The following is a 57,671-nucleotide window of genomic DNA, read 5'->3' as shown; positions in this document are numbered from 1 at the left end:
GGGGCCACCGCGTGGCTGGGCACCGCGCTGTCGCTCAAGCCGGTGCTGCGCATCGACGACGGCAAACTCGTTCTGGCGCAACGGGTGCGCACAGTCAGTCACGCGACGGAGGCGATGGTCGACCGGGTCTGCGAGGCGGCCGGCGACAGCGCGTGCGCGCTGGCGGTGCATCACGTCGCCAACCCGGACGGTGCCAAGGAGGTGACGGCGACGCTGGCGCGGCGGTTACCCGCCTGCGAGCCGGCGATCATCACCCCGTTAGGGCCGGTGCTGGCGTTGCACGTCGGCGCGGGAGCCGTCGCGGTCGTCGTGCAGCCGCCGACTTAAGCCGGCACCGCGCGCCGCGCGTTGTCCCCGCGCGGGTGCACCACCTGCGGCCACCAGAACCAACGGCCCAGCAGCGTCGCGATCGACGGCATCAGCAACGTCCGCACGACGAGCGTGTCGAGCAGCAGACCGATGCACACCGTCGACCCGAACTGCCCCAGCACCCGCAAGTCGCTGCCCAACATGGCAGCCATGGTGAACGCGAACACCAGACCCGCCGCGGTCACCACCCCACCGGTACCCGCCATAGATCGGATGATTCCCGTCTTGAGGCCGGCATGGATCTCCTCTTTGAACCGGGAGACCAGTAGCAGGTTGTAGTCGGATCCGACGGCCAGCAGGATGATCACGGACAGCGCCATCACGATCCAGTGGATCCTGATGCCGAACAGGTCCTGCCAAATCAGCACGGACAGCCCGAACGACGCCGCGATCGAGCTGGCCGCGGTGCCGACGATCACCAACGCGGCCACCACGCTGCGGGTGAGCAGCAGCATGATGATGAAGATCAGCGTCAGGGCGGACACCACGGCGATCATCAGGTCGTACTTCTCGCCGTCGGCCATGTCCTTGAACGTCGCGGCGGTTCCGCCCAGATAGACCCGGGCGTCGGACAGCGACGATTGCTTCAGACCCTCCTGCGCGGCGGTGCGTTCGGCGTCGACTTGCGCAATGCCCTCCGGCGACATCGGATCACCCTGATGCGTTATGAAGAACCGCGCCGATTTACCGTCCGGCGACAAGAACATTCGAAGGCCGGTCTGGAAGTCCGGGTTGTCGAAGGCCTCGGGCGGCAGGTAGAAGAAGTCGTCGTTCTTCGATGCGTCGAAGCTTTGACCCATCACGATCGCGGTGTTGCTCATCGCCTCCATCTGGTCGATCATCGCCTTGAACGTCTGATACAGGGTCAAGGTGATGCCCCGGGTCGTCTTCAGCGTGTTGATCAGCGTCGGAAACAACTCGGTCAGGTCGCGTGAGGCCTTCGCGGTGTGCTCGATATCGGTTGTCAGGTAATGGAATTGCTCGGCGAGCTGATCGAATCCGTCGAACGTGTCGAACAGCGACCGCAACCCGATGCACAACGGAATGTCGTAGCAGTGCCGCTCCCAGTAGAAGTAGGAGCGCACGGGCCGGAAGGTGTCGTCGAAATCCGCGATGTGGTCGCGCAGGGTATCGGTGATCTGCGACGTCACCGCCGTGGTCTTGGCGCTGTCCTCGGCGGCGTTGGCCAGGTCTTTGGACACCTCGTACTGGCGCTGCGTCGTCTCGATCTGGGTCTGCAGGTCGTCGGCCATCCGCAGGATGTCGGCGATGCGTTCCTTGAGGAAGCCCATGTTCTGCATCGTCGTCTGGCTTTGGATGCTGTTCTGGAACGGAATCGAGCTGTGCTGAATCGGGATGCCCAGCGGCCGGGTGATGTCCTGCACCATGGCGATGCCGAGCGTGCGCATCTCGTTCTTGGCGACCCGGTCCAAAACCAGCATGTCGGCCGGGTTCCGCATGTCGTGGTCGGATTCGACCATCAACAGGTCGGGGTTCATCCGTGCCTCCGAGAAGTGCCGGTTCGCGGCCTCTTGTCCTTGGTTGGACGGCGCGGACAACGGCAGGTAATGGCGGTCGTTGTAGCTCGTGTGAAAGCTCGGCAGGGCGATCATGCCGACCAGCACGACCGCGGCGCTCACGGCCAAAACCGGTGCCGGCCAACGTACTACGGCGGTACCCACCCGCCGCCACAGCCGGCCACGCTTGGCCTGCCTCTCGAACAGGTGGAAGCGGCTGCCGACGAAGACCACCGCGGGCCCCAGCGTGACGCCGGCCAGCACCACGACGATCATGCCGATCGCCACGGGCGCGCCCATGGTGTTGAACCACGGTAGCCGCGAAAAGCTGAGGCAATAGGTCGCGCCCGCAATCGTCAGGCCCGAACCCAAGACGACCGGGGCGACGCCCTTGAAAGTGGTGTAGTACGCGGTTTCTCGGTCTTCGCCCGCGGCCAACGCCTCCTGATAGCGGCCGATCAGGAAGATGCCGTAGTCCGTCCCGGCCGCGATCGCCAACATGGTGAGGATGTTGGCGGCGAACGTGGTGAGCCCGAATGCGTTGTGGTACGCCAGGACCGCGACGACCCCCCGCGAACACGCCAGCGCGACAAAGGTCATGAACAGCTGCACCAGCGTCGTCACGATGGACCGGTACACCAGCAGCAACATGATCGCGATGGCGCCCAGGGTGAACAGCGTGATCTTGGCCAGGCTGGCGTTACCGATGATGTGCATATCGTCGGACAGCGCGGCAGGGCCCGTGACGTAGGCCTTCACGCCGGGCGGCGCCTTGTTCTCCTCGATCACCTTGCGGACGGAATCCACGGACTCGTTGGCCAGCGTGGTGCCCTGGTTGCCGGCGAGGTTCACCTGCACATAGGCGCTCTTGGCGTCGGCGCTCTGTGCACCCGCGGCCGTCAGCCGGTCGCCCCAGAAGTCCTGAATGTGCTGAATGTGCTTGGGATCCTGGCGGAGTTGCCGAATCAGCTTGTCGTAGTACTGGTGCGCGTCGGTGCCGAGCGGTTGCTGGCCCTCCAACACGATCATCACCGTGCTGTTGGAGTCGAATTCGTGGAAGTTGTGGCCCAGGCGCATCATCGCCTTCATCGACGGCGCGTCCAGCGGTGTCATCGGCGCCGAGTGGGCCTCACCGACTTTTTCCAGTGTCGGAACGATGACGTTCACGAGGACCGTCACGAACAACCAAACCAGGATGATCGGCACCGCGAAGATCCGGATCGCATGTGGCAGGTACGGGCGGTGACCCCGCTCGGACTTGGACAGGCCCTTGGTGTTGATCGGGCCGGTGTCGGCCGCGCTCAGGTCGCGTTGGGTTTCGTTGCTCGCGTTGCTCATGCGGACTTCACCAGGCAGAAGGTCTGCGCGTTGTGGCCGTCGGAACTCCGCTGTTCGCGCACGACGCCGTCCACCGTGATCTTGCAGGTGATCTCGCCGCTGTCGCTCTGCGCCATGATGTTGGCGCTGACCGACGGCAACGTCGTCGAGATGGTGGTCGACCACGGCAGCGGCGCGGCGTTCACCTGATGGGTGTTGGCGTTCTCGTCCCAGTAGTTGATGTTGGCGGTGGCGCCGGGCGGGCCGGTGATGTCGTACACCACGACCTTCGGGTTGAACTGCACGATTTCGATCCCCTTGCCGGCGTTCGCGTTGAGGTCCTGCGAGCCGAAGATCTTGTGAAGCCGCGACACGATCAATGCCGAAACGGCCAGGACGACCACCAAAACCAGGGGTATCCACGCCCGCTTGAGCACACGGGTCACGGTGGGAGTACGTGGACCCGAGCCTGGACTAGCCACCACCTGACCGCCTTCCGCTTGCCCGCCGTCCGGGCATTGCCGCAAAGCTCACCTATGTCGTCGACGACACCGCTGTCTTTTCGACTATTTGCTCAGCTAAGCACTGTAAACCTTAGTGCACGCAAGCGTTCCTCCGGGGCCCTTCGATGTGGCGAACGGCATACGCGCCTACCCCGCCACGCGGCCCGTGACCGGCGGTAAGTCGGCAAGGGTGACGATCCCGGGCTTGGCGGCCACCACGGCCGGGACCGCGTTGGTGACCGGCATCGCGGTGTAGATCATGCCCAAGCCCATGAACCCCGGCTCGGTCCAATCCTTGGGCGGCAGGCAGTGCAGCACCGTGCGCATGTTGGGCAGCCCGAACACCTGGATGACGTGGCCGTGCTCCAGCGGTTTGGGCGGGGTTACGTGACTGCCCATGGTCCAGTTGAACCCGACGCTGACCACGTTGCGGTCGCCCACCCAGCCCCGGTGGTAGCCATAGACGCCGCCGACGGTTCCCGCGGGAATGGTCATGAAGCCCAGATCGGAATCGCCGGTGGCGGCGGTGAAGGTCAAGTCGAAGGTCATCCGGTCCAGCTTCGCCCCGATCGCGTCGGCCATCATGGCGGCCGATTCGGCGAAGACCTCGCTTTCGCGGCGCACGCTTTCCGCGAGGCCAGGCGTATCGGGATCCTGCGAAAAGCCCATCGCCGTCTGGGTTTCCGCCGATTCGTACGTCGAGCAGTCCACCGACTCGGTGATGCGGATTTCGTCGACGCGTTCACAGGCGCCGGACAGCACCATGCCCACCATGTTCGTCATGCCCGGGTGCGCCCCGCTGCCGAAGATCGTCGAACCGCCTCGCTTGCAGGCGTCCGCGATGCGTTCGCGGTCCTCGGGCGTCTGCTTGCCGCCGGTGATCCAGGCCGCGCTGGAGCAGACGTTGACGCCCGATTCCAGCAACCGCACCAGTTCGTCGACGTTCGGCCACAAGGGGTTATAGCAACAGGCGTCGGGGCCCAGGGCGAGCAGCGCGTCGATGTCGTTGGTCGCCCGCACGCCGGTCGGTTCCGGCCAGCCGGCCAGTTCGGCGGCGTCGACCCCGACCTTGTCCGCCCCGTGTGCGTACACCCCGACCAGCTCCATGTCTCCCCTGCCGATGATCGCGTGCAGCGAGCGCCGCCCGATGTTTCCGGTGGTCCACTGGATCACCTTGAGCGGGCGGTCCATCGGGGGCTTGCTCATCGCGTCTCCTTTGACGGGTGGGGGATTCAGTCGCTGATATCGAAGCCGGCTATGACCTTGGTCGGGCGCAGCCGCACCACCAGTTCACCGGGGACGGCGTTGCGGCGGCCGAACTCCTCGGCGCGCTCGGCGCCCATGTACCGCGCGCCGGTCCGCGTCGCCACGTCCAGCACGTCGGCCGGCTCCTCGCCGAGCGCGACGACGCCCTGTACCTGAACGAACGAATACGGCGGATGGGGATCGTCGACGCAGATCACCGTGCGCGGATCACGGGCCAGGGCACGGCCTTTCGACGTGTCCCGGCCGGTGGTGAACGCCAGCTGGTCGCCGTCGACCACGAACCACACCGGCGCCACCAGTGGCCGCCCGTCGGCCGCGACGTAGCCCAGCATCCCGGTGCGGGTGCCCGCTGACAGGAACTCGACGACTCTTTGCGAGAGCTTGGCGGGCTCGGCCATCGGCTATAGCCGGGCCAGGTCGTAGTCGCCGAGGTGGTCGATGAGGTTGTGCAAGTGGTCGCCGGAGGTGCCCAAGGTGTGCTCGATCGCGGTGAGCCGGGCCGCATAGTGCGCCACCGGATATTCCGCGGTCACCCCGATCCCGCCGTGCAGCTGGATCGACTCCTGCGCGATGTGCCGGCCCGAGCGGCCGATCTGCAGCTTGGCGCGCGACGCGATCAGCGGGTCGAGGTTGCCGTCCGCGATGGACATCGACGCGTACAGGCTCATGCTGCGCGCCAATTCCAGCGACACGTACATGTCGGCGGCCCGCTGGGTGAGCGCCTGAAACTTGTTCAGTGTGACGCCGAACTGCTTGCGGCTCTTCAGGTAATCGGTGGTCAGCCGCAGCGCCTCCTCCATCGCCCCGAGGGCCTCGGCGCACAGCCCGGCCTGGATGCGGACGATGGCGTCGCGGATGGCCGGGGAGGCGTCGACCGCCTGGCCCAGGGGTTCGGCGGGGGTGGCGTCCAGGTCGACCTGCGCGCCACGCTGCCCGTCGAACGTCCGGTAGGGGTGCCGGGTCGGTGCTTCCGCGTCGACCAGGAACAGGCCGGTGCCGCCGTCGGGCAAGGCGGCGCTCACCACCAACGTGTCGGCGCAGTCACCGGCCAGCACCGGGTTCTTGCTGCCGGTCAACGCCCACGAATCTCCTTGCCGCACAGCCTTGGTGGCCACGCCCTCGGTCGCCTTGCGGTGACCGGGCTCCAGGTGGGCGAAGGCGAGCAGCCGCTGGCCGGCCGCGACCTCGTCGAGCTGTTCCTTCTGGGCGTCGGTGCCCAGCTCGGCGATCAGCGCACCCGGCGCCAGCGCGGCGTGCAGGATCGGTTCGGGGGCCAGCCGGCGTCCCGCCTCGGCGAGCACGACCATGATCTCGATCTGGCCCGCCTCGTCCGGGTCGAAGCCGAGGCCGAGGATTCCGGTGTCGGCGAGCTGGCTCCACACCTCGCGGCTCCAGCCCAGATCGGTGCCGATCACCTTGTTGCGGCTCTCCGGGTCGTAGCTGCGCGACAGCAGATCGCGGGTGGTGTCGCGGAGCAGGGTCTGCTCGTCGGTCAACTGAAAGTCCATGGCAGCCTCACAATCCCAGGATGGTCGACGAGATGATGTTGCGCTGAACCTCGTTGCTGCCGCCGTAGATCGACGTCTTGCGGTAGTTGAGGTAGTGCGGCGCACTGTGTTGCGCCCAGGCCGGGGACGCGATGCCCTCGCCGTCGGCGGGCAGGGCGTCGGGGCCCGCCACCTCGACGAGCAGTTCGGTGGCCACCTGCTGCAGCTGGCTGCCGCGGAGTTTGAGCACCGACGACGCCGGGTTGGGCTGGCCGTTCGCGGAATCGGTGACCACCCGCGACTGCGTGAGTTCCAGTGCCAGCAGCTCGTTTTCGGCCTCGGCCAGCCGGGCGGCGAACAGGGGATCGGCGAGCAGCCCGGTCTCGCCGGCGTGCCTCTTCACCTCGGCGAGGCGCACCTTGGTCCGACCCACACCGGCGATGCCGGTGCGCTCGTTGCCCAACAGGAACTTCGCGTAGGTCCAGCCCTTGTTTTCTTCTCCGACAAGCTGATTGGCGGGCACGCGGACGTCTTCGAAGAAGATCTCGTTCACCTCGTGGCCGCCGTCGATCGTCTTGATGGGCCGCAGGGTGATGCCCGGCGTGTTCATGTCGAAGAGCAGGAACGAGATGCCGGCCTGACGCTTGGGCGCCTGCGGGTCGGTGCGCACCAGGCAGAAGATCCAGTCCGCGTACTGGCCCAAGGTGGTCCAGGTTTTCTGGCCGTTGACGACGTAGCTGTCACCGTCGCGGACCGCGGTGGTGCGCAGCGACGCCAGGTCCGAACCGGCCTCGGGCTCGGAGAACCCCTGGCACCACCAGATGTCGAGGCTGGCGGTCGGCGGCAGGAAGCGTTGTTTGATCTCCTCCGAACCGAATTCGGCGATCACCGGCCCCACCATTTTGGTGTTGAAGTTCAGCGGCTCCGGGACGCACGCCAGTTGCATCTCGTCGGCCCAGATCTGGTGCTGGGTGGCCGTCCAATCCTTGCCGCCCCATTCGACCGGCCAATTCGGCACCGCCAGACCGTGTTCGTGCAGGATTTTGTGGCTGGTGACGATGTCGTCGCGGTTCACCTCCGCCGAGCCCCGGCGCACCCGATCGCGCACCTCTTCGGGAATCTTGGTGGTGTAGATGGTGCGAAGTTCGTCGCGGAACGCGGCTTCCTCCGGTGTGAGCGCCAGTTGCACGGCGGCCTCCTGTCGTCTGGGGTGAACGTGGCTACCAGCTGGCTGGCGATGCGTTCGTGGTTCCATATTGACCCATCCCGCGGAGCGGTTGTGCACAGCCTCGGTTTAATCCCCAGTGGGCGCCGCGGCGCGGCCGCGCGGGGCCGATCCGGCGGCCGGCGCGCCTACGGTCGCGGCATGCGAATCGAACTTCCCGGCGAGCGTCTGCAGCGGCGGCTGGGCGCCGAAGCCGACACCGAGGCCGACGGTGCGGGGGCGACGTCCTTACAGGACGCCGCGGACGAGGACCAGAATTCGCTGCTGCCGCGCTGGCTGCCCGACGCAGCCCGGGATCGGGGCTGGGCGGCCAGGCTGCGCGCCGACCCGGGACGCGCGGGTGCCATCGGGCTGGCGATCGTGGCGGCGCTGGCCGTCCTCGTCACGGTGTTCACGCTGCTGCACGACCGGCCGGCGCCGGTGATGTCGGCCAAACTGCCGCCGGTGGACAAGGCGGCGACGGCCGGCCCCAAATCCTCGGCGAGCCCCAGCCCGGGCCCGGACCGGCCCGTGGTGGTGAGCGTGGTGGGTCTGGTGCACACCCCCGGCCTGGTCACCCTGGCGCCCGGCGCGCGGGTCGCCGACGCGCTGCAGGCCGCGGGGGGTGCGATGAACGGGGCGGACACCATCGGGCTGAACATGGCGCGCCCGCTCGGCGACGGCGAGCAGATCGTCGTCGGGCTGGCTCCCGTGCCCGGGCAGCCGGCGGCGTTGGGGAGTTCGGTGGCGTCCGCGTCGACGCCGACGTCGAAGCCGGCGCCGCCGCGGTCCGGAACGGCCCGCCCGAAGCCGGGCGAGGTGCTCGACCTCAACACCGCGACCGCCGAGGACTTGGACGCCCTGCCCGGCGTCGGACCCGTCACGGCCGCCGCGATCGTCGCCTGGCGGCAGGCCAACGGCAAGTTCACCACCGTCGACCAGCTCGCCGATGTCGACGGCATCGGCCCGGCGCGACTGGAGAGGTTGCGCGCCCTGGTCCGTGTCTGACGCCGAAGGGCCGGCCGGCCTCGCCGACTCGGGCGCGACCCGCCTCGATGCGCGCCTGGTGCCCGCGGCGCTCACCTGTTGGCTGGTGACCGCCGCCGGCATCTGGTGGCCGATCGGCCGGGCGGTGGCGGCGTGCTGCCTGGTGTTGCTCGCGGCCTCGGGCGTACTGGCCTGCCGGGCCGGCGAGGCCGGGCGGTTGCGGGCGATGGCCGCCGGCCTGGCCGCGGTCGGGGTGGTCGGCGCGGGATTCGGGTTCGCGGTTGCGTTGCGCGCCGAAGCGGTCGATCGGCACCCGATCACCGCGGCCTTCGGCACCGCGGCCCCGGTGACGCTCACCCCGACCGAGAGCCCGGTCCCGCTGGGTCGCGGCCGGCTGATGTTTCGCGCCACGCTGCAGCGCCTGCGCGACGCGCCGACGTCCGGCCGGGTGGCCGTTTTCGCGCGGGCGTCGGACTTCGACTCGGAAACCGACGGGCCGGTGGTGGGCCGGCCGATGCGGTTCACCGCACGAATCGGCCATCCGACCCGCCGCGACCTCACCGTCGCGGTGCTCAACGCCTCGGGCCGCCCGACCGTGGGCACCGCGAGCGCCGCGCAGCGCGCCGCGCACGCGGTGCGCGGCCGGTTCGCCGCAGCCGTCCGTGGCGCGCTGCCCGCCGAGCAGGCGGCCATGCTGCCCGCCCTGGTCCTGGGCGACACCTCGGCGGTCACCGCCGAGACCGACCGTGACTTTCGCGCGGCCGGCATGACGCACCTGATGGCGGTGTCGGGCGCCAACGTGACCATCGTGTGCGCGGCCGTCCTGTTCTCGGCGCGCGTGATCGGCCCGCGGGCCGCCGTCGTCCTCGCCGGCGTCACGCTCGCCGCGTTCGTCGTCGTCGTGCAACCGACGGCGAGCGTGTTGCGGGCGGCGGTGATGGGCGCCATCGCGCTGCTGGGGATGCTGTCGTCCCGTCGGCGCCAGGCCATGCCGGCGCTGTGCGCCGCGGTGCTGGGATTGCTGGCGGTGGCCCCGCAGCTGGCCGTCGATGTGGGTTTCGCGCTGTCGGTGGTGGCGACGGCCGCGCTGGTCGTCATCGCGCCCCGCTGGTCGCGCCGCCTGGCGGCCAGGGGCTGCCCCAAACCGCTGGCCGACGCGCTGGCGATCGCCGCCGCCGCGCACGTGGTGACCGCCCCGCTGGTGGCGGGCATCTCCGGGCGGCTCAGCCTGGTGGCGATCGCCGCCAACCTCGCGGCCGCACCGGTGATAGCGCCGATCACCGTGCTGGGCAGCGCGGCCGCCGTGCTGAGCGTGGCGTGGCCGTCCGGCGCCCAGCTGTTGGTCCGGTTCAGCGGGCCCGAAGTGTGGTGGGTGGTGCACGTGGCGCGGTGGTCGGCCGGCGCGCCCGCGGCGACGGTGCCGGTTCCCGCCGGGGCACCGGGCGTCCTGCTGGTGGCCGGGGCGACCGCGGCGATCGTCGTGCTGGTCGCGCGGCTGCGCGGCCGGCGCTGGTTCGGCCGGGCGGTCGGCCTGGCCGCGCTCTGTGTGCTGGCGTGGTGGTTGTCGGAGCTGTTGGATCCCCGAGCGGCGTAGTCGGTGCCTCGTGACACCATCGTGGGGTGAGCGAGGTTTCGCCGTTGCACCTGGTCCTCGGAGACGAGGAGCTGCTGGTCGAGCGGGCGGTGGCCGACGTGTTGCGGTCGGCGCGCAAGCGGGCCGGCATCGAGGACGTTCCGGTCAGCCGGATGCGGGCGGGTGACGTCAGCACCTACGAACTCGCCGAACTGCTGAGTCCGTCGCTGTTCGGCGACGAGCGGATCGTCGTGCTGGAGGCCGCCGGGGAGGCGGGCAAGGAGGCGGCCGCGGTGATCACCTCGGCCGCGGCCGACGTCCCGCTGGGCACCATGCTGGTGGTGGTGCATTCGGGCGGCGGGCGGGCCAAGGCGCTGGCCGCCGAGCTGCAGTCACTCGGCGCCGTCGTGCACCCGTGCGCGCGCATCACCAAGGCCAGCGAGCGGATCGATTTCGTCCGCAAGGAGTTCCGCGCGCTGAAGGTCAAGGTCGACGAGGACACGGTGACCGCCATGCTGGACGCGATCGGCTCCGACGTGCGCGAGCTGGCGGCCGCCTGCTCGCAACTGGTGGCCGACACGGGCGGGGTGGTCAATCCGGCGGCGGTGCGCCGCTACCACAGCGGCAAGGCCGAGGTGAAGGGGTTCGACATCGCGGACAAGGCGGTGGCCGGCGACGTCGCGGGCGCCGCGGAGGCGCTGCGGTGGGCGATGCTGCGCGGGGAGCCGCTGGTGGTGTTGGCCGACGCGCTGGCCGAGGCGATCCACACGATCGGCCGGGTCGGACCGCTGTCGGGGGATCCCTACCGGCTGGCGTCGCAGCTGGGCATGCCGCCCTGGCGGGTGCAGAAGGCCCAGAAGCAGGCGCGGTATTGGTCGCGCGACAGCGTGGCGGCCGCGATGAAGGTGGTGGCGACGCTCAACGCCAACGTCAAGGGGGCCGTCGCGGACGCCGACTACGCGCTGGAAGCGGCGGTCAGAAAGGTCGCCGAGCTGGCCGCCAACCGGAACCGATGAGCGGCGGGGCTCAGAGCTTGTTGAGCGCTCGGGCCAGGGCCGACTTCTTGTTGGCCGCCTGATTCTTGTGGATCACGCCCTTGCTGGCCGCCTTGTCCAGCTTGCGGTTGGTCGACGCGAGCAACTCCGTGGCCTTCTCTTTGTCGCCGGCATGGGTGGCCTCGCGAAACGCGCGAACGGCGGTGCGAAGCGACGACTTCACCGACTTGTTGCGCAGGCGAGCGCGCTCGTTGGTGCGATTGCGCTTCTGCTGCGACTTGATGTTGGCCACGCTTGTAGTTCCTTCTTCGAATCGACGTTTGGCTTGGGGCGCCGGATACCACCACGGCGACTGCCCAGGTTATCAGTCGGTTACGTTTTCTCCCAAAACGGGAACCCGTGGCCTGCCATAACGTCAATTTGAGGCAGCATCTTAAAAGTGAGTCTTCCTAGCCAGCTCGAGGAAACCAGGCGGGGGTTACGCGCCGCGCGCGCTGAGCGCATCTTCGGCGGCTACAACACGTCGTCGGACGTCTATTCGATGGCCTTTGACGAGATGTTCGACGGCCAGGGCGGCGTGCGGGGACCGTACAAGGGCATCTACGCCGAGCTCGCGCCGTCGGACGCCTCGGAGCTCAAGGCCCGCGCCGAAGCGCTCGGCCGCGCGTTCATCGACCAGGGCATCACGTTCTCGCTGTCGGGCCAGGAGCGGCCCTTCCCGCTCGACCTGGTGCCCCGGGTGATCTCGGCCGCCGAGTGGAGCCGGTTGGAGCGCGGCATCATCCAGCGGGTCAAGGCCCTGGAGATGTATCTCGACGACATCTACGGCGACCAGGAGATCCTCAACGACGACATCATCCCGCGCCGGCTGATCACGTCCTGCGAGCATTTCCACCGCCAGGCCGTCGGCATCGTCCCGCCCAACGGCGTGCGCATCCACGTCGCCGGCATCGACCTGATCCGCGACGAGAAGGGCAACTTCCGCGTCCTCGAGGACAACCTGCGCTCGCCGTCGGGCGTGTCCTACGTCATGGAGAACCGGCGCACCATGGCGCGGGTGTTCCCGAATCTGTTCGCCACCCACCGGGTGCGGGCGGTCGACGACTACGCGGCCCACCTGCTGCGTGCGCTGCGCAACTCGGCGGCGACCAACGAGGCCGACCCGACGGTGGTGGTGCTGACCCCGGGGGTGTACAACTCCGCCTACTTCGAGCACTCGCTGCTGGCCCGCCAGATGGGCGTCGAGTTGGTCGAGGGTCGCGACCTGTTCTGCCGGGACAACCAGGTCTACATGCGGACCACCGAGGGCGAGGTTCAGGTCGACGTCATCTACCGGCGCATCGACGACGCCTTCCTGGATCCCCTGCAATTCCGGGCCGACTCGGTGCTGGGGGTGGCCGGCCTGGTCAACGCCGCGCGCGCCGGCAACGTCGTCGTCTCCAGCGCCATCGGCAACGGGGTGGGCGACGACAAGCTTGTCTACACCTATGTGCCGACCATGATCGAGTACTACTTGGGCGAGAAGCCGCTGCTGGCCAACGTCGAGACGTACCGGTGCTGGCTCGACGACGAACGCGAAGAGGTGCTGGACCGGATCGACGAGTTGGTCCTCAAGCCGGTGGAGGGCTCCGGCGGTTACGGCATCGTGTTCGGGCCGGAAGCGACCGACAAGGAGTTGGCCACCGTCGCCAAGAAGGTTCGCGACGATCCGCGCAGCTGGATCGCCCAGCCGATGATGGAACTGTCGACCGTGCCGACGCAGATCGGCAACACGCTGGCGCCCCGGTACGTCGACCTGCGGCCGTTCGCCGTCAACGACGGCGAAGACGTGTGGGTGCTGCCCGGCGGGCTCACCCGGGTCGCCCTCGTCGAGGGCTCGAGGGTGGTCAATTCCAGCCAGGGCGGGGGCTCGAAGGACACCTGGGTGCTGGCGTCGCGCACCTCGGCCGGTGAGCACGAGCTCGGCGCGGCGGAGGTCGTGCGCTCGCTGCCGGAGTCCATCGCCGACCCGGCGTCCGACGGCGCGCCGCGGCTGCGGCAAACACAGTCGCAACCCACGGAATCGCCGCAGGAACAGCAGCTGCAGCAGCAACAGCGACGGGCGAAGCGCCGTGCTGGCCCGTAACGCCGAGGCGCTGTTCTGGATCGGCCGCTACGTCGAGCGAGCCGACGACACCGCGCGCATTCTCGACGTCGTGCTGCACCAGCTGCTCGAGGATTCCAGCGTCGACCCCGACCAGGCGTCCCGGCTGCTGTTGCGGGTGCTGGGCATCGACCCCCCGACCCACGACCTCGACGTCTGGTCGCTGACCGACCTGGTGGCCTTCAGCAGCAACGCTTCGGGCGGCTCTTCGATCGTCGACGCGATCACGGCGGCGCGGGAAAACGCGAAGTCGGCGCGGGAAGTGACCTCGAGCGAGATCTGGGAGTGCCTCAACGGCACCTACCACGCCCTCGCCGAGCGCGAGCGCGCCGCGAAACGCCTTGGGCCCCATGAATTCCTGTCGTACATCGAGGGGCGGGCGGCGATGTTCGCCGGGCTGGCGGACTCGACGCTGTCCCGCGACGACGGGTACCGCTTCATGGTGCTGGGCCGCGCGATCGAGCGGGTCGACATGACGGTGCGGCTGTTGCTTTCCCGGGTGGGCGACAGCGCGTCGTCGCCGGCATGGGTGACGCTGCTGCGCTCCGCGGGCGCGCACGACACCTACCTGCGCACCTACCGCGGTGTCCTGGACGCCGGGCGGGTGGTCGAATTCATGTTGCTCGACCGGCTTTTCCCGCGTTCGGTGTTCTATTCGTTGCGGCTGGCCGAACACAACCTCGACGAACTGCTGCACAACCGGCAGAGCCGCATCGGGGCCACGGGGGAGGCGCAGCGGCTGCTCGGGCAGGCCCGCAGCGAACTGGAATTCGTCCAACCCGGCGTCCTGCTGGAGTCGCTGGAGGACCGCCTGGCCGGTCTGCAGCGAACCTGCCGCGATGTCGGAGAAGCGTTGTCGGTGCAGTACTTTCACGTCACCCCGTGGGTGGCGTGGTCGGACGCCGGCGACCGCGCCACATTGGTCAGCAGGGCGGGGGACAACTGATGTGGCGGCTGCGGGTGGTGCACACCACCGGGTACGCGTACCAGTCGGCGGTGACCGCGTCCTACAACGAGGCGCGGTTGACCCCGCGGTCGAACACCCGGCAGAACGTCATCCTCAATCGCGTCGAAACGATCCCCGCCACCCGCTCCTATCGCTACATCGACTACTGGGGCACCGCGGTGACGGCGTTCGACCTGCACGCGCCGCACACCGACCTCACGGTGACGTCGTCGTCGGTGGTCGAGACCGAGCGGCCCGAACCGCCGGTGACCGACGTCGGCTGGAGCGACCTGCGCTCGGCGGCGGTGATCGACCGGTTCGACGAATTGCTCCGCCCCACCGAGCACACCCCGGCGAGCAAAAAGGTTGCCTCCGTGGCCAAGAGGATCGCCAAGTCGCACCAGCCCGCCGAGGCCGTCGTCGCCGCGGCCCAGTGGGTGCGCGAGCAGCTGGAATACCTGCCCGGAACCACCAGCGTGCACTCCTCGGGCCTGGACGCGTTGAACGCGGGCAAGGGCGTCTGCCAGGACTTCGTGCACCTGTCGCTGATGTTGTTGCGCGCCATGGGAATTCCCGCCTACTACGCGTCGGGTTACCTGCATCCCAAGGAGCACGCCGTCGTCGGGGACACCGTGGACGGGCGCAGCCATGCCTGGATCCAGGCATGGACCGGCGGGTGGTGGGGCTACGACCCCACCAATGAAACCGAGCTCTCCGAGCAATACGTCAGCGTGGGCGCCGGCCGTGACTACACCGACGTCCCCCCGCTGAAGGGGATCTACTCCGGTGAGGGCGCGACCGATCTGGACGTCGTGGTGGAGGTGACCCGGCTGGCTTAGCCGCCGAGGCCGCGCGGGCATAGCGTGCACCCATGACCGAACGCCGGCGCGGTGGTCCCTCGCTGCTGCTGCTCTCGTTGCTGTGCGCGGCGCTGCTCTTCGGTGGAATCGCCGCCGGGGTGGCGCTGGGCGGCGTGATGCCGCTGCCGTACGGCCCGGTGGCCGCCGTGGCGGCCTACGTCCGCGCGCAGCCGGTTGCCGTGCGGGTCATGGCCGTTGCGACGTTCGCGTCGTCGGTCCCGTTGGCGATCTACGCGGCGACGGTCAGCGCCCGGCTGCGCCGGCTCGGGGCCGCCGGATCGGCGCCCGCGATCGCGCTCACCGGAGGCATTCTGGCGGCCGGCGGGCTGGCGCTGTGCGGGTTGCTGGCCTGGCCGCTGTCGTGGCCCGACGTCGCCGCGGATACGACGTTGGTGCGGGCGCTGTACCTGCTGGTGTTTCTGGTCGGCGGGCCGGGGCACATCGTGGCCCTCGGCGTGCTGGTCGGCGCGATGGCGGTGGCTTGCCGGAACTTGGGCGTGCTGCGCAGGCCGATCGCCTGGGCCGGCCTGGGCGCCGCGGTCCTCGCCGGGGCGGCGACGGGAGTGTTGGCCTGGCCCGAGCTCGGTGTGATCCTGCCGGTCGCCCGGGTGCTCGCGCTGTCCTGGCTGGTGCTGGCGGGTGCGCTGTTGCCGTTGCCGCGCAACGACATTCGGTAATGACCGTTATGGGGTCCCGATTTCGACGCGGTGCAGGTCGTCGCCGAGCTCGATCCGCCCGCCGAAGCGCGCGGCCGCCAACGCCCGCCACTGTTCTTCCTGGCCCGGCACCAGCGCCGGCACGTAGTGGGTCATGACGAGGGTGCCCACCCCGGCGCGGGCCGCGGTCGTCGCCGCTTCCTCGACCGACGAGTGGTAGTCGCAGATGTCCTGGAGCCGCTGCTGCGGGATGTTGGCGACGATGTCCTTGCGGATCACCGTGTGCACCAGCGCGCCGGCGCCGGCCGCCAGCTCGTCAAGCCCCGCGCAGGGCACGGTGTCGCCGGCGAGCACCACCGACGCCGCCCCGTAGTCGACCCGGAACCCGATGGTCGGCGCGACCGGCCGGTGGTCGGTGGGCGCGACGCGGATCGCCACGCCCTCGCGGTCCCACACCGGTCCTTCGGTGCATTCGTGCACCTCGACGGCCGGCGGGGCGTTCAGGTCGGCATGATGCGCGATCCGGTACTCGATGTCGTGGCGGAACGCGTGCAGCGTCGCCTCCACCGTCTCCGCGATCCCGGGCGGGCCGATGATCGGCAGCGGCGCGGGGTCCGGCGCGAACGTGCTGATCCACCGGGTGATCAGCAGGTCACCGAGGTCACCGATGTGGTCGCTGTGCAGGTGGGTGATCAGCAGCGCCGACAGCCCGGCGGCGCCCACGCCCACCGCCGCGGCGCGCTGCAACACGCCCCGCCCGCAATCCACCAGGAACACCTGTCCGCCCGCCCGCACCAGCGTCGACGGCCCGGCGCGGTTCGGGTCGGGTATCGGGCTCCCGGTCCCGAGCAGGGTGATCTCGATCATGGCCCCCATCTTGCAAGCCGGGGCGCGCCGCGGTGGCCCAAACGCGGGAACCGTGGTTTCGGACTACGGCGTCAGGGTATGGACACGGATCGGCTACCGGTTCTCGTCGTGGCTTTTGCGCCGCGCGAGTTAGCCGTAGCCTGATGTGAAGCGGATCACAACCGGCTGGAGGCCAGATGCGGATAGCGGATGTCTTGCGGAACAAGGGCGCGGCGGTGGTGACCATCAACCCCGAGGCGACGGTGAAAGAGCTGCTCGCCGGCCTCGCCGAGCAGAACATCGGCGCCATGGTGGTGGTCGGCGACGAGGGTGTCGTCGGCATCGTCTCCGAGCGCGACGTCGTTCGCGAGCTGCACACCCACGGGGCCAGCGTGCTGTCGCGCCCGATCTCGAAGATCATGACCGCCAACGTCGCCACCTGCGCCAAGACCGACACGGTCGACTCGTTGAGCGTGCTGATGACCAAGAACCGGGTGCGCCACGTGCCGGTGCTCGACGGCAAGAAGCTGATTGGCATCGTCAGCATCGGCGACGTGGTGAAGACCCGCATGGAAGAGCTCGAGGCCGAGCAGCAGCAGCTGCACTCCTACATCACGCAGGGCTGATTGCCCGAGACTGACCGGGCATTTCGCCGAACGTGCACTCTGGGCGAAGATTCGGCCGATCTTCCGCCCTGATTTCACGTTCGGCGGTAGGCCTAACCCGCTAGCTCCAGGCGTAGTCCTCCCGTAGCCGGGCGGCGATGACGTCGAAGATCTCCCGGTCCAGGATGGCGCCCTCGCGGCGAATGCTCTCCTCCGGCACGTCGAGCACCCGGTCCAACCGGACCCAGCTCGGCCTGCCCTCGTAATCCCAGGCGCCGGAACCGATTCCGATCCAGTCCCGGTCCGAGGCGTGGCGCTCCTGGCTGGACACCATCAGTCCGAGCAGGACCCGGCGGTCGCGGCCGACGACGAGCACGGGCCGGTCCTTGCCGCGGGTGGGATCGTCCTCGTAGACCACCCAGGTCCAGACGATCTCGCCGGGATCGGCCCGGCCGTCGAGGTCGGGGGCATAGACCAGCTTGCGCGCGCGCTGCGCGGTGGGGAAGCTCGCGCTGGTCACCGGCCGGCCCGCGGTAACGGCGGATTGTTGGGGCGCGGCCGCGGCAATGACGTCCGCGGTGACCTTCACGGCGTGCTGAAGTTCCCGCGCGACGAGCTGGGCGGTCTGTGCATAGATGATCGCGTTGCGGGCGAACCGCTGGATCGTCTTCCACTGGGATTTGCGGGGAGACGCCATATTCGCAGCATAGACGCGCGCGCGTGGGTGCGATTGTGTCCAAGTAGGTCTCGGCCACCGCGCACAGATACGCTGGACGTATCGCTCAAGCGGCCTCGAGCGGGCCCAGACCAGGAGATTCCCATCAGCAGTTTCGCCGACAAGACCTTCACCGCGCCGGCGCAGATCAGGAATTTCTGCATCATCGCTCACATCGATCACGGCAAGTCGACGCTGGCCGACCGGATGCTGCAGCTGACCGGGGTGGTTGACGAGCGCTCGATGCGCGCGCAGTACCTGGACCGGATGGACATCGAGCGTGAGCGCGGGATCACCATCAAGGCGCAGAACGTGCGCCTGCCCTGGAAGGTCGGGGACCAAGATTACGTCCTGCACCTGATCGACACCCCGGGCCACGTCGACTTCACCTACGAGGTGTCGCGCGCGCTGGAGGCCTGCGAGGGCGCGGTGCTGCTGGTCGACGCCGCCCAGGGCATCGAGGCGCAGACGCTGGCCAACCTGTACCTGGCGCTGGACCGCGACCTGCACATCATCCCGGTGCTCAACAAGATCGACCTGCCGGCCGCCGACCCCGACCGCTACGCGGGGGAGATCGCCCACATCATCGGCTGCGAGCCCGGCGATGTGCTGCGGGTCTCCGGCAAGACCGGCGAGGGCGTCGCCGACCTGCTCGACCACGTCGTGCGCGAGGTGCCGCATCCCCAAGGCGACGCCGACGCGCCCACCCGCGCGATGATCTTCGACTCCGTCTACGACATCTACCGCGGCGTGGTGACCTACGTGCGGGTGATGGACGGCAAGATCGTCCCACGGGAGCGCATCCAGATGATGTCCACCGGCGCCACCCACGAGCTGCTGGAGGTGGGCATCGTCTCGCCCGAGCCCAAGGCCAGCGAGGGCCTGGGCGTCGGTGAGGTGGGCTACCTGATCACCGGGGTGAAGGACGTCCGGCAATCCAAGGTCGGTGACACCGTCACGACGGCCCGCCACGGCGCAACCGAGGCGCTGACGGGCTACCGCGAGCCCAAACCGATGGTCTACTCGGGGCTGTATCCCGTCGACGGCTCGGACTATCCAAACCTGCGCGACGCCCTGGACAAGCTGCAGCTCAACGACGCGGCCCTGACCTACGAGCCGGAGACGTCGGTGGCGCTGGGCTTCGGGTTCCGGTGCGGCTTTTTGGGCCTGCTGCACATGGAGATCACCCGCGAGCGCCTGGAGCGCGAGTTCGACCTGGACCTGATCTCGACGTCGCCCAACGTCGTCTACCGGGTGATCAAGGAGGACGGCAGCGAGATCGTGGTGACCAACCCGTCGGACTGGCCCGAGGGCAAGATCCGCGAGGTGTACGAGCCCGTCGTCAAGACCACCATCATCGCGCCCAGCGAGTTCATCGGCACCATCATGGAGCTGTGTCAGTCGCGCCGCGGCGAGCTGGGCGGCATGGACTACCTGTCACCCGAGCGGGTCGAACTGCGCTACACGATGCCGCTGGGCGAGATCATCTTCGACTTCTTCGACTCGCTGAAGTCGCGCACCCGCGGCTACGCCAGCCTGGACTACGAGGAGGCCGGCGAGCAGGAGGCCCAGCTGGTCAAGGTCGACATCCTGTTGCAGGGCGAGGCCGTCGACGCGTTCTCCGCGATCGTGCATAAGGACGGGGCGTCGGCTTACGGCAACAAGATGACCACCAAGCTCAAGGAACTGATTCCGCGCCAGCAGTTCGAGGTGCCGGTGCAGGCGGCCATCGGATCGAAAATCATTGCGCGCGAGAACATTCGGGCGATTCGCAAGGACGTGCTATCCAAGTGCTACGGCGGGGACATCACCCGCAAGCGCAAACTGCTGGAAAAGCAGAAGGAAGGCAAGAAGCGGATGAAGACCATCGGGCGGGTCGACGTGCCGCAGGAGGCCTTCGTGGCGGCGCTGTCCACCGACGCCGGCGGCGACAAATCCAGTTCCTCAGGCAAGAAATAGCCGTGATCCTGATGCGAGCCGTGACGTTCGTCGGTATCAGCGTGCTCGCTACCGGATGCGTCACGACCGTCGCCGGGACCGCCGCGCGCACCGGCCGCCTCGGCGGCGCCGTGCCGCCGCTGGAACAGGTCCTGCCGGACAGCGCCGAGGTCGCCGCCGCCGTCGGCAATGAGCTGCCGCCCCACCGTCCGCCGGAGGTGGGCGGTATCGACGTGCTGCCCAACGGAATTCGCGACGCCGGTGGCGCCGCGCCCATCGAATGCCTCGGGGTCGTCGCGCCGGCGATGCGCATCGTCTACGAGAAGGGCGCGGTGCGCCGCGCCGCGACGCAGGACTACTGGAATTACGACTCCGGGGTGCAGGTGTCCAGCGCAACGGCCGCGGCGATCGAGCTCGGGTCGACCGCCGACGCGCAACGGCTCTTCGCGTCGTTCGCGCAGCAATGGCAGCATTGCGCGGGCACCACGGTCACCGCGTACACGCACGACAGGAGCGACACCGAGTTGTACTCGAAGGTGACCGACGTCCGAGTCGACGGGCCGATAGTTTCCGCGACCGTCATGGCATGGGACAACCATCACACCCCGCCGAGCCCGGACGAGCGGGCGATCGGCGTCCAGGGCGACGTGATCGCCGACGTCAAGGTCGCCGTCGGCCCGCGCGCCCAGGCCGGAACCAGGGCCGTCGATATCGTGCAGGCGATGTTGCGCAAAGTCTCGAGCACGAACTGATGAGGGTCGGCCGCATCGTCCTCAGCTGCCTGTCGGTCGTGGCGCTGGCCACCGGCTGCACGGTCGCCGGCACCGCGCGGCCGGCGCCGAACCTGAAGCCCCACCCGGTCATCGGGCAACCGGTCAAGAAGGTGCTCCTCGACGACGCCGAGTTGTCGAAGCTGCTGGGCCAGTCCTTCGGCAGCAAGAACGAACTGCCGGCGCGGTTCGGCGGCCCCGAGGTGCTGCCGCCGGCCTTCGGCGCGGTCTCGCCCGCCAACTGCGTCGGCGTCACCTCGATGATGGTGCAGGACGCCTACCGATCCGGCGACGTCAAGAATGCGGCGCGGGAGACGTGGTGGAACCAGCGCGGGCCGGCGAAGGTGATCAGCGTCGCCGAGGGCGTGGTGGCGCTCTCCAGCGCCGCGGGGGCCGCCGCATTGTTCCAACAGTTCGCGCAGCAGTGGCGCGACTGCGACGGCACCACCGTGACGATCGGTCGCCCCAGCATCATCATCGACCGGCCCTCGATCGTCTTGTCGGACACCATTTCCGAGGTCCGGGTCTCCGAATCCGTTCTGGCCGCGACCCTTTCGATCGACACCCAGCTGCCCGGCCTACCGTCGAGCGGGCCCAGGCCCGAAGCGCGCGCCATCGGCCTGCGGGGGAACTGCCTCGTCGAGGTCGAGGTGGCGTTCTTCAATTCGACGCGCTCGTCGGACGAGGGGTCCGGAGACGTGCACCGCAGCGCCATCGACCTCGCGCACGCGATGATGGACAAGGTCAGCGCGCTGGGGTGACGCCGGGAAGGTCAGGGACGAAGTGAAGAACCGCTGGCGCGTTCCGGCCGTTGTGATCGCGGTGCTGCTGGCCGGCGGCTGCACCGAAACCACCTCCGGCACAGCAGTTCTGGCGCCGAACGCGGGGCACGTGCCAGCCATCAAACGGGCCTTGTTCGACGGCACCGCGCTGGCGAAACTGCTCAGCCAGCCGTTCCAGCCCTACCCGCATTACTCGGAGTTCGGGGGCGCCGACAAACTGGGAAACGCATGGGATGACGCGCAACCCGCCGACTGCATCGGCGTCGTCCATTGGATGCAGCGGGGCCCGTATGCCCCGGCGCCGATACAACAAACCGCCGCCGAAATGTGGGTACACAAAGGCGATTCGGTGAAGATCGACAGCGTCGAGGAAGGTGTCGTCGCGTTGCGGTCTGACGCGGACGCCGCCGCGCTATTCGCCAGGTTCGCCGCGCAGTGGCAGAAGTGCGACGGAACCACGCTGACCGTCAAGCCTGTCGATGTCTACGGTTTGGATGCCATCTCCGACGTGCGCGTCGCGGATTCGGTTGTGGCGGCGACGGTTTCGAGGGGGTCCGGCCAACACTCGGTTTTGAATGCCATCCCCACGGCCCGGGCGCTTGGCGTCAAGGGGCCGTACGTGGTGGAGATGACGGTCGACTTCATTCCCATTTATGGTCCAGCGGATCAGGGCAACGGCGACATCAACACCACCGCCATCGACCTCACCCACGCGCTGATGGACAAACTCAGCGCCCGCAGCTGACGCGGCGCCGGCTGCACTTAGCGCCGCGACCCGCTACATCGGCGCGTTGGCGGGCTGGAACATCCCCGAGCCGTCGGCCTCCTCCTCGGCGCGGATCACGTGCACCACCGCGTTGATCAGGGCCAGGTGGGTGAACGCCTGCGGGAAGTTGCCCAGGTGCCTGCCCGTGCGCGGCTCGATCTCCTCGGCGTAGAGGTGCAGCGGGCTGGCGTACGACAGCAGCCGCTCGCACAACCGCTTGGCGCGCGCCACCTCGCCGATCTCCACCAGGGCGGACACCAGCCAGAACGAGCAGATCGTGAACGTGCCCTCCTCGCCGGACAGCCCGTCGTCGGTCTCCTCCACGCGGTAGCGCAGCACCAGGCCCTCGGAGGTGAGTTCGTTGGCGATGGCCAGCACGGTGTTGCGCACCCGCGGGTCGTCCGGCGGCAGGAAGCGGGTCAGCACCACCAGCAGCAGCGAGGCGTCCAGCGCGTCGCTGCCGTAGCGCTGGGTGAACACCCCGCGGGAGTCCACCCCGTGTTGCAGGATGTCCTCCTTGATCTCCTCGGCGATGGCCCGCCACTGCTGGGCGTAGCTCTTCTCGCCCTGCCGCTCGGCCAGCTTGGCCCCGCGATCGAGCGCCACCCAGCACATCACCTTCGACGAGGTGAAGTGCTGCGGCTCGCCGCGGACCTCCCAGATGCCCCGGTCCGGCTCGCGCCAGTGCTTGATCGCCTCTTCCACCTGCTTCTTCAGCACCGGCCACAGGGTCTCGGGGACCTGCTCGCGCGACTTGGCGTGCAGGTAGAACGAGTCGAGGATGGAGCCCCAGATGTCGTGCTGCACCTGGTCGTACGCGCCGTTGCCGATGCGCACCGGGCGGGCATGGTCATAGCCGGACAGGTGATGCAGCTCCTCTTCGACCAGGCTGCGTTCGCCGCCCACGCCGTACATCACCTGCAGCGGGTGACGCTCGTTGCTGTTGGCCCCCGACACGTCGGCGATGAACGCGAAGAAGTCGTCGGCCTCACGGTCCAGCCCGAGCGTGTAGAGCCCCCACAACGCGAAGGTGGAGTCGCGCACCCACGCGTAGCGGTAGTCCCAATTTCGTTCGCCCTGAGGGGTTTCCGGAAGCGATGTGGTGCTGGCCGCCAGCAGCGCGCCGGTGGGCGAGTACGTCAACCCCTTCAGGGTGAGCGCGCTGCGCTGCAGGTAGGCGCGCCACGGGTGGTCGGGGAAGTTGCCGATGTTGATCCATTGGCGCCAGCACTCGGTGGTCTGCCACATCTTGTCGGCGGCCTCTTCGTAGGTCTGCGGCGCCGGGTGCTTGGTCCAGCTGAGGGCGACGAACACGTCGTCGCCCTCCTTCATACGGGTGCGCGCCCGCGCCTCGCGGCCCTCCAACCCGATCCGCAGGTTGCTGGTGAGCCGCATGGTCGGGTGGGCGTCGGGCTGTTTGGTGGCCCGCGCGACGGCCTCGCCGTACGCGTTGGCCGAGTATTCCCAGGTGGCGCCCACGCGGTGGTAGTCGAACGCGGGTTCGCAGCTCATCATCAGCTCGACGGTGCCGCTCACGCAGCGCACGGTGCGCAGCAGGATGTGCTCGGCGTCCCAGTCCATCGGGGTGCGGCGGTGCGTCCTCGATCGGCGCTCGATGTCGTGCCACGGCCCCATGACCAGCGCGTCGCGCACGATCAACCACCCGGTGTGGGTCTGCCACGTGGTCTCCATGATCAGGCTTCCGGGCAGGTAGCGGCGCGCCGAGGGCACCGAGACGCCGTAGGGGCCTAGCCGGAAATGACCCGCGCTGCGGTCCAGGATGGCGCCGAAGACGCTGGGGGAGTCCGGCCGCGGCACGCACAGCCATTCGACGGACCCGGCGGGGGAAATGAGGCACGTCGTCTCCCAGTCCGACAGGAAGGCGTAGTCGGCGATCGGCGGAAAAGGGTTCCGCAGTGCCGCGCTGGAGGCCAGGGGTGCCGGCGCGCTGAAGTCGATGGGCGACGCGATGGCCGCCGGCGCCGCCTCGAACGCTTCCTCGGGCATGGCGTCGGCGGGCTGGTCGTCGGGCTGGGCGTGCAGGACCATCCCGCCATCATCATCTGTCGGGCGGCCCGGCGTCCATTCTTTCGACGACGTGGCGTCACTGTTCCTCACCCGCGGCGTCGGGCGAACCGCGGGGCGTGTTCCGGCAGTGGCCCGATCGCGACGAGGTAGCCGAGCAGCCGCCGCAGCGGTGTGGACCGGCTCACCAGCCGCACGGCCCCCGGCGCGCGGTCCTCGTTTCGGGCCACCGCCGCGGCGATCACGTTGGCATGGATGCCCCGTTGCGCGGCCTGCAGCAGCACGGTGGGCATCCAGCGGCGCGCCTGCACCCGGGCCAGCCGCCAGGTGGGCACCCGTCCCGTGCGCAGCGCGCCGGCCAGGATGCGGGCGGCGGCCACCGCGTCGGCCACCGCGAGGTTGATTCCGATCCCGCCGACCGGCGACATCGCGTGTGCGGCGTCACCGATCAGCAGCACGCCGTCGGCATACCAGCGGGGAAGCCGATTCAATTGCACGTCAAGCAGTTTCACGTCATCAAAGGACGTCAGCGCCTGCACGCGGTCACCCAGCCAGGGCACCATGCCGACCAGCACCCGGTGCAGCGCCTCGATGCCCTCGGCCCGCAGACTCGCGTCGGTTCCCTTCGGGATGATGTAGGCGACCTGGAAGTAATCGCCGCGATCGATCACGATGACCGCGTGTCCGGCCCGCAGCACGCCGCCCAGCCCCGGTGGATCGTCGGGGTGGCGGGGCAACCGGAACCACCACACGTCCATCGGCGCTCCGAAACTGTGCGGTCGCAGGCCCATCGCCGAACGGATCGTGGACGAGCGGCCGTCGCAGGCCACCGTCAGCTCGGCGCGCATGGTTTTGACCTCGCCGGCCTGGTCGCGATAGGTGACGCCGACGACGCGATCCCCGTCCCGCAGCACGCCGATCACCTCGGTGCTGCGCAGGAGCTTGAAGCTCGGCTCGGCCTCGGCCGCGCTGGCCACCAGCTCCAAAAAGTCCCATTGCGGCACCAGGGCGATGTGTTTGTGCGCGCCCGGAAGGCGGGTCAGGTCGAGCGCCACCGGTTGGTTCTGTATCTCCATGCGGACCGTGTCGATCAGGCGATGGGGAATCTGCGCGAACCGGGCGCCCAACCCCAGCTCGTCGAGTAGGCGCAGCGTGCTCGCGTGCACGGTGTCGCCGCGAAAGTCGCGCAGGAAGTCGGCGTGTTTTTCCATCACCGTGACGTCGACGCCGGCGCGGGCCAGCAGCAGGCCCAGCACCATGCCGGCCGGGCCACCGCCGGCGATCAGGCAGGCCGTTGCCTCGGGCGTAGACGAGGGGGCGGACATGCGCCGATCTTGGCACATTGGTTTTCCGCTGCAGGGCCGAATAGGGTGAGCCCCGTGACCGCATTCCTCAATTGGTGGGACGGCAACGAGCTGTGGCTTTCCGGGCTCGCTTTCGTCCTGCAGGCCATGGTGGTGATGCCGGTCGTGCTGGTGGTGGCCGCCGTCACGGCGGGACTGCTCGATGGCCTGCTCGGCAAGGGCATCGCCCTGATGCGCCGCGCCCGCCACGCCGACGCGGCGCCCGGGTAATTCGCATGCCTCGGTCACACGTGACGTTGATTCTGGTCGCGCTGGTGGTCCTGGTGATCGTCGCATGGTGGTTGACGCACTGAGCGTGGGTTGCCCGCTCGGCCCCTCGCGCGGTGGCGGGCCGGACGATTCCTGTTAGGCTTCCCGCCATGCATGTGACATCGGGTGCGGTGAAGCGCCATGTCTTCGTGCACTGTTGTCGCTGACTGCAACCCGTGTGCGGTCTGGTATGGGGTTCGTGAGTCTCCCGTCGGTTATGGCGCCTTTCCGCAGCATCGGGATCGATATCTCCTAAGTCCCCGTACCGGAAGGCCCGAATGCTCAACGACATCGCCGGCTCGCCGCGCTGGCGGCCGGTCGCCGCGCTTGCACTCGTCGTCGCCCTCCTCGCGGGATGTAGCGGCGGGGCCAGTGACGTCGTAGGCGGGAGCGGCCCGACCAACGCGCACACCAGCATCACCCTGGTCGCCTATTCGGTCCCCGAACCCGGCTGGAGCAAGGTGATCCCGGCGTTCAATGCCGCCGAGGAGGGCAAGAGCGTGCAGGTGATCACGTCGTACGGCGCCTCCGGCGACCAGTCGCGCGGCGTCGTCGACGGCAAGCCGGCCGACGTCGTGAACTTCTCGGTCGAACCGGACATCACCCGGTTGGTGAAGGCCGGCAAGGTCTCCAAGGACTGGAATACGGACGCCACCAAGGGAATTCCGTTCGGCTCGGTGGTGACCCTGGTGGTGCGTAAGGGCAACCCGAAGAACATCAGGGACTGGGACGACCTGCTGCGCCCGGGCGTGGAGGTCATCACCCCCAGCCCGCTGAGCTCGGGGTCGGCCAAGTGGAATCTGTTGGCGCCGTACGCCGTCAAGAGCGAGGGCGGCGCCAACGCTGCGGCCGGCGTCAACTTCATCAGCAAGCTGGTCCACGAGCACGTCAAGCTGCGGCCCGGATCGGGAAGGGAAGCGACCGATGTTTTCGTCCAGGGCAGCGGGGATGTGTTGATCAGTTACGAGAACGAGGCGATCGCCACCGAGCGCGCCGGCAAGCCGGTCGAGCACGTCAACCCACCGCAGACGTTCAAGATCGAGAACCCGGTGGCGGTGGTGACCACCAGCCCGCACCTGGACGCCGCGGTCGCCTTCAAGAACTTCCAGTACACGGCAGCGGCGCAGAAGGTGTGGGCGCAGGCCGGCTTTCGGCCCGTCGATCCGGCCGTCGCCGCCGAATTCCGCGACCAGTTCCCGGCGCCGGCGAAACTGTGGACGATCGCCGATCTCGGCGGTTGGACGCCGGTGGACCCGCAACTGTTCGATAAGAGCACCGGCAGCATCACCAAGATCTATACGCAGGCCACCGGATGACGGCCGCGATCACCCCCGACCCGCAGGCGATTCGGCCGGAGCTGGGGCCCCCGTCCGGTGACGTCCCGCGGCGCCCGGCGAGGGCGCGGCGTTCGGGCACCACGTCGCTGCGGGTGGGCATGGCGACGCTGTGGCTTTCGGTGATCGTGTTGCTGCCGCTGGCCGCCATCGCCTGGCAGGCCGCCGGGGGCGGGTGGCACGCCTTCTGGCTCGCGGTCACGTCCAACGCGGCGTTGGAGTCGTTCCGGGTGACGCTGACCATTTCGGCCGGGGTCACCCTGCTCAACCTGGTCTTCGGCCTGGTGATCGCCTGGGTGCTGGTGCGCGACGACTTCGTCGGCAAGCGCCTCGTCGACGCCATCATCGATCTGCCCTTCGCGTTGCCCACCATCGTCGCCAGCCTGGTGATGCTGGCCCTCTACGGCAACAACAGCCCGGTGGGTCTGCATCTGCAGCACACGGCCTGGGGCGTGGCGGTGGCGCTGGCGTTCGTCACGCTGCCCTTCGTCGTGCGGGCGGTGCAGCCGGTGCTGCTGGAGATCGATCGGGAAACCGAAGAGGCGGCGGCGTCGCTGGGGGCCAGCGGGCCGAAGATCTTCACCTCCGTCGTGTTGCCGTCGCTGACCCCGGCGCTGTTGTCCGGTGCGGGCCTGGCCTTCTCGCGGGCGATCGGGGAGTTCGGGTCGGTGGTGCTGATCGGCGGCGCGGTCCCCGGCAAGACGGAAGTCTCGTCGCAGTGGATACGGACGCTGATCGAGAACGACGACCGCACCGGCGCCGCCGCCATCTCCATCGTGCTCCTGTCGATATCCTTCGTCGTGCTGTTCATCCTGCGCATCGTCGGCGGGCGGGCGGCCAAGCGTGAGGAGCTGGCTCCGTGACTTCGTCCCCAAGAGTTCGGTATCTGATCCGATTCGTCGCGCTCGCATACATTTTCGTGCTGCTGGTCGTCCCCGTCAGCTTGATCCTGTGGCGGACATTCCGGCCCGGCTTCGGCCAGTTCTTCGACTGGGTGAGCACGCCCGCGGCCATCTCCGCGCTGAACGTGACCCTGTTGGTCGTCGCCATCGTGGTGCCGCTGAACGTGGTGTTCGGCATACCCACAGCGTTGGTGTTGGCGCGCAACCGGTTCCGCGGCAAGGGCGTGCTGCAGGCCGTCATCGACCTGCCCTTCGCGGTGTCGCCCGTAGTCGTGGGCGTCGCCCTCATCCTGTTGTGGGGGGCGGCCGGTGCGTTCGGCTTCGTCGAACGCGACCTCGGGTTCAAGATCATCTTCGGGTTCCCCGGCATCGTGCTCGCCAGCGTCTTCGTGACGCTACCGTTCGTGGTGCGCGAGGTGGAACCGGTTCTGCACGAATTGGGCACCGACCAGGAAGAGGCGGCCGCAACCCTGGGATCGGGTTGGTGGCAGACCTTCTGGCGGATCACCCTGCCATCCATCCGGTGGGGTCTGACCTACGGCATCGTGTTGACCATCGCCCGCACCCTCGGCGAATACGGCGCCGTCATCATCGTGTCGTCGAACCTTCCGGGTAAGTCGCAGACGCTGACGTTGCTGGTCTCCGACCGGTACAACCGCGGCGTGGAGTACGGCGCCTACGCGCTGTCGACGTTGTTGATGGGCGTTGCCGTATTGGTCTTGATCTTCCAAGTGATCCTCGATCTCCGCCGCGCACGGGCGGCCAGATAGTCCCGACATGGAGACGCATAGATGACCGAAAACGACAGCCGGCCCGTCGATCACGCGATCGTCGTGCGCAATGCCAACAAGCGCTATGGCGACTTCGTGGCACTGGACAACGTCGACTTCGTCGTCCCCTCCGGGACGTTGACCGCCCTGTTGGGCCCCAGCGGCTCGGGCAAGTCCACCCTGCTGCGCACCATCGCGGGGCTCGACCAGCCCGACAGCGGAACGGTCACCATCAACGGTCGCGACGTCACGCGGATCCCGCCGCAGCGCCGAGGCATCGGGTTCGTGTTCCAGCACTATGCCGCGTTCAAACACATGACCGTTCGGGACAACGTCGCCTACGGGCTGAAGATCCGCAAGCGGCCTAAGGCGGAGGTCAAGGCCAAGGTCGACAACTTGCTGGAAGTGGTGGGGCTGAGCGGATTTCAGACCCGCTACCCGAATCAGCTCTCCGGTGGGCAACGCCAGCGGATGGCGCTCGCGCGGGCGCTGGCCGTCGACCCGGAGGTGCTGCTGCTGGACGAGCCGTTCGGCGCGCTGGACGCCAAGGTGCGTGAGGACCTGCGGGCGTGGCTGCGACGCCTGCACGACGAGGTGCATGTCACCACCGTGCTGGTCACCCACGACCAGGCAGAGGCGCTGGACGTCGCCGACCGGATAGCGGTGCTGAATCGGGGTCGGATCGAGCAGGTGGGCTCGCCCAGCGAGGTCTACGACGCGCCGGCGACCGCCTTCGTGATGTCGTTTCTCGGGAAGGTGTCCAGCCTGAACGGCAATCTCGTTCGCCCGCATGACATCCGGGTGGGCCGCAACCCCGAAATGGCCATCGCGGGCGGGGATGGCACCGCGGAGTCGATCGGGATCGTGCGCGCCACCGTCGATCGCGTGGTCGTGCTGGGCTTCGAGGTCCGGGTGGAACTGACCAGCGCCGCCACCGGGGGCCGCTTCACCGCGCAGATCACCCGTGGTGACGCCGAGGCGCTGGCCCTACGCGACGGCGACACGGTCTATGTGCGCGCCACCCGCAAGCCGTCGCTCGCCGAAGAGACGACCGCCGCCCGCCCCGCCGGCGAAGACGAAACCACGCTGACCTCGGCCTGACGCACCGCTTGAAGTTAGGAAGCGTGCAACCCGCACTCGGTCTTCGCCAGCCCCTGCCAGCGGCCACTGCGCGGGTCGGCGCCCGCGATCGGCTTGGCCGTGCAGGGAGCGCAGCCGATCGACGGATACCCGTCGTAGACAAGGGGATTGACGAGTACCTCGTGCTCGTCGATGTAGTTCTGCATGTCTTCGTCGGTCCACGTCGCCAGCGGGTTGATCTTCACCAGCTTGAAACCCTCGTCGAAGCCGATCACCGGGGTGTTGGCGCGCGTCGCCGCTTCGCTGCGGCGCAGCCCGGTTACCCAGGCGGAATATCCGCTCAGCGCTCGCCGCAGGGGCACGACCTTGCGCAGCCGGCAGCACTCGCCCGGGTCGCGGGAGAACAGGTTCTTGCCGAGCAACTGGTCCTGCTCGGCGACCGTCTGCTCGGGCGTGATGTTGAGCACGTGGATGTCGTACACCGACTCGACCGCGTCGCGGGTCCCGATGGTTTCGGCGAAGTGGTAGCCGGTGTCCAGGAAGACCACCGGCACGCCCGGCCGTACCTTGGAAGCCAGATCGATCAGCACGGCCTCCTGCATGCTGGAGGTCAGCACGTAGTTGCAGGTGGCCCAGCCGCGGGGCCCGTTGACTCCACCGAAGGTCGCATCGGTCCAGCGCAAGACCTCGATGGCGCTGGCGCCCTGCAGCTCGGCGGCGCCGCGCGCCGCCAGGTCGCGCAGTTCGGCTTCGGTCAGTTTCGTTGCTTGTTCACTCATCTCAGATCGTCCTCATCCGCCCGAATCGCCCACTGCGCGAACCGTTCTCCCGCACTGCGGTGTTTGATGAAGCTCCGTACCACCCGCTCGATGTAGTCGCCCAGCTCGTCGCTGGTGACTTTGTGCTGGCGCAGCTTCCGGCCGAAGCCGCTGTCCAGCCCGAGGCTGCCACCCAGGTGCACCTGGAAGCCCTCGACCGAGCCCCCATGGCCGTCGTCGACCATTTGACCCTTGAAGCCGATGTCCGCCACTTGTATTCGCGCGCAAGAGTTCGGACAACCGTTGATGTTGACCGTGATCGGCACGTCGAGCTCGGCGTTGATGTCCTCGAGCCGGCGCTCCAGTTCGGGCACCAGGACCTGCGCCTTGCCCCGCGTTTCGGCGAAGGACAACTTGCAGTATTCGATCCCCGTGCAGGCCATCAGGTTTCGCCGCCAAGCCGAGGGCCTGGTCTGCAGCCCGAGCGCCTCCAGCCCGGCGAGCACATCGTCGAGTTTGTCGTCGGGGATGTCGAGGATGACCAGCTTCTGGTACGGGGTGAACCGGACGCGGTCCGAACCGGCCCCGTCCATCAGGTCGGCCACCGCCGACAGGATCGTGCCCGAGACCCGGCCGGCGATCGGAGCCGCCCCGACCGCGTTGAGCCCGTTCTTGAGCCGCTGCACCCCGATGTGGTCGATCGGATGCTTGAGCGGCTCGGGGGCCGGTCCATCGATCAGCGGCCGCTTGAGGTACTCGGTTTCGAGAACCTGACGGAACTTCTCGATGCCCCAGTCCTTGATCAGGAACTTCAGCCGGGCCTTGGACCGCAGTCGCCGGTAGCCGTAGTCGCGGAAGATCGACGTCACGGCCTCCCAGACCTCGGGCACCTCGTCCAGCGGCACCCAGGCGCCGACCCGCTGGGCCAGCATCGGGTTGGTGGACAGGCCGCCGCCGACCCACAGGTCCAGGCCGGGCCCGTGCTCGGGATGGTTGACGCCGATGAAGGCGATGTCGTTGATCTCGTGCGCGACGTCCTGCAGACCCGAAATGGCGGTCTTGTACTTGCGTGGGAGGTCGGCGAAGTCCGGTTTGCCGATGTAGCGGCGCACGATCTCGTCGATGGCCCAGGTGGGGTCGAGCACCTCGTCCAGCGATTCGCCGGCCAGCGGGGAACCCAGGATGACGCGGGGGCAGTCGCCGCAGGCCTCGGCGGTCTGCAGGCCGACCTCGGTGAGTCGACGCCAGATCTCGGGGACGTTTTCGACCTCGATCCAGTGCATCTGCACGTTCTGGCGGTCGGAGATGTCGGCGGTGTCGCGGCCGAACTCGGTCGAGATCTGGCCGACGGTGCGCAGCGCGGCGGCCGACAGCGCGCCGCCGTCGCAACGCACCCGCATCATGAAGTACTTGGCTTCCAGCAGGTCGGCGTTCTCGTCACCGGTGAAGGTGCCGTCGTAGCCCTGTTCGCGCTGGGTGTAGAGCCCCCACCAGCGGAATCGCCCGCGCAGGTCGCTCTTGTCGATGCTGTCGAAGCCCTGGTTGGCGTAGACGTTCTCGATGCGTTCGCGCACCTCGAGCGGGGCGCCGGCGTGCTTCATCTCTTCGTTGGGGTTGAGTGGCTCCCGATCCCCCAGCGCCCACTGGCCCTCGTTGCGAGGCTTGGCGGGGCGGACTGTGGTCATTGAGCAGGTCTCCTTCTCGACATCGCAGGCATAGAAACGCAGCTCACCGGTGGTATCGGCGGCGCAGATCCGATGCCAGCTGGACGTACAGGTGGGGCGGGTCTACGACATCAAGGGAGACAGCAACAGCTGCAAACACGCTTGAGATCAATGTGCCGCCGCGCCACGAGCGCAATGCGAGGGCTGGGCTGAGCGACGGTCACGCCACCATTGTGCCATGCCCTGCGGGCGGCGATGCCACCAGGTCAAATATCCGCTCACGGTGAGCGTAATTCCCGGATTAAGCTGGTCGCTCCGGTGAGAAAACCCAGGAAACGCCGCGCGGTTTTGGGACGGGCTCGCCGGCCGGGCCGCGGGCCCGCCCACCGTGGGATCATTTGGCATGGCACTTCGCGAGCAAGCGGTCGAGTTGCCCGACCTGCGGGGAGTACCCGGACGGCCGTTCGGGATCTACATCCATGTCCCGTTCTGCATAACGCGTTGCGGCTATTGCGATTTCAACACCTATACCCCGGCGGAGTTGGGCGGTGTGAACCCCGACGCGTGGCTGGCGGCGCTGCGAACGGAATTGAAGTTGGCGGCGGAGCGGCTTTCCGGGCCGACGGTGAACACCGTGTTCGTCGGGGGCGGGACGCCGTCGCTGCTGGGCGGCGCGAGGGTGGCGTCGGTGCTGGACATGGTGCGGGAACACTTCGCGCTGGACCCGGACGCCGAGATCACCACCGAGGCCAACCCGGAATCGGCCTGGCCGGACTTCTTCGACGCCATCCGCGCGGCCGGCTACACGCGGGTGTCGCTGGGCATGCAGTCGGTGTCCCCGACGGTGCTCGGGGTCCTCGACCGCATTCACACCCCGAACCGGTCGGCGGCGGCCGCCCGCGAAGCGTTGGCGGCGGGCTTCGAGCACGTCAGCCTCGATCTGATCTATGGAACTCCGGGGGAATCGGACTCCGACCTGCTGCGCTCGGTGGACACGGCGATAGCCACCGGCGTCGATCACGTATCCGCGTACGCGCTGGTCGTCGAGGAAGGCACCGCCCTGGCCCGCCGGGTCCGCCGCGGGGAACTGGCGGCGCCCGACGACGACGTGTTGGCGCACCGCTACGAGCTGGTCGACGCCCGGCTGTCGGAGGCCGGGATGACGTGGTACGAGGTGTCCAACTGGGCCCGACCCGGCGGTGAGTGCCGGCACAACCTCGGCTACTGGGACGGCGGCCAGTGGTGGGGCGCGGGCCCGGGAGCCCATGGTCATATCGGGGCCATTCGATGGTGGAACGTCAAGCATCCCAACGCCTATGCGCAAGCGTTGTCCGAAACCGCTTTGCCGGTGGGGGGATTCGAGCGGCTGGACGCCGACGCGCTGCACACCGAAGAAGTGCTGTTGAAAACCCGGCTGCGCCAAGGTCTTCCGGGCGACGTGCTGAGTCCTGCCGAACGCGAACGCGCGGGCGTCGCGGTCGCCGACGGATTGTTGGTGCTCGACGCCGAGCGGTTCGTCCTCACCCCGCGCGGGCGGCTGCTCGCCGACGCGGTGGTGCGCACCATCCTGGGATAGCGCTCAGACCGGCGGGAACCAGTGTGACACTGCGCGGTTGATCTCGATGTAGAGCGGAATCCCGATGGTGACGGTGTAGGAGAACGTCAGGCCAAGCGCCGCCGCCAGCGGCAGCGTCGGGCTCGCCTCGGGGATGCCCAGCCGTTGCACCGCCGGGAGCGTGATGTAGGACGCCGCTCCGCATAACACCGCGAAGATGACATAGGTGCCCGGCTGGAAGTGGGTGTCGGTGAGGTAGGCGTACGCGTACGCGGCCACGATCCCCAGCGTCGCAAAGAAGTTGGGCGCCACCAGGGCGAAGACGATGAACCCCGTGCCGGCCAACCTGAGGTCGCGCAACTTGCGGGACGCCGTCATGCCCATCTCGAGCAGGAACAGGCACAGGACACCCTGGAACGCCGCGACGAAGAGCTCGTTTTGGTCGTGCACCACCTTCTGGCCCTGCAGCGCGCTGATGAAGCCGATGGCGATGCCGCCGACGAGGAGGATCAGTCCGGGATTGAGGAACACCTCCCGCAAGATCTCGCGCGACATCAGGGGCGCGTTCGTGCGCACAGCCGCGTCCGGATTCCACTCGGGGTGCTCCTGCTTCTCGAGCGAGAACTCCAGCTCGTCGGCGATCGCACGCTCCACTCGGTCGTCGACGCCCTCCGCGCGTTCCCGCTGGGCGGCCGCGCCGGGCCCCACCCTGGCCGGGGCCGTGTAGCCGTCCTCGTCCGGCATGAATCCGGCCTCGTCCATGCCGCGGTGCCGCAGCCGCGCCACCAGATACAGCGCCACCAGGCAGCCGGGAATCTCCATGAACGCCAACAGGACCGGCATGTAGGCGTCGAAGGCGATCTTGACGCTGGTCAGGACGGCCACGCAGGTCGCGAAGGCGCCCGCCGAGTCCGACCCGTAGTAGCCGGCGACGGCCGCCCGGTCGACCCGCCGGAGCCGGGTCAGGTACCTCAGCAAGACGTAGGTGAGCGCCCCGATCAGGAAGTTCAGCGCGATGCCCAGCGCCACGAATCCCGCGATGTTGTCGATGTCGGCCGGTTTGACTTTGGCCAGCTCCTCCCCGCCCTGCCAGCCGATGGCCACCAGCAGGTACATGGTCAGGCCCTGATAGATCACGTACGGGAACTCGAACCGCACCTTCAGGATCGGGATGAGGAAGCCGAAATAGAAGAACAGCAGCAGCGGCTTGAAGAGATTGTGGATGAAGTTTTGCCACAACTCGTACAGCATGGGCGCCTCCTGGCGACGCAGTCCGGCGCAGCGGGCAGCGGCAAGCGACTCGCGGCGTTCACGAACTTAGTGAACCTCGCGGGCTGGAGCGAGCCGACTCAACCCGTCTTTACGAACAATTAACAACTCGCCGCGTCGGCCGTCGCGTCAGCGCGGGGAAGGGCCAGTCAAAGCGGCTGTCGCCCATCGTGATTCGTCGGCCGGACGATCGTTGAGTGCCGCGAAACTAGAACCAGTGGGCGATCAGCCGATTGACCTCGATGTAGAGCGGGATCCCGATGGTGACGTTGTAGGAGAAGGTCAAACCGAGCGACGCCGCCAACGGCAGGGTGGGGCTCGCCTCGGGAATCGCCAGCCGTTGAACCGCCGGGACGGCGATGTAGGACGCCGCGCCGCAGAGCACCGCGAACAGTACGTAGGTTCCCGGCTTGAAATCGGCGTGGGTGAGTGAGGCGTAGGTGTGGGCGACCAGGATGCCAAGGGGCGCAAAGATGTTGGGCGCGAGCAGGCCGAACAAGATGAAACCGGGGCCGGCCGTCCGCAGGTCCTTCAATTTGCGGGACGCCGTCATGCCCATCTCGAGCAGGAACAAACACAGCACGCCCTGGAACGCCAACACGAAGAACTTGTCGTCGTCGGCGACCACCTTCTGCCCCTGCAGCCCACTGACCAGGCCGATGATGATGCCGCCCATCAGGAGGACGAGCCCGGGGTTGAGGAACACCTCTTGGAACAGCTCCCGGGAGAAGATCGGCGCCCTCTTGCCCGCCGGGCGGGGCGGGCTCTGGTCCGGCTCCCAGTCCGGGTGGTCCAACTTTTCCAGTGCGAACTCGAGCTCCTGCTCGATTCCGCGTTCGTGCTCAGCCTCGAGGCTGCCGCCGTGCGGGGGCTTCGCCGCGGTGCCGGGCCCGACGCCGACCCTGACCGGCGCCGTGTAACCAGGCTCGTCGACCATGTTTCCGGCCGCGTCCATCCCGCGGTGGCGAAGCCTCGCCACCAGGTACAGCGCCACCAGGCACCCCGGGATCTCCATGACGGCCAACATCACCGGCATGTAGGCGTTGAACGCCATGCCGACGGCGGTCAGGACGGCCACGCATGTCGCGAACGTTCCCGCCGAGTCCGACCCGTAATACCCGGCGACCGTCGCCCGGTCGACTCTTCGCAGGGAGGTCAGCCAGCTCAGCAGCAGGTAGGCGAGGCCGCCGATCAGGAAGTTGAGCACGAAGCCCAACACCATGAAGCCCACGATCATCCCGATGCTGCCGGCGCTGATCTTGGCGAGTTCCTCACCGCCGTGCCAGCCGATGGCCAGCAGCAGATACATCGTCAGGCCCTGATAAATGACATAGGGAAATTCGAAGCGCACCTTCAGGATCGGAATGAGGAATCCGAAGTAGAAGAACAGGAGCAGCGGCTTGAACAGGTTATGGGTGAAGTTGTGCCAAAACTCTTGCAGCATCCAATGCCTCCCTCGATGAGTGCGGTGATCAGGGAAAAGCACCGTCCGCAAGCGGAGCCACCACAGAACATCCCGACGACCGTGGAAAACGTATCCCCGGCGGGGTCAAACCGCCACTCGAATGCAAAGGTGTGTCGTAGCGCCAGAAATCGGCCTGCGCGCGGCAAAATCACTGGTCAACGGCCTGCGGTTGGCCGCCGCAGGATCGCGCGCCTACCTCACGCCAGGCGTGGATTTGGTGTGAAAGTGCTGTGTGTTTGCTGTCAACGCCGCAATCAACGCGCCGACGTGATTACCGAGGGCCTGACCCCGACGCCCTTCTTGCGGTGCGTAACCGATAGCCATGCCATTGGCGAGTAATGCGTGGTGATTTCCTCGAAACCGTCGACACGCGAAACGGTGAGCACGCCCGTTTCTTGATTTATTTCCAGCTCGTCATTTTCACCGCCCTGGACCTCTTCACCGTTCGCAAGCCGGATGACGAACATGGCGGTGACTCTCCAGGGTTGGGCGATCGGGCTGGCAATGATCTTAGGAGAAGTCCGGTGGCCGTGCTCGTCCCGAGGGCCGCCGGGGGCCTGGCTTCACGTGATCCGGAGATCGGTTGCACGTTTTTAGATAGGTTAGGCTACATTTACTAACCGTGACCGAGGTCAGCGTTCAGACGAGTTCCGCCGGCTCCGCATCGTCACCCATCCCCCTTCCCGCACACATCCACCCGGCCGACCTGGCCGCAGAGCTGGCCGCGCTGCTGCCCGACCGGGTCGGCGAGGAGTACCTGCTCTACGAGCGCAACGGGCAATGGGTGCTGGCCAGCGGCGTGCGCGCGATGGTCGAGCTGGACAGCGACGAACTGCGCGTCATCCGCGACGGCGTGGTGCAGCGGCAACGGTGGTCTGGGCGGCCGGGGCCCGTGCTGGGCGAAGCCATCGACATATTGCTGCTGGAAACCGACCAACTCTTCGGGTGGATCGCCTTCGAATTCGGCGTCTACCGCTACGGGCTGCAGCAGCGACTGGCGGCGCGCACCCCGCTGGCCCGCGTGTTTTGGCCGCGCACCCGCATCGTTGTGACCGGGGACGCGGTCGAGCTGTGGGGCACCACCGGCGCCCACCGGGACGCGATACTGAGCCTGCTGGGCGACGGTCTGCCCGAGCTGCGCCAGGCCCGCGGCGTCGACGTCATCGCCGACCCTTCCGGCTATCGCGATCGGGTGGCGTCGGCTGTCGGGGAGATCGCGGCGGGCCGCTACCACAAGGTGATCCTGTCCCGGTCCCTGGAAGTGCCCTTCGGACTGGACTTTCCGTCCACCTACCGGCTGGGGCGTCGGCACAACACCCCGGTGCGATCGTTCCTGTTGCGGCTGGGCGGGATTCGCGCCGTGGGCTACAGCCCGGAACTCGTCGCGGCCGTCCATGACGACGGCATCGTGGTGACCGAGCCACTGGCGGGTACCCGGGCCCTGGGCCGCGGTACGGCGCGCGACCGCCAGGCCCGCGACGACCTGGAGTCGAACTCCAAAGAGATTGTCGAGCATGCGATTTCGGTGCGAAGCTCGCTGCAGGAGATGGCCGAGATCGCCGAACCCGGCAGCGCGGTGGTCACCGACTTCATGACGGTTCGGGAGCGGGGGAGCGTGCAGCACCTCGGCTCCACGGTCAGCGGGCGGCTGGGCCCGTCGAACGACCGGATGGACGCGCTGGAAGCGCTTTTCCCGGCGGTCACCGCGTCGGGCATTCCGAAAGCCGGCGGCGTGGAAGCGATCCTGCGTCTCGACGAGGGTCCGCGCGGGCTGTATTCCGGAGCGGTCGTGATGTTTTCGGCCGATGGCGGCCTGGACGCCGCGCTGACCCTGCGGGCGGCGTACGAACGCGACGGCCGCACCTGGTTGCGGGCAGGGGCGGGGATCATCGAAGGGTCCACGCCCGAGCGGGAATTCGAGGAGACCTGCGAAAAGCTCTCCACGCTCGCGCCGTATCTGGTTGCGCGCCAGTAGCGCTCGCTCGACCGCTCGGTGGGTGACCGAGGCTCGGTCGGCACCCCCGCACGCGTAGGGACCTTTGGCCCTATTTCACCGCCTTTCCGGCGTGTCATCTTTATGTAACCGAATGACACAGATACATTGCGCGTTACGAGAAGACACACTTAACTGGAGGGCTCCGTGTCCAAGGACCTGACTAACCTGCAGCTACTACACGAGCTCGAACCCGTGGTCGAGGGCCTGCTCAACCGCCACCTGTCGATGTTCAAGGAATGGAATCCGCACGACTACGTCCCGTGGTCGGACGGCAAGAACTTCTACGCGCTGGACGGTCAGGATTGGGAGCCCGGGCAGAGCCGGCTGCCGGACGTCGCGCAGGTGGCGATGGTGCAAAACCTGCTGACAGAGGACAACTTGCCGTCGTATCACCGCGAGATCGCGATGAACTTCAGCATGGACGGCCCCTGGGGGCAGTGGGTCAACCGATGGACGGCCGAGGAAGCCCGGCACAGTACGGCTTTGCGCGACTACTTGGTGGTCACCCGCGCCGTCGACCCGGTGGCGCTGGAGAAGCTCCGCCTCGAGCAAATGACCCGGGGCTTCAGCCCGGGACAGAACCAGCAGGGTGACATGTTTGCCGAGAGCCTGTTCGACTCGGTCATGTACGTCTCGTTCCAGGAGTTGGCGACCCGGGTCTCGCACCGCAACACGGGCAAGGCTTCGTCGGACCCCATCGCCGAAGCGCTGATGGCCAGGGTGTCGCACGACGAGAACCTGCACATGATCTTCTACCGGGACGTCAGCGCGGCCGGCCTGGACATCGCCCCGAACCAGGCGATGGCGTCGGTGCACCGGATCCTGCGCAATTTCAAGATGCCCGGCTTCACGGTGCCCGAATTCCGGCGCAAGGCGGTCATCATCGCCGTCGGCGGCGTCTACGACCCGCGGATCCATCTCGACGAGGTGGTGATGCCGGTGCTGCGGAAGTGGCGCATCTTCGAGCGCGAAGACTTCAGCGGCGAGGCCGCCCGGATGCGCGACGACCTCGCCGTGTTGATCAAGGAACTCGAGCAGGCGTCGGACAAGTTCGACGAATCGAAGCAGCGCTACCTCGAACGCGAGGCCCGCAAGACCGAACGGATCACCGCCAGCAAGGTGCTCGAGACGAAGGGCACGTTGACACTGAGCGGGCACTGACGCGAGGCCGGCCGCGCTCACTCACGCCGTGGAGCTCGACTCCAGATAATCGCCGAGGATGCGGCTGACGAGTGATTCGATGTTGGACTCGATCGACGAGGCGAGCGTGGCGGTGACCGTCGCCACGGCTTGCGTCCGGAAGCGCACCAGCATCGTGATCAGCTCGGCGATCTCGGCGTCCGCCGGCAGAGGCTCGCCCGGTTTGATGCGGTCCAGCACGTGCTCGGCCCCGGCGCGCACCAGCAAGTCGCTGATCTTGTCGATCTCGGGCACGATCTGCTCGTGTAGGTCGACGAGCTTCTTCAATTCGACTCCGTAGCCACGGATTTCGTTGAACGCTTCGATCAGTTTGGGGCGGGTGATCGTGGCCCGCGCCCCGTCGACGCGGATGACCTGCAGCGTCACCAGGCGCTCGAACGCGTCCGGGTCGTCGACGAGCCGCTGCGCGTCGACGAGCGGCATGGTCTCCGGCTTCTCGGTGGTCCACGTGCCCACAATGGCCGTTTCCAGGCCCAGCACGTCGCCCAGGTTCTTGCCCTCTTCCCACGCGCTGAGCATTTCGCGCACGTGCGCGATGTTGTATCCGCGGTCGAGCATCGAGGTGATGAGCCGCAGGCGGGTGAGGTGGGTGTCGTTGAACAAGGCGATGCGGCCGACGCGCAGTGGTGGCGGCAGTAGTCCGCGGTCGCGGTAGACCCGGATGTTGCGGGTGGTGGTGCCGGCCAGCCGGGCGAGGTCGTCGATCCGGTATTCACCGGAGGTGGGATCGCCGTGCGGCTGGCGCACCGCCGCGTCGAAAAGCTGCGAGACCGCCGTCTCGATCACCTGCCGGTATTCCCGCGACTGGCGCCGAACGCGCTTGGGCGCGCGCCGCACGTTGTGCAGCACGCTGGCGATCGTGCCCGGTTCGGGTCGTGCGGGGCGATCCGGTGCCATGCGTCAGCCCGACGAGACGGCGAGCGCCCGGGCGCCGCGCGGCACCGCTTGATAATCCTGGTAGCGGAATTCCCTCATCTGGCGAAGATACTGCGTCGCAAAACCCGGGTACATCGACCCGTTGTAACCGTCCTTGGTGAGGTACCAACTGCGGCACCCGGACATCCACGTGGTCTTGGTGAGTCTGCGTTGGAGGGCGTCGTTGTGACGACGCTGGACCTCTTCGCGCACATCGAGGTAGCGCAGGTCCCGGTCGAGGATGGCGGTGATGCCGCGCACGGCGTAGTCCAGCTGGCCCTCGATGTAGACCAGCAGCGAGTTGTGTCCCGGCCCCGAATTGGGTCCGGTCATCACGAACAGATTGGGATAGCCGTGCACATTGATGCTCTTGTATGCCTGTGCGCCGCCGGCCCATTCGTCGGCCAGCGACCGGCCGCCGAGCCCGGTGACCGCAAAAGGCGGTCCGGTCAGATGGACGTCGTAGCCGGTGGCGAACACGATGCAGTCGAGGTGGTGCTCGATGCCGTCGCTGGTGCGGATCCCGACCGGGCTGACGGCGGCGATCGGCCAGTCGATGAGCTTGCAGTTCTCGCGCTGCAGGGCGGGGTAGTAGTCGCTGGAGACCAGCATGCGTTTGCACCCGGGCCGGAAATCCGGGGTCAGCTGGCGGCGCAGCCACGGGTCCTTCACCTGGGCGCGCAGGTGCGCCCGTCCCAGCCGGGCGGCCAGCGACGTCAGCGGCGTGTCCCACACCAGCGCCGTGGCGCTGGCCTCGTGGCCCCAGAACAGGGCCTGCCGCGCAAGTTCTTGGGCGGCGGGGACTTTGGCGAACAGGCTTTGCACCGCCGGCGGGGTGGCCACGTCGAGCCGCGGCAGCACCCAGCACGGGGTGCGTTGAAACACCTTGACGAATCCGGCCTGCTTCACCAACTCGGGGATGATCTGGATCGCGCTGGCACCGGTGCCGACGACGGCGACCCGCTTGCCCGCGAAGTCGTAGTCGTGGTCCCAGCGGGCGCTGTGGATCTTGTGACCCCGGTAGCTGTCCAGGCCGCGGATGTCGGGGAAGCTGACGTCCGACAGCGGTCCGGAGGCCAACACGACGGCGCGCGCGTGGAATCGCTTGCGTCGGTTGGTGGTTGCGGTCCAGACGCCGTTCTCCTCGTCGAAGGCCAATCCGTTGACCTGGTGGCCGAATCGGATGTGTCGGCGGATGTCGAACCTGGTGGCCATGTCTTCGAGGTGGCGGCAGATCTCCGAGGCTGGGGAGTACGTCCGCGACCAGCTGGGGTTCCTGACGAAGGAGTACGAGTAGAGCAGCGAGGGGACGTCACAGCTGGCGCCGGGATACGTTGTGTCGCGCCATGTTCCGCCGACCCGGTCGCCGCGTTCCAGGATCACGATGTCATCGACCCCGGCGTCGGCCAATCGGATGGCCGCGCCCAGACCGGTGAAGCCGGCGCCGATGATGAGCACCGCATGGGTGCGGTCGTCGGCCACGGTCACGCCGCCGGCCGGTAGGTGAGTTCTTTGAACCAGCTGGGCACCGGCTTGAGCAAGGGTTTGGGATATCGGTCGGACAGCCAGACCATGGAGTTCGCCAGCAGATGGTAGGGGTGGCCCGGGTTGACGACCATCGCCGCGTGCCGCTTGAGCAGTTGGTAGGCGGGTACCCGCGCCGTCCGCTCGCCCCGCTCCCCGAGCTGCTTGAAGCGTTTGACCGCGTTGTAGAGGCGCTCGGGTTCCATGCCCATGCCCGCCATCTCGTTGCGCACCCGGTTGAGCAGGGGGATGTACATCAGGGTGCCGACGATCACGCCGGGCGAGGCGACCGTGCCGACGAACTCGATGGCCAGCTTGCGGGCCCTGGCGTGGCCGATCATGTCGAGGACGGCGAAATCGACCGCGATGTGCCGGGATTCGTCGTTGTTGATCTTTTCGAACACCTGGTGGCAGACCGGGTCTTCGACGGTGTCGAGCAGAAACTTCAGCAACGCGCCGTCGAGGGCGACCTCGAGCATGGGGATGACGGTGCCCAGCACCGACAACGGCATGTCGTCGGAGTAGGCGTCGAGCCACTGGATGGCCAGCCGGATGTTGACGTTCGGCTTGGGAACCTCGCCGTCGTCGAGCATGCCCCAACGCTTCATCAGCGCCATCTCGGCATTGGCGTGACGCTGCTCCTCGGCGTGGAAGTACCGGTAGATCTCCGCCAGCGTGGGATTGGGCGCCTTCTTGGCCAGCGCCGCGAATCCCCGGGCGCCCACGTTCTCGATCCAGCACAGGTCGGCCATGAACGCCTTGAGCTTGGGCCGGAATTCGGGCCGGATGGTATCGGCGCCGGGCGCGTCCCAATCGATGTCGGCGAGCGCCCATTGGCGATCCTTGATCTTGGCGAGCATGGCTTCCATGTCGATGGCCATCGGGAGATCCTTTGCTTGATCAGGGCAGGTTGATGCGCGACGCCAGGCCGACCGCTCGCGTATAGGCTTGTGGCGCCAGGCGTTTGATGTTCCAGCCGATCTTGGCGTCGAGTTGTGGCATGCAGTACAGCTCGCCACGGTCGTGTGCGTCCAGGCAGATCCGCGCGACCTTGTCCGCCGAGAAACCGGTCCAGCGCATCAGCTTGTTGGCCAGCTCGCCGGATTCTTCGCTGATGCGGCCGGACTCGACGATGTTGGTCTTGACGAAGGTCGGGCACAGCACTGTGACTTTGACGCCGGTGCCGGCCAGCTCGGCGGCCAGGGTCTCCGAGAGTGACAGCACGCCGGCCTTGCTGACGTTGTAGGCGGCCATTCCCGGCGCCGCGCCGAACGCCGCCGCCGACGCCACGTTGATGATGCCGCGGGGGGGCGGGTGACGGCTCCCGCAGGATCGGCGCGAAGACGTGGCAGCCGTGAATGGGCCCCCAGAGGTTGATTCCCAGGGTCCACGCCCAATCGTCCAAGGGCGTATCGCCGATGGCCGCGCCACCGGCGCCGACGCCGGCGTTGTTGATCACCAGCGTGGGCGGCCCGGAAAACCAGGCGATGGACTGCTTGGCCAGCGCCTGGACGTCGCCGAATTGCGAGACGTCACAACGCTTGGCGGTGGCCTTGGCGCCCGCTTCGGTGATCGCGTCGACCGTCCGGTGGGCGGCGGCCTCGTCGATGTCGCTGCAGACGACCGTGCCACCGCGGCGGCCGAGCTCGATGGCGAAGGCCGCCCCGATGCCGCTGCCCGCGCCGGTCACCACCGCCGACGCGCCGCGGCTCGCCTTGCGCCTGCCCAGCAGTCTGTCCAGCATTTCTCAGCGCACCTCCGTTATCGCGCGCGCATCCTGCAGGGCGTGGGTGACGAAGCGCGCGACGTAGCCCATGGCCGCGGCGGCTTCGGGCGTCATCCGGGGCAGCGCCTGAAAGACGTGCACCTGGTGCGGCCAGATCTGCAGTTCGCATCGGCCGCCGGCGGTTTGGATGTCGGCGGCGAGGTGGCGCGCGTCGTCCTGGAGCATCTCCGCGCCGCCGGCCTGGATCAACGTCGGCGGAAGCGGCGGTCCGCCGGCGACGTTCAGGGTCAGGCGGTGATGCGCGGGATTGACGCCGGCGTGATACATGCCGACCAGGCGGGCCGCGTCGGTCGCCCGGATGGCGGGATCCCGGCGCTTCCGTTCACGGGCGAGGCAGAGCCCGAAGGTGATGTCGTACAACGGGGAGAATAGCGTCAGCGCGGCGGGGTGGTTCACCGCTACCTCGGGTTGCAGCAGCATGTCGACGGCCAGGTGGCCGCCCGCCGAATCCGCGGCAATGACAATCTGTTTCGGCGGCACGTCGCACGATTCCACCAGCCACTCCCAGCCCGACCGCACGTCGCCGGCCGCGGTGGGGAAGCGATGCCGCGGTGCGAGCCTGTAATCGATGCTGAACACCGGCAGACCGGTCAGCGACGACAGCCAGGACGTCAGGCGGCGGTGCGTCTTGGGGGAGCAGACGGCGTAGCCGCTGCCGTGCACGTAATAGATGGCCCCCGCGGAGGTGGACGAACGCCCGGTTTCGCTTGTCGGCGTACGCGGTCCGTACACCCATTCGCCCTTGACGCGGCGACCGTCGGGCAGCCTGGTGTCGACGTGTTCGACTCGGGTGCCCGCCAGTGATGGCCCGAAGGTGCCCATGATCCGGGCGACGATTTGGCGCGACAGCCACAGACCCCACGCCCGCTCGGGCGGTAGCAGGCCGGTGACGGGCCGCAGGGTGTAAGCACTTACCGCAGCCGCGCCGCGGGACCGCAATGACCCGCGGGCCGGAACACCGTCCGCCATGGAACGCAGTCAATACCAAATGGTGACATTAGTCAATGGCAGCTTTGTTGGGTGTCCAGTCGGTCCGCTGTGTGAGCCGGCTAGACCATCCGCGGACCGCCGAAGCCGGGGACCGCGCCCACCGGAATCAACGCGAGGGCGATGGCGAGAAGGGCGAAGGACCGCAACGCTTTTGGCGTCGGACGCTGGTCGGTCTCCGGCCTGCGCGCCGCGAAGAGGATGAAGACCACCCCGACGTCGAACGCCAGAATGATCAGCCAGCGGGTCCAGTCATAGCCGGTCAGGAAGACCGGGGCGACCAACAGCAGGCCGCCGATGACCCACGGCCATCGGCCCCTCAGCGCCTCGACGAACGCCCGCAGCGGCACCCCCGAAACAGTGCCGAGCCCCCACATCGTCAACGCGAGTGCGGCGGCACCGAAAGCCAGGGACATGGCCAGCCCCACCGCTCCGACGTGCCCGACGCTTCGGATGGCATCGGCGATCCCGTTGTCGAAGTTGGGCATCACGTTGCGGCACACCCAGTCGTGATAATCGGTTTGCCGAGATTGCCCGTCGATCACATAGCGCAGCAAGGTTTCTGGCGATGTGACCGTGGCGAACGGGTTGGGCATCGACTGATGCGGTACCGACGCACACAGTTGAGCGGCGACGTCGTGGCGCCCGAAAGTCGCCACCGCGGCGGTGGTGAGGACGCCCGGCAGCACCGCCAGGAGCGTCCCGATGCCCGTCGACCCGTCGAGCGCACCGCCCAGGACGATGATGGCCAGCACGGCCCCCAACGCGAACTCCAGCCCTATCGCCTCGTGCACGAGCGTCAACGCCGCGATCGCGCCGCCGTAGGCCGCGCACCACGCCATCGCGCCAGCGCGGGAACGGGTGCACACCAGCGCCGAGGAGAACAGCGCCAGCGCCGCCCCGCCGAACAGGTCCGGCCGGGCCGAATACGCCGCGAACGGCACACCGAAGGGCAGCAACGGAATCAGCAGCGCGACCATCAGCCTGCGCTCGGACCGAACGCGGCCGAAAAGCAGCACGCCCGCCACCGTCGCCAGGCCGCCCAAGAAGGCGGCGGTGGAGAACCACCGCAGACCCAGGGCGACCGAGAAGTAGTCTCCCGGGACCAACCGCACCAGTTCACCGGCGAGCCCGCGGCGCACGAAGCCGTGCGCGTAGTCGGCGGCGTAATAAGACATCCAGTACACGTCCAGGGGAACGATTTTGACGGCGCACCACAGGACGACGGCCGTCCAGGCCGCGATGGCGGCGGTGCCCCAGACGTACAACGCGCGGTGTGGCCGTTCGTTCGCCCCGACGCCGAGGTCCACGATCAGATCCGGCCCTCGTACACCGATGTGGCGGACAGCTGCAGGTCGGCGAGCGCGTGACACGCCAGTTCGCGCGTGGCCGCGGCGGTGTTGTCGGCGCCGCTCTGGTAGGCGATGACATTGAGGAACCGGCTGCCGTTGATCGTGCCCGTGCTGCAGAACAATTGGCCGTGGCCTTGCTCGACGCGGCCCCGGGTGACGCCCTGATCGACCAGCCGGATGCAGACCTCACTCGCATCCGCGCCATCGATACGTCCCAGGGCGGCATCGAGATCGCCGAGGTTGGAGCAGCCGACCGGGAGTTGGTCGCTCGACATCGCGACGCCTTCGAGGCGCCGGACCAGCCAGCGCGGGGTGAACGGGATGAGCGGCAGGCCGGCCAGCATCGGATTGGGTCGTGTCGCCAGGGATGTCAGCTCGCGCTTGACATCCGCGCGCACGCCGCTCAGGTCGCCCTGCACCGCGCCGCCGTCGACGGTCAACGTGATCGAGGTCAGCGCGTTGGCCCGGTCGTCGTCGGTGGCGGCGCGGTCGCTGACGGGAAGCACGACCGTCACCGAGTCGCCGCCGGGGAGCACCCGGCCGATGCGGTGCGCGAGACGGGCCGCGAACGCGACGAAAAGCGTGTTGCTGCTTCCGTTGAGGCTGCGCGCACGCGCTTCCCACGCCGCGGCGTCGGTCTGAATCGTCGCCGACGGCAGCGCGATCGGGGCATCATCGACCGGCGCATCGGGCGGGCGGGCCGCCGGCTTGGGATTGGAAGCGGACCCGATCAACATCGCCAGGGTGGCGAACAGCGCGCGGATCACCGCCGGCAGGGCGATGGCGGCGTCGGCCAGGTCGACCAGGATCGCCCGCCAACGGTTGCGTGAATTCGCCTGGGAATAGCCGGGATTACGGGTACGCCGGTCGACTGCCTCGGTAATCGCGGTGATCAGCCCGAGCCCATCAACGACGCAGTGCGACGCCACCAGCGTGACCGCCGCACCCCCGTCATCCAACGGCAGGACGCCCAGGTGGAAGGACGGGCCGTACTCCGGATCGACGGGCACGCGCGCACGCCTCTCGACCCACGCGCCGATACCCGAGCGTGGCCGTCGCGGCTCGAGCGCGATGTCGGGTGAGCCGCCGTCGCGCACCCAGCGGTGACGGCCGAACGGCAAGGGGGAGCGTTCGATCCGGCGTCCGAGCAAGCCGGCGCCGAGATTGCCGTTGAAGTCCCGCAATTGGTCGAGGTTCACGGCGCGGTCGTAGATCCAGGTGCATTGGGCCGCGCTGCCCTGGCCGGTGGCGCGCAGCCGCAAGAAGGCGGCCTGGTCCAGCAGGGCCAGCCTCGTCACCGGTGCCGTGCCTCGCGGGGCTGCCGATGGGATGTGTACCGAGACGTCCTGCGGGCGAACGGGAATGCCTCGGGCATCACGGACCGTCGGCAACCCGGGTGAACTCGGCGCGCATCGTCTCGACGTAGCGCCGGACGGACTCGCGGGCGATGTCGGTGCCCGGGTAGGCGACCACCAGCTGCGTCTTGTCGTGCATGCGATTGACCCACATGCACACCGTCTCCGACAGGCGGTTGTCGCCCCAGATGCCGGCCCGCAGGCCGTCGAAGTTGTCGGCGAACGGCAGCTTGCGAATGTCGATGTAGGACAGCATCGGAACGGGACGGTCCGGAATCTCGATCGGTTCTTTGTCGGGCACCTCGAGCAGGTGGTAGTACGGCACCGCGCCGAGGGCCGTGTTCGCGTCGAAGGACGCCTGGGCGGCGCCGACCACCTCGTCGAATGACGCGCCCGCAGTGGGGATCGTCAGCGGGACGAAGCTGGCCAGCCACCCGACGGCGGTCGCGTGGGCGTGGTCTCGGCGATTCTCGAACGGGGTGAGTCCGAAATACACCGGCGCGCCGGTCAACCGATGCTCGGCCAGCGCGGCGCAGGCGAACACACCGCCGCTGAAGCGCGCCCCCGCGGCCCGGCACGCCGCCTCGAAACGCCGGCCCTGGTCGTCATCGATCAGGTCGAAGACCTCGATGGCGCCCGGCGTATCGGCGGCGGCATGCCCCAGCTCGAGGGGAAACCGCGGCAGCGCACCGCGGTTCGCCGCGAGGAAGCTTCGCCAGGTCTGGATCTCCGGCGAGGCCTCGTTCAGCCCCGCGGTGTATGCACGCTGCTTCGCGCTGTACTCCCGGTGGCTGGCCGCGGGTGGCAGCGCGACCTGCGCCTTCTGCACCGCGGTGAAGTACGCCGTCTGAATGTCGAGAAAAATCACCCCGGCCGACATGCCGTCGGCACGCAGGTGATCGACCGCGATAACCATGGTGAATCGGTCTTCGCCCTGAACGATTCCGAAGCTGAAGCAGTCCCACTGCAGCGGATCCGGGGTATCGAGAATCAGTTTGCGGATCTGGACCGGGGCCATCCGTCCGAGATCCGCTGGCGCCAGGGTGATCTCCGCCGGATCGGCGATAACGTAACGGCGAATTTCGTCGTTGTCGTCGAAGTCGAACCGGTCGTGGTACGTATCATGGCGCCGCACATGACTATTCACGGCGTGCGTCATCGCGTCGATATCGCAGACACCGCGGATTTCCCACGCCCCGATGCATAACCGGGGAATGTCGCGGCCGAGGCTGACCTGGCGCCGGTAATAGCGAAGATGCTGCGACTGCTGGTAACTCACTGGGGCCGGATGATATTGCGCTTCCGCTGCACGCGCGTGGGTGGTGGCGGTCGGGTACCAGGAAACGACGGTGCCCTCGGCTGTCCAATCATCAACCGTCCCCAGGAACATGCGCTACCTTTCGTCCGCCAACCGGTGATGCCATTTCGTGACCTTTACCGCGACCGCGCATGAATTGCTGAATGACATTAGCGCCGAAGGGGTTATGCTCGCAGGCTGAGCGAGCGTGTCGGCATAAGCTGCGTCAAAGGCGCGCATGGGATCCCCCCTCGAGCATCACAGTCTTCCCAAGACCGATGCAGAATGCCATCGTAGGGGATGTGAGGTAGCCCACAATGCAAAATGGCCGAATTGGTACGCACGGTTAACTCGGAAGTAATCGTCCCAGCGCCGAAGCCCGAATGGCCTTTGCCGGAGCGGTTGATCCTCCGCTGGCAGGCCATGACTCACACCGTTGCGATTCTTGGTGTGAGTCTCCCGGAGGGGACTTCGGCCTGCCGCCGCCGGCCTATTTTGCCGACGCCGCGCCGACGTGCCTGGCGATCGCCTTCTTGTCGACCTTGCCGATCGGCGTGGTCGGCAGTGTCGTCATCGCCACCAGCACGTCGGGCCGGGCGTGCGCGGCCACCCCGCACCGGTCGAGGTGGGCATTCAGCTCGGCCAGGGTCACCGCCGGCCCGCTGAAAACCACCGCCGCACAGATTTTTTCGTCGAGGTAGGGGTCCGGCAGTGGCACCGCGGCAGCGGAGGAGATCGACGGGTGGCGCAGGATCTGTTCCTCGAGGTCGGCCGCGGAGACGGTCTCACCGCCGCGGCAGATCACGTCCTTGACACGTCCGGTGACCGTCAGATACCCGTCCGGCCGGAGCCGGATCAGGTCACCGCTGCGGAAGAAGCCGTCGGGGTCGAAGCAGCGTTCGTTGTCGCGCTCGGCGCGGTAGTAGCCGTTGAGCGTGTACGGGCCGCGCACCAGCAGTTCGCCCTCCTCGCCGACAGACACCGGTGCGCCGTCGGCGTCGACGACGCGCAACTCGTCGGCCTCGCACAACGGCCGGCCCTGGGTGTGATCGACGAGCTCGGGCGGATCACCTGGCCGGGTGTAGTTCAGCAGGCCCTCCGCCATCCCGAACACCTGCTGCAGCCCCGGGGTCAGCGCGGTGCGGACCAGGCGGGCATCGTCGGGATCGAGCTTCGCCCCGCCAACTTGCAAGAGCCGCAGGGACTTCGGAGTCACCGGCTCCCACTCGCAGGCTTGCGCCCACAGTTTGGCCAGGGCCGGCACCAGGGCGGTGACCGTGACGCCGTGACGCTCGATCGCGGCGAACGCGGCCTCGGGGCTGGGGTCGGTGGCGAATACGGTGGCGGCGCCCACCGTCATCGCGCCGAGCAGGCCGGGGCAGGCCAGTGGGAAGTTGTGTCCGGCCGACAGCATCACCAGGTAGACGTCGTCCTCGGTGAGCCCGCACACCCGCGCGCTGGCGGTCGCGTTGAACACGTAGTCGTCGTGGGTGCGGGGGATCAGTTTGGGAGTCCCCGTGGTGCCGCCCGAAACCAGAAGTAAGGCAGGAGATTGCGGATCCCGCGGCGGCGTCGCGGGCGCGGCGGCGGCCCGGTCGCAAAGTTCGGCCCACGAGGTGAACGGGCCCGGGTCGCCGTCGACGATCACGTGCTCGAGCGCCGCGTGGAGCTTGACGAGTTCGGCCGCCATGGCGCGGTAGTCGAAACCGGTTGCCGCATGGGCGATCACCAAGCCCGTGGCCTCGCTGACGGCGGCAAAGTGTCCCAATTCGGCCGCGCGGTGGCCGGGCAGGCACATCACCGGGATGGCGCCCGCCCGCAGCAACCCGAAGAGCGCCACCGCGAACTGGCAACCGTTCGGCAATTGCAACAGCACGCGGTCACCCGGCGCGATGCCCAGCCCGCGCAGTCCCGCGGCGGCCCGGTCGGCGCGCTCGTCCAGCTCGGCATAACTCAAGCGCGCGCCGCCCACGGCGTCGAGCACGGCCGTCCGATCGGGCCAGCGCCGGGTCGCGTCGCTCAGGATGGTGTCCAGGGTGCGTCCCGCCCAATACCCCGCCGCGCGGTAGGCGGCGGCCCGATCGGCGGGGAACGGCACGAACCCCTGGAGGGCCCCGTTGAGGGGCGGCTGCCGGGTGTTGGCGGTCATCGGGTCCTCAGGCGGGGGGCGTAGTGGCGGCGATCCGGGAGTAAGGATAGGGTAACCAAAAACTTAGGGCAGCCTTTGCTAATCCAGGGAGGGTTTCGTGGTGCGTGCCTCGGCGCGCTCGGAAGGCATCCGGGCAGAGGTGGCCGACCTGCTCGGCCTCGGCGTCGACGACGTTCACCCCGGTACCGATCTCATCGCCCAGGGCCTGGATTCCATCCGGATGATGACCCTCGCGGGCCGCTGGCGCCGCCGGGGAATCGCCGTCGATTTCGCCACGCTGGCCGCCACCCCGACGATCGAGGCCTGGTCAGAGCTGGTTTGCGCGGATGCGCCGGCCCACTTCGCCGAGCACCAAGCCCCGGCGGCGGACACCCCGGGAGAGCCCTTCCCGCTGGCGCCGATGCAGCACGCCATGTGGGTCGGCCGCCAGGACAACCAGCCGCTCGGCGGGGTGGCCGGGCACCTTTACGTCGAGTTCGACGGCGGCCCGATCGACCCCGAACGGCTGCGCGCGGCGGCCACGGCGCTGGCCCGGCGCCACCCGATGCTGCGCGTGCAGTTCCTGCCCGACGGCACCCAATCCATCGCGGCGCCCGGCGGCCGATTCCCGGTGGCGGTCGAGGACCTGCGCGGCCTGGACGGCGACGGGGTCGACGAGCGGCTGGCCGCCATTCGCGACGCCAAGTCGCATCAGCAGCTCGACGGCGCGGTGTTCGAGCTGGCCCTGACACTGCTCCCGGGCGAACGTTCGCGCCTGCACGTCGATTTGGACATGCAGGCCGCCGACGCCATGAGTTACCGCACCCTGATGGCCGACCTGGCCGCCCTGTACATGGGCCACGAACTGCCCGCACTGAGCTACACCTATCCGCAGTATCGCCGGGCCGTGGAGGCGGAGGAGGCCCGGTCGCAACCGGCCCGCGACGCCGCCCGACAGTGGTGGGCGCAGCGCATCCCGCAGCTGCCGGACCCGCCGGCCCTGCCCGTCACCGGCGACCGGCGCTCGCGGCGCAGCACCCGGCTCTGGCACTGGCTCGACCCGCAGACCCGGGACGCCCTGTTTTCGCGCGCCCAGGCCCGCGGGCTGACCCCGGCGATGACATTGGCCGCGTCGTTCGCCAATGCCCTGGCGCGCTGGTCGACCACCTCGCGCTCCTTGTTGAACGTGCCGCTGTTCGGGCGCCAGCCGCTGCACCCCGACGTCGACTCGTTGGTCGGCGACTTCACCTCCTCGCTGCTGCTCGACGTCGACCTCACCGGCACGCGGACCGCGGCAGAGCGGGCGCGGGCCGTGCAGGACGCGATGCGGACCGCCGCCGCCCACTCCGCCTATCCCGGGTTGTCCGTGCTGCGGGACCTCGGCCGTCATCGGGGCGCGCAGGTGCTGGCGCCGGTGGTCTTCACCAGTGCGCTGGGGCTCGGCGACCTGTTCAGCCGCGATGTCACCACCCAATTCGGCGCGCCCGCGTGGATCATCTCCCAGGGCCCGCAGGTGTTGCTCGACGCTCAGGTCACCGAGTTCGACGGCGGCGTGCTGGTGAATTGGGATGTGCGCGAGGGCATCTTCGCCGCGGGCGTCATCGACGCGATGTTCGGCTACCACATCGACGAACTGGTTCGGCTGGCCTCCGCCGACGACAGCTGGGACGCCCGCGGGCCGTCGCCGTTGCCGGACGCGCAGCGCGCGGTGCGCGACGCGGTCAACGGCCGCACCGCCGAGCCCAGCGGAGAAGCGTTGCACGACGGGTTCTTCCGGCAAGCCGAGCAGCGGCCCGACGCGCCGGCAATATTCGCCAGTTCCGGTGACCTCAGCTACGCCCAGCTGCGCGACCAGGCGCGGGCGGTGGCCGGCGCGTTGCGCGCGGCCGGCGTCGGCGCCGGCGACACGGTCGCGGTGATGGGGCCCAAGACGGCCGAGCAGGTGCCCGCGCTGTTGGGCATCCTCAGCATCGGCGCGGTGTACCTGCCCATCGGCGCCGACCAGCCGCGCGACCGCGCGGAGCGCATCATCGAAACCGGCGCGGTGCGGGTGGCCCTGGTGTGCGGCGGGCAGCGGCTGTCGCCGCCCGTGCCGGAGCTGACGCTGGCCGACGTGCTGCGCGGTGAGCCGGCCGACATCGACTCGGGCAGAATCGATCCCGGTCAGCTGGCCTACGTATTGTTCACCTCCGGCTCGACCGGCGAGCCCAAGGGCGTGGAGGTGACGCACGACGCCGCGATGAACACCGTGGAGTTCATCGCCCGGCACTTCGAGATCGGCCCCGCGGACCGGTGCCTGGCCCTGTCCACCCTCGAAGGCGACATCTCGGTGATGGACATCTTCGTGACCCTGCGGACGGGCGGGTCGATCGTGGTGGTCGACGAGGCGCAGCGCCGCGACCCCGACGCGTGGGCCCGGCTGATCGACGCCCACCGGGTCACCGTGCTGCACTTCATGCCGGGCTGGCTGGAAATGCTGATCGAGGTCGGCCGCGGACGGCTGTCGTCGGTGCGGGTGATCCCGACCGGCGGGGACTGGGTCCGCCCCGAGTTGGCGCGCCGGCTGCGGGCCGAGGCGCCTGACGTTCGCTTCGCCGGCCTGGGCGGTGCAACCGAAACCCCGGTTCACAACACGATTTTCGAGGTCGGCGACCCGAACGCGTTGCCGCCCGACTGGACCGCCCTGCCCTACGGCGTGCCGCTGGACAACAACGCCTGCCGCGTGGTCAACGACGCGGGCGACGACTGCCCCGACTGGGTCGCCGGCGAGCTGTGGGTGTCCGGTCGCGGCATCGCGCGGGGCTACCGCGGACGCCCCGACCTCACCGCGGAGCGCTTCGTCGAGCACGCGGGACGAACGTGGTACCGCACCGGCGATTTGGCCAGGTATTGGCCCGACGGCACCCTCGAGTTCGTCGGGCGCGCGGACCACCGGGTCAAGATCAGCGGATATCGCGTCGAGCTCGGCGAGATCGAGGCCGCGATGCGGCGGCTGCCGGGGGTTGCGATTGCGGTGGCCGCCCTGGTCCCCGGATCCGGCGGGTCGGAGGTCCTGGCGGCCGCGGTCTGCCCGGAGAGCTCAGGCGCTGCGGCGCCGACCGCCGAGCTTCTCCGTGCGTCGATGGCCGAACTCGTTCCGGCGCACATGATTCCGCGACACTTCGCGCTCCTGGAGCGCATCCCGTTCACCAGCGCCGGAAAGATCGACCGTCGCGCAGTCGCCCGCGAGCTGGGCGCCGCGGTCTCGCTGTCCGAGCGGACCGGCTTCCGGGCCCCGTCGACGCCGCTGGAATCGGCCCTCGCCGCGCTCCTCGGCGATCTGCTCGGCGCGGATCAAGTCGGGCGCGACGACGACTTCTTCGCGCTGGGCGGGGATTCGGTGCTGGCCACCCAGGCCGTGGGCCGGATCCGGACCTGGCTGGACACCCCGAACATCATGGTCGCCGACATCTTCGCCAGCAGAACCGTTGCGGCCCTTGCCGAATTGCTCACCGGGCGCGAGCGGGACGCGGCACGGCTGGATCAGGTGGCCGAGCTGTACCTGGAAGTCATCCACCTGGATGCCGACGCGGTGCTGTCGGCGGCGCATCAGACTGGGAAACCCGGGACGGCGCAATGACTTCCGAACCGCTGCTGAGCAGGCCGACCGAATTCGCGCCGTGGATCAAGCGTGCCCCCGCCCCGACCGCGAGTCGGCGCGCCGGCGCCACCGTCGTGTTTCCGCACGCGGGAGCCGCCGCGGCGGGGTACCGGGCGCTGGCGACCGCCCTGGCCGCAGGCGGTGACACCTACATCGTGCAGTACCCGCAGCGCGCGGACCGGCTGAGCCACCCCGCCCCCGACACCGTGCACGACCTGGCGCAGGGCCTGTTCGACGCGGGCCCGTGGAATAGCGTCGCGCCGCTCAGGCTGTTCGGGCACAGCATGGGGGCCGTCGTGGCGTTCGAGTTCGCCAGGATCGCCGAATCCCACGACATCCCCGTGCAGCGCCTGTGGGTGTCGGCCGGCCCGGCGCCGTCGGCCGTCGCCGCGATGCCGGCGTTGCCCACCACCGACGACGGATTGCTCGCCGACATCGCCGATCTCGGCGGCACCGATCCCGACCTGCTCGCCGACGAAGAGTTCGCCGAGCTGCTGACCACCGCGGTGCGTGCCGACTACCAGGCGGTCAACCGCTACGAGTGCGCCCCCGGCGTGCGCATCAGCGCCGACATCCGCGTGCTGGGGGCGCGCGACGACCACCGCGTCGATCCGGAAGCGTTGCGGCTGTGGGAGAACCACACGGCTGGCGCCTTCGAGCTGTTCCTGTACGACGGCGGACACTTCTATCTCGACGAGCACCTGGATGCCGTCGCGGAACGGGTGAACGCCGATGTCTGAGCGGCCTTACGACGCCGACCCGGTGGTGATCGTCGGCATGGCCGTCGAAGCGCCCGGCGGCATCGACACCGCCGAGGGGTACTGGGAGCTGTTGTCGCAGGGCGGAGAGGCCCTCGGCCCGTTCCCCACCGACCGTGGTTGGCAGGTCCGCGAGCTGCTCGCCGGGTCGCGGCGCAGCGGCTTCAAGGAAATCCATGACCGCGGTGGATTTCTCTCGGGTGCAACGACATTCGACCCCGAGTTCTTCGGCATCTCGCCGCGCGAGGCTGTCGCCATGGACCCCCAGCAGCGCGTCGTGCTTCGGGTGTCCTGGCGCGCGCTGGAAAACAGCGGCATCAACCCCGACGACCTGGCCGGGCACGACGCGGGCTGCTTCGTCGGCGCCTCGGCCACCGGATACGGGCCGCAGATGGCCCGCTTCTCCGAGCACAGCGGCCACCTGCTCGCCGGGACCGCGCTGAGCGTGATCTCCGGCCGGGTCGCCTACACGCTGGGGCTGGCCGGACCGGCGCTGACGGTGGATTCGTCGTGCGCGTCCGCGTTGGCGGCATTCCACGTCGCCGTGCGGTCGGTGCAGAACGGCGACTGCGACCTCGCGCTGGCCGGCGGCGTCAACGTGCTCGGCTCGCCGGGATTCTTCGTCGAGTTCTCCAAGCAACACGCCCTCTCCGACGACGGCCACTGCCGCCCCTACAGCGCCCAGGCCAGCGGCACGGTGTGGGCCGAGGGGGCGGCGATGTTTGTGCTGCAACGCAAATCGGCCGCGCTGCGCGCCGGCCGGCAGGTCGTCGCCGAGGTCCGCGCCACCGCCGTCAACCAGGACGGCCGCAGCGCCGGGCTCAGCGCCCCCAGCGGTGACGCGCAGGTCCGCCTGTTCCGGCGTGCAATGGCGCAGGCCGCGATTCGGCCCGAAGACGTCGGCATGCTCGAGGGCCACGGCACCGGTACCCGCCTCGGCGACCGCACGGAACTGCGATCGCTGGCGCAAACGTACGGCGACACGGCGCCCGGCGGCGGCGCGCTGCTGGGCTCGGTGAAATCCAACGTGGGGCACGCCTTGGCCGCCAGCGGGGCGCTCGGGCTGGCCAAGGTGCTGGTCTCCGCGGAGCACGGGGCGATCCCGCCGACCCTGCACGCCGCGGACCCGAGTCCCGAAATCGACTGGGAGAGCCAGGGTCTGCGCCTGGCGAAGGACCTGACCCCGTGGCCCGCGTTCGGTGGGCAGCGGATCGCGGCGACGTCGGCATTCGGCATCGCCGGTACCAACGCCCACGTGATCGTCTCCCTGCCCGAGGTCGCGTGATGCTGACGTCCACCCTGCCCGACGCTCGCGTGCCCGTGCTGCTGTCCGCGCACGCCGAGGAGCTGATCGGTCAGGACGCCCGGGCGATCCTGGACCATCTGGACTCCGCGGGCGCCGATGCGGATGTCGCGGCGGTGGCGTCCAGCCTGCTGCGGCTGCGGCGGGTGCGACGGCACCGCGCGGTGGTTCGAGCGGCCGACCGCGCCGAGCTCGTCGCCGGGCTGGCCGCGCTGGCCCGTGGCGCGGAGCACCCGCTGGTCACCCGGTCGTCGATCGGCGTCGCGCCGGGGATCGCCTTCGTGTTTCCCGGCCAGGGCAACCAATGGCAATCGATGGGCGCCGAAGCCTATCAACGGCTTCCGGCGTACCGGGCCGAGGCGGACCGATGCGCCCGGGCGTTTTTGGCCGCCGGGCTGCCGTCGCCGTTGCCCTACCTGACCGGGCAAGTCGACCGGGACTCGTCGCGCACCGAAATCCAGGGGGCGCAGTTCGCCCACGCGGTCAGCCTGGCCCAAGAATGGCGATTCCACGGCGTGCTCCCGGCAATCACCGTGGGGCACAGCCTCGGCGAGGTCGCGGCGGCCTACGTCGCCGGAACGATATCGCTGCCCGACGCGGTCGCCCTGGTCGGGGCCCGCGCCACCATCGTCGACCGCTTGACCGGTCACTACGCCATGGCGGTGCTGGGCGCCGGCGTCGACGACGCGGAGTCGTTGATCGGCGAAACGGTTGGCTGGCTGGAAGTCTCGGCCTGTCTCTTATACACAT

49 protein-coding genes and 2 pseudogenes (1 of these 51 running past the window's edge) are annotated in these 57,671 nt (G+C 68.6%); 25 read left to right on the top strand and 26 right to left on the bottom strand.

What is annotated here, in order from left to right:
* A protein-coding gene (locus WU80_RS07750) for a DegV family protein (RefSeq protein ID WP_055405031.1) crosses the window boundary here: on the top strand, positions 1 to 327 show its final stretch. It extends 504 nt beyond the left edge of the window; only the last 327 of its 831 coding nucleotides appear in the window; the start codon falls outside the window, past its left edge; it ends in the stop codon at positions 325 to 327.
* Here the strand turns inward: WU80_RS07750 and WU80_RS07745 are convergent.
* The 6 genes from WU80_RS07745 to WU80_RS07720 all read right to left on the bottom strand — a co-directional run bounded on the left by WU80_RS07745 (position 324) and on the right by WU80_RS07720 (position 7,648).
* A complete protein-coding gene (locus WU80_RS07745) occupies positions 324 to 3,224 on the bottom strand; it encodes an RND family transporter (RefSeq protein WP_055405032.1) in 2,901 nt (966 codons plus the stop codon). The genes WU80_RS07750 and WU80_RS07745 overlap by 4 nt on opposite strands.
* Positions 3,221 to 3,649 carry an MmpS family transport accessory protein gene (locus WU80_RS07740; protein ID WP_156349696.1) on the bottom strand — a complete coding sequence of 143 codons (429 nt, stop codon included), beginning with the start codon at positions 3,647 to 3,649 and terminating at the stop codon, positions 3,221 to 3,223. The genes WU80_RS07745 and WU80_RS07740 overlap by 4 nt, the downstream gene beginning before the upstream one ends.
* A 204-nt stretch (positions 3,650 to 3,853) precedes the next feature.
* The gene (locus tag WU80_RS07735; protein WP_055405034.1) at positions 3,854 to 4,912 is read right to left on the bottom strand and encodes a hypothetical protein; all 1,059 of its coding nucleotides are present in this window, start codon (positions 4,910 to 4,912) and stop codon (positions 3,854 to 3,856) included.
* A gap of 26 nt (positions 4,913 to 4,938) precedes the next feature.
* Positions 4,939 to 5,370 carry a PPOX class F420-dependent oxidoreductase gene (locus WU80_RS07730; protein ID WP_055405035.1) on the bottom strand — a complete coding sequence of 144 codons (432 nt, stop codon included), beginning with the start codon at positions 5,368 to 5,370 and terminating at the stop codon, positions 4,939 to 4,941.
* A gap of 3 nt (positions 5,371 to 5,373) precedes the next feature.
* On the bottom strand, positions 5,374 to 6,480 hold the full coding sequence (locus WU80_RS07725; RefSeq protein WP_055405036.1) for an acyl-CoA dehydrogenase family protein: 1,107 nt from the start codon (positions 6,478 to 6,480) through the stop codon (positions 5,374 to 5,376).
* 7 nt (positions 6,481 to 6,487) lie between these two features.
* A complete protein-coding gene (locus WU80_RS07720) occupies positions 6,488 to 7,648 on the bottom strand; it encodes an acyl-CoA dehydrogenase family protein (protein WP_055405037.1) in 1,161 nt (386 codons plus the stop codon).
* 177 nt (positions 7,649 to 7,825) lie between these two features.
* Here WU80_RS07720 and WU80_RS07715 point away from each other — a divergent pair, with 177 nt between their 5' ends.
* The 3 genes from WU80_RS07715 to holA are packed head-to-tail and all read left to right on the top strand — an operon-like array spanning position 7,826 to position 11,239.
* Positions 7,826 to 8,671: a ComEA family DNA-binding protein gene (locus WU80_RS07715; RefSeq protein WP_055405038.1), complete on the top strand. Its 846-nt coding sequence runs from the start codon at positions 7,826 to 7,828 to the stop codon at positions 8,669 to 8,671.
* Positions 8,664 to 10,244: a ComEC/Rec2 family competence protein gene (locus WU80_RS07710; RefSeq protein WP_055405744.1), complete on the top strand. Its 1,581-nt coding sequence runs from the start codon at positions 8,664 to 8,666 to the stop codon at positions 10,242 to 10,244. The genes WU80_RS07715 and WU80_RS07710 overlap by 8 nt, the downstream gene beginning before the upstream one ends.
* Before the next feature lie 26 nt (positions 10,245 to 10,270).
* A complete protein-coding gene (holA, locus tag WU80_RS07705) occupies positions 10,271 to 11,239 on the top strand; it encodes a DNA polymerase III subunit delta (RefSeq protein ID WP_055402595.1) in 969 nt (322 codons plus the stop codon).
* A gap of 10 nt (positions 11,240 to 11,249) precedes the next feature.
* On the opposite strand, the gene rpsT is transcribed toward holA, so the two are convergent.
* A complete protein-coding gene (gene rpsT / locus WU80_RS07700) occupies positions 11,250 to 11,510 on the bottom strand; it encodes a 30S ribosomal protein S20 (protein WP_055402594.1) in 261 nt (86 codons plus the stop codon).
* A gap of 138 nt (positions 11,511 to 11,648) precedes the next feature.
* On the opposite strand from rpsT, the gene WU80_RS07695 reads away from it, so the two are divergent.
* The 4 genes from WU80_RS07695 (at position 11,649) to WU80_RS07680 (ending at position 15,844) form a co-directional block, all read left to right on the top strand.
* Positions 11,649 to 13,343, top strand: coding sequence for a circularly permuted type 2 ATP-grasp protein (locus WU80_RS07695; protein ID WP_055402592.1), 1,695 nt, complete (start codon positions 11,649 to 11,651; stop codon positions 13,341 to 13,343).
* A complete protein-coding gene (locus tag WU80_RS07690) occupies positions 13,330 to 14,307 on the top strand; it encodes an alpha-E domain-containing protein (RefSeq protein ID WP_055402589.1) in 978 nt (325 codons plus the stop codon). Before WU80_RS07695 ends, WU80_RS07690 begins: the two co-directional genes overlap by 14 nt.
* The gene (locus WU80_RS07685; RefSeq protein ID WP_055402587.1) at positions 14,307 to 15,146 is read left to right on the top strand and encodes a transglutaminase family protein; all 840 of its coding nucleotides are present in this window, start codon (positions 14,307 to 14,309) and stop codon (positions 15,144 to 15,146) included. Before WU80_RS07690 ends, WU80_RS07685 begins: the two co-directional genes overlap by 1 nt.
* 125 nt (positions 15,147 to 15,271) lie before the next feature.
* Positions 15,272 to 15,844 carry a hypothetical protein gene (locus WU80_RS07680; protein WP_156349515.1) on the top strand — a complete coding sequence of 191 codons (573 nt, stop codon included), beginning with the start codon at positions 15,272 to 15,274 and terminating at the stop codon, positions 15,842 to 15,844.
* A gap of 6 nt (positions 15,845 to 15,850) precedes the next feature.
* Here WU80_RS07680 and WU80_RS07675 read toward each other — a convergent pair whose 3' ends face one another.
* The gene (locus WU80_RS07675; protein ID WP_055402603.1) at positions 15,851 to 16,690 is read right to left on the bottom strand and encodes a ribonuclease Z; all 840 of its coding nucleotides are present in this window, start codon (positions 16,688 to 16,690) and stop codon (positions 15,851 to 15,853) included.
* A 176-nt stretch (positions 16,691 to 16,866) separates the two neighbouring features.
* Here WU80_RS07675 and WU80_RS07670 point away from each other — a divergent pair, with 176 nt between their 5' ends.
* On the top strand, positions 16,867 to 17,295 hold the full coding sequence (locus tag WU80_RS07670; protein ID WP_055402585.1) for a CBS domain-containing protein: 429 nt from the start codon (positions 16,867 to 16,869) through the stop codon (positions 17,293 to 17,295).
* A 100-nt stretch (positions 17,296 to 17,395) separates the two neighbouring features.
* Here the strand turns inward: WU80_RS07670 and WU80_RS07665 are convergent, their stop codons facing one another.
* Positions 17,396 to 17,971: a type II toxin-antitoxin system PemK/MazF family toxin gene (locus WU80_RS07665; RefSeq protein ID WP_055402583.1), complete on the bottom strand. Its 576-nt coding sequence runs from the start codon at positions 17,969 to 17,971 to the stop codon at positions 17,396 to 17,398.
* Here WU80_RS07665 and lepA point away from each other — a divergent pair.
* The 4 genes and pseudogenes from lepA (at position 17,953) to WU80_RS07645 (ending at position 22,224) form a co-directional block, all read left to right on the top strand.
* Positions 17,953 to 19,948: pseudogene (gene lepA, locus WU80_RS07660) on the top strand (translation elongation factor 4). The gene WU80_RS07665 and the pseudogene lepA overlap by 19 nt on opposite strands.
* 11 nt (positions 19,949 to 19,959) lie before the next feature.
* Positions 19,960 to 20,679 carry a sensor domain-containing protein gene (locus tag WU80_RS07655; RefSeq protein ID WP_055402601.1) on the top strand — a complete coding sequence of 240 codons (720 nt, stop codon included), beginning with the start codon at positions 19,960 to 19,962 and terminating at the stop codon, positions 20,677 to 20,679.
* Complete coding sequence (locus tag WU80_RS07650) at positions 20,679 to 21,458, top strand: sensor domain-containing protein (protein WP_055402579.1); 780 nt, start codon at positions 20,679 to 20,681, stop codon at positions 21,456 to 21,458. The genes WU80_RS07655 and WU80_RS07650 overlap by 1 nt, the downstream gene beginning before the upstream one ends.
* 22 nt (positions 21,459 to 21,480) lie before the next feature.
* Positions 21,481 to 22,224, top strand: a complete 744-nt coding sequence (locus tag WU80_RS07645) for a sensor domain-containing protein (RefSeq protein ID WP_055402577.1) — start codon at positions 21,481 to 21,483, stop codon at positions 22,222 to 22,224.
* Between the two features lie 33 nt (positions 22,225 to 22,257).
* On the opposite strand, the gene WU80_RS07640 is transcribed toward WU80_RS07645, so the two are convergent.
* Positions 22,258 to 24,294 carry a glycoside hydrolase family 15 protein gene (locus tag WU80_RS07640; RefSeq protein ID WP_055402575.1) on the bottom strand — a complete coding sequence of 679 codons (2,037 nt, stop codon included), beginning with the start codon at positions 24,292 to 24,294 and terminating at the stop codon, positions 22,258 to 22,260.
* 65 nt (positions 24,295 to 24,359) lie between these two features.
* The gene (locus tag WU80_RS07635; protein WP_055402573.1) at positions 24,360 to 25,595 is read right to left on the bottom strand and encodes an FAD-dependent oxidoreductase; all 1,236 of its coding nucleotides are present in this window, start codon (positions 25,593 to 25,595) and stop codon (positions 24,360 to 24,362) included.
* 54 nt (positions 25,596 to 25,649) lie between these two features.
* Here WU80_RS07635 and WU80_RS07630 point away from each other — a divergent pair, with 54 nt between their 5' ends.
* The 5 genes from WU80_RS07630 to WU80_RS07610 all read left to right on the top strand — a co-directional run bounded on the left by WU80_RS07630 (position 25,650) and on the right by WU80_RS07610 (position 29,990).
* Positions 25,650 to 25,844 (top strand): hypothetical protein, encoded by a 195-nt coding sequence (locus tag WU80_RS07630; protein ID WP_055402571.1) that lies wholly within the window; start codon positions 25,650 to 25,652, stop codon positions 25,842 to 25,844.
* A gap of 317 nt (positions 25,845 to 26,161) precedes the next feature.
* The gene (locus WU80_RS07625) at positions 26,162 to 27,199 is read left to right on the top strand and encodes a sulfate ABC transporter substrate-binding protein (RefSeq protein ID WP_055402568.1); all 1,038 of its coding nucleotides are present in this window, start codon (positions 26,162 to 26,164) and stop codon (positions 27,197 to 27,199) included.
* Entirely contained in the window at positions 27,196 to 28,080 is an 885-nt protein-coding gene (gene cysT, locus WU80_RS07620) for a sulfate ABC transporter permease subunit CysT (protein WP_055402567.1), read from the top strand. Before WU80_RS07625 ends, cysT begins: the two co-directional genes overlap by 4 nt.
* A complete protein-coding gene (gene cysW, locus WU80_RS07615; RefSeq protein WP_055402565.1) occupies positions 28,077 to 28,889 on the top strand; it encodes a sulfate ABC transporter permease subunit CysW in 813 nt (270 codons plus the stop codon). Before cysT ends, cysW begins: the two co-directional genes overlap by 4 nt.
* Positions 28,890 to 28,910: 21 nt before the next feature.
* Positions 28,911 to 29,990 (top strand): sulfate/molybdate ABC transporter ATP-binding protein, encoded by a 1,080-nt coding sequence (locus tag WU80_RS07610; RefSeq protein ID WP_055402563.1) that lies wholly within the window; start codon positions 28,911 to 28,913, stop codon positions 29,988 to 29,990.
* 14 nt (positions 29,991 to 30,004) lie between these two features.
* Here the strand turns inward: WU80_RS07610 and WU80_RS07605 are convergent, their stop codons facing one another.
* From WU80_RS07605 to WU80_RS26640, 3 genes are all read right to left on the bottom strand, one after another.
* Positions 30,005 to 30,748, bottom strand: coding sequence for a phosphoadenylyl-sulfate reductase (locus WU80_RS07605; RefSeq protein WP_055402560.1), 744 nt, complete (start codon positions 30,746 to 30,748; stop codon positions 30,005 to 30,007).
* Positions 30,745 to 32,412, bottom strand: coding sequence for a nitrite/sulfite reductase (locus WU80_RS07600; RefSeq protein ID WP_055402559.1), 1,668 nt, complete (start codon positions 32,410 to 32,412; stop codon positions 30,745 to 30,747). The genes WU80_RS07605 and WU80_RS07600 overlap by 4 nt, the downstream gene beginning before the upstream one ends.
* Before the next feature lie 110 nt (positions 32,413 to 32,522).
* Positions 32,523 to 32,579: an Ms4527A family Cys-rich leader peptide gene (locus WU80_RS26640; RefSeq protein WP_368072687.1), complete on the bottom strand. Its 57-nt coding sequence runs from the start codon at positions 32,577 to 32,579 to the stop codon at positions 32,523 to 32,525.
* A 215-nt stretch (positions 32,580 to 32,794) separates the two neighbouring features.
* On the opposite strand from WU80_RS26640, the gene hemW reads away from it, so the two are divergent.
* Entirely contained in the window at positions 32,795 to 33,967 is a 1,173-nt protein-coding gene (gene hemW, locus WU80_RS07595; RefSeq protein WP_055402557.1) for a radical SAM family heme chaperone HemW, read from the top strand.
* Positions 33,968 to 33,970: 3 nt separating this feature from the next.
* On the opposite strand, the gene WU80_RS07590 is transcribed toward hemW, so the two are convergent.
* The 3 genes from WU80_RS07590 to WU80_RS07580 all read right to left on the bottom strand — a co-directional run bounded on the left by WU80_RS07590 (position 33,971) and on the right by WU80_RS07580 (position 37,147).
* Entirely contained in the window at positions 33,971 to 35,197 is a 1,227-nt protein-coding gene (locus WU80_RS07590; protein ID WP_055402554.1) for a sodium-dependent bicarbonate transport family permease, read from the bottom strand.
* A 226-nt stretch (positions 35,198 to 35,423) separates the two neighbouring features.
* Complete coding sequence (locus WU80_RS07585; protein WP_055402552.1) at positions 35,424 to 36,659, bottom strand: sodium-dependent bicarbonate transport family permease; 1,236 nt, start codon at positions 36,657 to 36,659, stop codon at positions 35,424 to 35,426.
* Positions 36,660 to 36,934: 275 nt separating this feature from the next.
* Positions 36,935 to 37,147 (bottom strand): hypothetical protein, encoded by a 213-nt coding sequence (locus WU80_RS07580; protein ID WP_055402550.1) that lies wholly within the window; start codon positions 37,145 to 37,147, stop codon positions 36,935 to 36,937.
* Positions 37,148 to 37,302: 155 nt separating this feature from the next.
* Between WU80_RS07580 and WU80_RS07575 the strand changes: the two genes are divergently transcribed.
* Positions 37,303 to 38,655: a salicylate synthase gene (locus WU80_RS07575; protein WP_055402548.1), complete on the top strand. Its 1,353-nt coding sequence runs from the start codon at positions 37,303 to 37,305 to the stop codon at positions 38,653 to 38,655.
* Between the two features lie 165 nt (positions 38,656 to 38,820).
* On the top strand, positions 38,821 to 39,837 hold the full coding sequence (locus WU80_RS07570; protein WP_055402546.1) for an acyl-ACP desaturase: 1,017 nt from the start codon (positions 38,821 to 38,823) through the stop codon (positions 39,835 to 39,837).
* 21 nt (positions 39,838 to 39,858) lie between these two features.
* Here the strand turns inward: WU80_RS07570 and WU80_RS07565 are convergent, their stop codons facing one another.
* From WU80_RS07565 to WU80_RS07525, 9 genes and pseudogenes are all read right to left on the bottom strand, one after another.
* Complete coding sequence (locus WU80_RS07565; RefSeq protein WP_055402544.1) at positions 39,859 to 40,773, bottom strand: MerR family transcriptional regulator; 915 nt, start codon at positions 40,771 to 40,773, stop codon at positions 39,859 to 39,861.
* A 3-nt stretch (positions 40,774 to 40,776) separates the two neighbouring features.
* Positions 40,777 to 42,273, bottom strand: coding sequence for a flavin-containing monooxygenase (locus tag WU80_RS07560; RefSeq protein WP_369808502.1), 1,497 nt, complete (start codon positions 42,271 to 42,273; stop codon positions 40,777 to 40,779).
* A gap of 2 nt (positions 42,274 to 42,275) precedes the next feature.
* Positions 42,276 to 43,196 carry a hypothetical protein gene (locus WU80_RS07555; RefSeq protein ID WP_055402540.1) on the bottom strand — a complete coding sequence of 307 codons (921 nt, stop codon included), beginning with the start codon at positions 43,194 to 43,196 and terminating at the stop codon, positions 42,276 to 42,278.
* Between the two features lie 19 nt (positions 43,197 to 43,215).
* Positions 43,216 to 44,059 (bottom strand): annotated as a pseudogene (locus WU80_RS07550) (SDR family NAD(P)-dependent oxidoreductase).
* A 3-nt stretch (positions 44,060 to 44,062) separates the two neighbouring features.
* Positions 44,063 to 45,070 carry an alpha/beta hydrolase gene (locus WU80_RS07545; protein ID WP_082459819.1) on the bottom strand — a complete coding sequence of 336 codons (1,008 nt, stop codon included), beginning with the start codon at positions 45,068 to 45,070 and terminating at the stop codon, positions 44,063 to 44,065.
* Between the two features lie 80 nt (positions 45,071 to 45,150).
* A complete protein-coding gene (locus WU80_RS07540; RefSeq protein WP_055402598.1) occupies positions 45,151 to 46,401 on the bottom strand; it encodes a hypothetical protein in 1,251 nt (416 codons plus the stop codon).
* Positions 46,401 to 47,738: a hypothetical protein gene (locus WU80_RS07535; RefSeq protein WP_055402538.1), complete on the bottom strand. Its 1,338-nt coding sequence runs from the start codon at positions 47,736 to 47,738 to the stop codon at positions 46,401 to 46,403. The genes WU80_RS07540 and WU80_RS07535 overlap by 1 nt, the downstream gene beginning before the upstream one ends.
* 76 nt (positions 47,739 to 47,814) lie before the next feature.
* A complete protein-coding gene (locus WU80_RS07530; protein ID WP_055402536.1) occupies positions 47,815 to 49,185 on the bottom strand; it encodes a condensation domain-containing protein in 1,371 nt (456 codons plus the stop codon).
* A gap of 397 nt (positions 49,186 to 49,582) precedes the next feature.
* Complete coding sequence (locus WU80_RS07525; RefSeq protein ID WP_055402534.1) at positions 49,583 to 51,241, bottom strand: (2,3-dihydroxybenzoyl)adenylate synthase; 1,659 nt, start codon at positions 51,239 to 51,241, stop codon at positions 49,583 to 49,585.
* A gap of 97 nt (positions 51,242 to 51,338) precedes the next feature.
* Between WU80_RS07525 and WU80_RS07520 the strand changes: the two genes are divergently transcribed.
* From WU80_RS07520 to WU80_RS07505, 4 genes are all read left to right on the top strand, one after another.
* A complete protein-coding gene (locus WU80_RS07520) occupies positions 51,339 to 54,839 on the top strand; it encodes a non-ribosomal peptide synthetase (protein ID WP_055402532.1) in 3,501 nt (1,166 codons plus the stop codon).
* The gene (locus WU80_RS07515) at positions 54,836 to 55,600 is read left to right on the top strand and encodes a thioesterase II family protein (RefSeq protein ID WP_055402530.1); all 765 of its coding nucleotides are present in this window, start codon (positions 54,836 to 54,838) and stop codon (positions 55,598 to 55,600) included. The genes WU80_RS07520 and WU80_RS07515 overlap by 4 nt, the downstream gene beginning before the upstream one ends.
* Positions 55,593 to 56,903, top strand: a complete 1,311-nt coding sequence (locus WU80_RS07510) for a polyketide synthase (RefSeq protein WP_055402528.1) — start codon at positions 55,593 to 55,595, stop codon at positions 56,901 to 56,903. Before WU80_RS07515 ends, WU80_RS07510 begins: the two co-directional genes overlap by 8 nt.
* Positions 56,903 to 57,671 (top strand): acyltransferase domain-containing protein (locus WU80_RS07505; protein WP_156371780.1); only part of this gene is annotated, 769 nt, incomplete at its 3' end. The genes WU80_RS07510 and WU80_RS07505, both read left to right, overlap by 1 nt.

Origin of the sequence: Mycobacterium sp. UM_11, from assembly GCF_001414075.1 — a bacterium.
Lineage (GTDB): Bacteria > Actinomycetota > Actinomycetes > Mycobacteriales > Mycobacteriaceae > Mycobacterium.
This window is presented reverse-complemented; position numbering and strand designations above follow the sequence as displayed.

Coding starts and splice junctions, on each gene's coding strand:
- WU80_RS07745 (WP_055405032.1), bottom strand. CDS start 3,224: ATGAGCAACGCGAGCAACGAAACCCAACGCGACCTGAGCGCGGCCGAC.
- WU80_RS07735 (WP_055405034.1), bottom strand. CDS start 4,912: ATGAGCAAGCCCCCGATGGACCGCCCGCTCAAGGTGATCCAGTGGACC.
- WU80_RS07730 (WP_055405035.1), bottom strand. CDS start 5,370: ATGGCCGAGCCCGCCAAGCTCTCGCAAAGAGTCGTCGAGTTCCTGTCA.
- WU80_RS07725 (WP_055405036.1), bottom strand. CDS start 6,480: ATGGACTTTCAGTTGACCGACGAGCAGACCCTGCTCCGCGACACCACC.
- WU80_RS07715 (WP_055405038.1), top strand. CDS start 7,826: ATGCGAATCGAACTTCCCGGCGAGCGTCTGCAGCGGCGGCTGGGCGCC.
- WU80_RS07685 (WP_055402587.1), top strand. CDS start 14,307: ATGTGGCGGCTGCGGGTGGTGCACACCACCGGGTACGCGTACCAGTCG.
- WU80_RS07675 (WP_055402603.1), bottom strand. CDS start 16,690: ATGATCGAGATCACCCTGCTCGGGACCGGGAGCCCGATACCCGACCCG.
- WU80_RS07670 (WP_055402585.1), top strand. CDS start 16,867: ATGCGGATAGCGGATGTCTTGCGGAACAAGGGCGCGGCGGTGGTGACC.
- WU80_RS07665 (WP_055402583.1), bottom strand. CDS start 17,971: ATGGCGTCTCCCCGCAAATCCCAGTGGAAGACGATCCAGCGGTTCGCC.
- WU80_RS07655 (WP_055402601.1), top strand. CDS start 19,960: ATGCGAGCCGTGACGTTCGTCGGTATCAGCGTGCTCGCTACCGGATGC.
- WU80_RS07650 (WP_055402579.1), top strand. CDS start 20,679: ATGAGGGTCGGCCGCATCGTCCTCAGCTGCCTGTCGGTCGTGGCGCTG.
- WU80_RS07640 (WP_055402575.1), bottom strand. CDS start 24,294: ATGGTCCTGCACGCCCAGCCCGACGACCAGCCCGCCGACGCCATGCCC.
- WU80_RS07635 (WP_055402573.1), bottom strand. CDS start 25,595: ATGTCCGCCCCCTCGTCTACGCCCGAGGCAACGGCCTGCCTGATCGCC.
- WU80_RS07625 (WP_055402568.1), top strand. CDS start 26,162: ATGCTCAACGACATCGCCGGCTCGCCGCGCTGGCGGCCGGTCGCCGCG.
- cysT (WP_055402567.1), top strand. CDS start 27,196: ATGACGGCCGCGATCACCCCCGACCCGCAGGCGATTCGGCCGGAGCTG.
- WU80_RS07610 (WP_055402563.1), top strand. CDS start 28,911: ATGACCGAAAACGACAGCCGGCCCGTCGATCACGCGATCGTCGTGCGC.
- WU80_RS07605 (WP_055402560.1), bottom strand. CDS start 30,748: ATGAGTGAACAAGCAACGAAACTGACCGAAGCCGAACTGCGCGACCTG.
- WU80_RS07600 (WP_055402559.1), bottom strand. CDS start 32,412: ATGACCACAGTCCGCCCCGCCAAGCCTCGCAACGAGGGCCAGTGGGCG.
- hemW (WP_055402557.1), top strand. CDS start 32,795: ATGGCACTTCGCGAGCAAGCGGTCGAGTTGCCCGACCTGCGGGGAGTA.
- WU80_RS07590 (WP_055402554.1), bottom strand. CDS start 35,197: ATGCTGTACGAGTTGTGGCAAAACTTCATCCACAATCTCTTCAAGCCG.
- WU80_RS07585 (WP_055402552.1), bottom strand. CDS start 36,659: ATGCTGCAAGAGTTTTGGCACAACTTCACCCATAACCTGTTCAAGCCG.
- WU80_RS07580 (WP_055402550.1), bottom strand. CDS start 37,147: ATGTTCGTCATCCGGCTTGCGAACGGTGAAGAGGTCCAGGGCGGTGAA.
- WU80_RS07565 (WP_055402544.1), bottom strand. CDS start 40,773: ATGGCACCGGATCGCCCCGCACGACCCGAACCGGGCACGATCGCCAGC.
- WU80_RS07555 (WP_055402540.1), bottom strand. CDS start 43,196: ATGGCCATCGACATGGAAGCCATGCTCGCCAAGATCAAGGATCGCCAA.
- WU80_RS07545 (WP_082459819.1), bottom strand. CDS start 45,070: ATGGCGGACGGTGTTCCGGCCCGCGGGTCATTGCGGTCCCGCGGCGCG.
- WU80_RS07530 (WP_055402536.1), bottom strand. CDS start 49,185: ATGTTCCTGGGGACGGTTGATGATTGGACAGCCGAGGGCACCGTCGTT.
- WU80_RS07525 (WP_055402534.1), bottom strand. CDS start 51,241: ATGACCGCCAACACCCGGCAGCCGCCCCTCAACGGGGCCCTCCAGGGG.
- WU80_RS07515 (WP_055402530.1), top strand. CDS start 54,836: ATGACTTCCGAACCGCTGCTGAGCAGGCCGACCGAATTCGCGCCGTGG.
- WU80_RS07510 (WP_055402528.1), top strand. CDS start 55,593: ATGTCTGAGCGGCCTTACGACGCCGACCCGGTGGTGATCGTCGGCATG.